The following is a 53,917-nucleotide window of genomic DNA, read 5'->3' as shown; positions in this document are numbered from 1 at the left end:
GGCCGTGCGGAAATGGTGAAAGCCGACTGGGTGAAGCCGGGCGCCACTGTCATCGATGTCGGCATCAACCGCATCGATGCGCCGGAGGGCGGCGCGGGCAGGAGCCGTCTGGTGGGCGATGTCGCCTATGACGCGGTTTCCGAGATTGCTGGCGCGATCACCCCGGTTCCGGGTGGTGTCGGGCCGATGACCATCGCCATGCTGATGGCCAATTCGGTGATCGCGGCCTATCGTAAGGCTGGCGTGACACCGCCGAAATTCTGACCTGTTCCAATTAAGTGCTTGTAGCGCCCCAAGCCTATCGGAGAAGATCAAGTGTCGATGGTTCGATTCCCATCAAGGCGAAGACGCGAGCAAGGCATTTTTGCTCGAGTTCATGCCGCCCACTCACGGTGACGGCATTGCGCCCCAACGCGGCCGTTAGGGCATGTCCTGCATCTGCGAAACGCAGTCCGAACCGTCCGTGGTAACACCGGCCGCATCGTCGTTTTGGCTATTGGCCGCTCAAGATCATCTTCGATGTTTCGGGTGCGCCGGCGTTCAGAATGGCAACGAAGTCCCTCAGCATCGGAACGCGGCGGGGGCGGAAACTCACTTCCGTCACCTGGATATCCGTGATGCGGTCGACGCGGAACTTTCGGAAATCCTGGCGCAAGCAACACCAGGCAAGCAGCACCAACACACGCTCAAGATAGACGATCGCCAGCGGCAGCACTTGCCGATCGGACCGTCGCTGCTCCGCGTCCACATAGCCTATCACCACAGCGTGCTCTTGCCAGCAGGCCTCGCGCAGAAGGCCGACATCGACGGTTGGCGGATCGCGGCGGTCGAACCGATAGACCTGTGAGACGGCATGCAGAGCCTGGCGTTGTAGTCGGTCGGGCAGCGTTGCCGTGACCTTCGAAAGCACGGCACCTGCGGCCGCCACGAGAGCCGGCTCACCCATATGCTGCACCTCCGCAAGGCCGAGCACCAAAGCTTCGATTTCAAGCCGTGTGAATGTCTGCGGCGGCAAGGCGATGTCCTCCGTCAGCCGGTAGCCGAAGCCGCGCTCACCATCGATGACGGCGCCTGCGGCGCGCAGGCTGTCGATGTCCCTATAGAGCGAACGCAACGATACGCCGGTCTCCTCGGCAAGGCTCGCTGCCGTCACCGGGGAGGGGAGAGTGCGAAGCGCCTGGAGGAGGCGGAAGAGACGATCACTGCGGGCCATGACGAAGAGAATAAACGAAGCCTACTGACGGAAAATGGCAGTTGGCCGACTGTACAAGATCCGCATTGCCAAACGCAACCGAGGATCCAGACTATGCTGACGCTCTTTCACGCCCCCCGCTCGCGCTCGTCGCGTATCGTCACCCTGCTTCGCGAACTCGACGCCATCGACAAGGTCGCGATCGAGATTGTCGACATCACCCGCGGCGATGGCAGCGGCCACAAGGATCCGAGGAACCCGCATCCGGAAGGCAAGGTGCCGCTGCTCGTCCATGACGGCGTCGTGATCTGGGAGAGCATCGCGATCATTCATTACCTGACGGATCTCTTCCCGGAAAAGAAGATGGCGCCGGTTGCCGGCGACCCGCAACGCGGTCGGTATCTGAGCTGGCTCGCCTGGTATGCCGGCGTGGTCGAGCCTGTGCTGATTGCACGGGCAGCCGGGATCTCGCATCCTTTCGTGGACTTCACCTTCCGCGGCCCGGCGGAACTGGCGACACGCCTCGAAACCGCGCTCACGGATAGCCCTTATCTGATGGGAGAGCGATACACAGCTGTCGATCTGCTGCTGCATTCACCCTTCGCCTGGTACCCTGCAGCGACGCCGGACAGCGACGTGGTCAAGGCCTGGATTGAGCGTTGCGGCGAGCTGCCATCGCTGCAATGGACCGCCGACTATGACGCCCGCACCGTGGGTGCGGCTTGATCGCTGGCACTGGCCGCTCCGACCGGGCGGCCACTTTCGCGTGAGATTGATCGCGGTCTTCACCCCCTTATGGCTGAAGCCGAGTGAATGGTTTACGGGTGAAATCAAGCTACCGCGCCGGTCGCAGCTTTCCACTGCGCCATTGCGCGGACACGATGGAGGTGAGTTGCAAGGGCGGAGTGCTTGTGATGCGGCGCGACGAAGTGATTTCTGATTGCTGAAAAGACCGAGATGAAATGTTGCAATCCGCCGGTGGATCGAAAGCCTTGCATCACCCGTTCTCGTTTTCGCAGAGGCAGATGTGAATTTTCCGCGCGATTGTTCAGGCCTTTGTGCGATCGATGTTCAACGGTAGGCATCACGTCCCGCTTTGCCGCTCCATATGAGCGCAGCTTGTCGGTGATGATCCGCTTCGGCGAGAGGCCTTGCTTCTACAGCAGCCTGACCAGTAATCGCTTGGCCGCCTTTGCATTGCGGCGCGCCTGAACAATTTCGTCGAGAACGTATCCGTCCTGGTCGACCGCTCGCCAAAGCCAGTGCTTCCGGCCGCCGATGGTGATCACCACCCCGTCCAGATGCCAAATATCCCTGCGCGACGGACGTTTTCTGCGTAGCTGCTTTAAGTAGGCCGCACCGAATTTTCGGCCCCAGCGCCGGATCGCTTCATAGGACACGATGATGCCGCGTTCCAACAGCATTTCCTCGACCAGCCGCAAACTCAGGGGAGACCGGAAGTAAAGCCACACCGCATGGGCGATGATCTGCGGTGGAAAACGGTGGTTCTTGTAGCTGATGGCCGATGTGTTCATCGCGCCTGATTGGCCAGCAACCACCAAGTCATCAACAACGTAACATCACCCTTCCCATCAGTCGACGTGCATCATCTCACGTCGACACATCAGTCTTTGCAGCCTCCGCCAGCCGGGCCGCCTGTTCGACGGCAACCGCGTAGCCTTCGGCGCCGAGACCGCAGATCACCGCCGTTGCGGCAAAGGAAATGTACGAGTGATGGCGGAAGGGTTCGCGGCGGTGGACGTTCGTGATGTGCAGTTCGATGATCGGGCCGGCAAAGGCTTTCAGCGCGTCGTGAATGGCGATCGACGTGTGGGTCAGCGCACCGGCATTGATGACGATGGCGGCCGCCTCGCGCCTCGCCTCGTGGATCCAATCGATCAGCACGCCCTCGTGGTTGGATTGGCGGAAGACGAGGCCGTGCGCCGAGGCTGCGCCGGTTTCATGGCAGCGCGCCTCGATGTCGGCGAGTGTCGTGTAGCCGTAGATATGCGGCTCACGCTCGCCGAGCAGGTTCAGATTGGTGCCGTTGAGAACGTAGATCGGCTTTTTGGTCATGGTCGTTTCCTTGGATGATGGGTTTCAGGCCGCGAGGTTTTCGTAGCGCGGCTGCAACTCGATGCGCGTCTTGCGCCGCGCCGCCTCGGTGACGGCGAGGGTCGCGATAAGTGTGCGGGCACCGTCGTCGACGCTTTGCAGGCTCATTACCGCACCGCAGATGACATCGCGGAAATGATCGAGTTGCGCGACATAGGGGTCGATGGTCGTGGCAAACAGGCGTTGGGCACGCACCGGCTGGTTCCAGCCACGCTCGCCGGGCTCCTGATTCCAGCGCACGAGGTTCGGAAACTCCAGCGAACCGCGGCTGCCGAGAAACCGATAGCTGCTTTCGCCGCTGAACGGGAACTCGACGGCCTCGCCGACGCCCTGCTCCACCGTCCATGGCGTCACCGCACTGTCGCTCACGATGAAGGTGCCGAGCGCGCCATTCTCGAATTCCAGCACCGCGCCGGCCGTGTCCTCGACGTCGAAATGGCGCTGTCGGTTGGAAGCGATGGCGCTGACAGCGACGATCTCGCCCGCGGTGAAGCGCAGGAAGTCGATCTCATGAATGAGGTTGATCAGCACCGGCCCGCCGCCCTCCTGCGTGCGCCAGGGGGCGACCGCGAAATAGGCATCCGGTTTGTAGGCCGCCCAGATCGCCGAGACGCCGACGAGCGCGCCGATGTCGTCGCCCGCGATTAGGCCGCGCAGCGTCTGCACCTGTTCATGGTGTCGGCGATGATGACCTACTAGCGTCTTGACGCCGGCGCGGCGCACCTCCTCGATCAGCCGGGTCGCCGCCTCCAACGTGTCGGTCACCGGCTTTTCGACCAGGATGTGAATACCGCGGCGCGCGCATTCGATGCCGATTTCCGCATGCACCTGGTTGGGCGAGGCGATGATCGCTGCCATCGGCTTCGTCTCGTCGAGCATGCGACGGTAATCGGCAAAAACCGGCGTTGCGGGATAGTGTGCCGCGACGGCATCCCGGTTGACGTCGGCAATACCGACCAGCTCGAAATCGACATGCTCAGTCACCTTCTTCAGGTGCTTGCGGCCGATGAGTCCAGCGCCGATGACGACGATTGATATGCCGGACATGAAGAAACCTCCGTTTGGCCGTCGCAGACGGCAAATGTCGCTGGGCCGATAGCCCGTCAGTGACCAAGGATCTGGCCGAGGAAGGCGCGGGTGCGCTCGCTCCTCGGGCTGGTGAAGAACTCGTTGGGTGTCGCCTCTTCGATGATTTCGCCGCCGGCCATGAAGATCACCCGGTCGGCCACCGCCCGAGCAAAACCCATCTCATGGGTCACGCAGACCATCGTGCGCCCCTCGACGGCGAGCGAGATCATCGTATCAAGCACCTCCTTGACCATTTCGGGATCAAGCGCCGAGGTCGGCTCGTCGAAGAGCAGCACCTTCGGATTCATGCAGAGCGCACGGGCAATCGCCACGCGCTGTTGCTGGCCGCCGGAAAGTTGGGCGGGGTATTTGTCCGCCTGATCGGCGATGCGCACGCGCTCCAGATAGGTGCGCGCGATCTCCTCCGCTTCCCGCGCCTTCAGCCCCCGCACCTTGATCGGGGCGAGCATGCAGTTGCGCAGAACTGTCATGTGCGGGAAGAGGTTGAAGCTCTGGAACACCATGCCGACCTCGCGCCGGATCGCATCGATCGACGCGCCGCTGGCAAGCTCGATGCCGTCGACGACAATCTTGCCCTTCGCGATGCTCTCGAGATGGTTGATGCAGCGGATGAGGGTCGACTTTCCCGACCCCGAGGGGCCGCACAGGACGACCTTCTCGCCCTGCCCGACCGCCAGATTGATGCTCTTCAGCGCGTGGAAGGCGCCGTACCATTTGTCCACATTGTCCATGGCGATCATGGGCACTACGGAATTGTCCTGGTGATTGCGGACCTGTTGCACGATGCCTTCCTCCGGCTGTCGATCAGTTCACGGTGAACGGGATGTCGGGCAGCGAGGCCGGAAACTCCGGTGAGCCCTCACCCAGCCAGCGCTCATAGATGGCCTTCAGCTCGCCATTCGCGCGGATCTCGTCGATGAAGGCGTTGAGCTCCTCGACATATTGCTTCTGGCCGGGGCGCACGCTGATGCCGTTATACTGGCGGTTGAACTGCAGCTTGGTCTCGAACTTCGAGTCCGGCGCCACCTTGGCAATGCTGAGATTGTAGGTGTTGTTGGCGCCGAGCGCGTCGACCTGGCCGGCCAGGAAGGCCTGGATCGCGGTGGAGTCGTCGTCGAAGCGCTGCATGGTGGCCTCGGGTGCGGCGGCGGTGATGGCCTTGTCCTGTGCCGAGGCGCGGGCGACGGCAATGCGCAGTCCCTTCAGGTCTTCCGGCGCCTTGATGGCCGTTTCTGGTTTGGCGATCAGGATGATGTCGATGGCCGAATAGGGTTTTGTGAACTGCACCACCTTGGCGCGGTCCGCATACATGCCCATGACGGCGATCAGCGCATCGACCTTGCCGGTCATCAGCGCCGGAATGCGGTTGGCGACGGCCACGCGCTCGAACTCGACTGGAACGCCGATCTTCTTGCCGAGCAGGTTGGCGACGTCGGCATCGAAGCCGACACTCTGGTTGCTACCGTCGACAAACCCCCATGGCGGGTTTTCGCCCTGGATGCCGATGACGATCTTGCCGTTCTTGCGCAGTTCCTCGAAACTCTGCGCCTCGGCGACGTTCGCCAGCAGGCCGAGACCCATCATGGCGATCGCAGCGCTCCGCACCCATCGCGTCCCCTTCAGGACTGCGCGTGTCTTTGACATCATGCTCATTTGGCTTTCCTCCTCTTGCCAGTTGAAACCATTTCCTCGCGCTACCGGGCGGCAGCGAAGCGTTTTTCCAGCCGGTCGCTGAACAGCGACAACGGCCAGCAGAGTGCGAAATAGAAGGCGCCGACGATGCCGAAGACGAGCAACGGCTGGTAGGTCGCGTTGGAGATGATCTGGCCGGCGCGCGTCACCTCGGTGAAGCCGATGATGGCGGCAAGCGACGTGCCCTTGATGAGCTGGACCAGGAAGCCGACCGTGCTCGGCAGCGCCATGCGCAGCGCTTGTGGCAGCACGACATAGATCATGCGGTTCCAGTATTTGAGGCCGAGCGCCTTGGCGGCCTCCTCTTGCCCCTTCGGCACGGCGAAGATGACGCCGCGCCAGATTTCGCCGAGATAGGCGCTGGCATGCAGCATCAGGCCGATGGCGAGCGCCAACCAGGCATTGACGTCGATCGCCAGCAGCGCGACCCCGTAATAGATCACGAAGAGCTGCATAAGGAGCGGCGTGCCCTGGAAGACGACGATGTAGCCGGCGGCGATCGCCCGCAGCCACCCATAGGGCGACGTGCGCAGGAGCGCGATCGCCAGCCCTCCGACCGCGCCGCAGGCGAAGGCAAGCGCCGAGAGCAGCAGCGTCCAGCCGAAGGATTGCAGGAGAAAGAGAAACTCGTCCAGGCCGAAGGAGCGGATCATGATCTCACCGTACCGGGTAGGAGAAGAACAGGCGCTCGATCATCGCGAACAGCCCTGACAGCATGGCGGACATCGCGAGATAGAGGCCGGTGAGCGTGAGGTAGATCTCGAAGCTGCGGAACGTCGTCGTCTCGAGCAGCTGGCCGACCGTCGTCAGTTCCACGGCGGAGATCGACGCGACGATGCTGGAGGTCAGCATCAGCAGGATGAACTGGCTGGCGAGTGCGGGAAAGCACACCCTGAGCGCCGGGATCAGGATGATGTGGCGGAAAATCTGGAGTGGCCGCAGGCCGAGCGCAACGCCCGCCTCGATCTGGCCCTTGTGAATGGATTCAACGCCGCTGCGGATGATCTCCGTCGCATAGGCCCCGCCATTGAGGCCGAGCGCCAGCACCGCCGCCACATCCGGACTGAGGCGGATGCCAACCGACGGCAGGCCGAGATAGAGGAAGAAGGCCTGCACCAGGAACGGCGTGTTGCGGATGATCTCGACGAAACCTTTCACGGACCAGACGAGCGGCGCAATGCCGGTGCGGCGCAGCAAGACGCAGACGAGCCCGATGGCAAGCCCCAGCGCCATGGCCTGGCAAGAGATCGTCAGCGTCAGCAGGCAGCCGCGCAACAGGTCGGGCCAGGCAGCGACGACAACGCCGAAATCGAATTGATAGCTCACGCCCTCTCCTCCAGGCCATGACCGGACTCCTTGTCCCACCGGTCACCCAATAATGTTTGAGTTGGTACATTCATAGATGACCAATCCGTTTTTTGTCAAATCGGCAGGTTGCTTTCAGAATCCCGATATTCTCCCAATAAATCAGCATTTTATAGCATAAGATTATGAATTTCTGCGAAAATTTCATAGATTCTTCGGAATCGCGGCGATTGACGATAATGGTCGTATTGGTACATAAAACGACCAGAGAATGCCTTTGGAAGCTGCCAGAGAATGAACCGGATCAATCATTCTTCGCGAGCGAACTTGAAAGGAGACCAAGCAACGCGTTAAGGAAACGGAAGGATCCTCGACCCGAGCGGTAGACAGGCATGGAAGAAAAGATGCGCAAGAGCGCAAGCACACCGCGGCGCAAATATGAGCGCGCCGAGCCGACCAACGACCCGGAGCGCACGCGGACCGACATTCTGCATGCGGCGGAAGTGCAATTCGCGCGCCACGGTTATGCCGGCACGACGGTGGACAGCATCGCGACGAAATCGCGGCGCAGCAAGCGCATGATCTATTATTACTTCGCCTCGAAGGCAAAGCTCTACGTCGCCGTGCTTGAGCACGCCTATGGCCGGATGCGGCGGGCCGAGCTGGATATCAACCTGGACGAGGATGATCCGCGGCAATCGCTCAAGAACCTCGTCGATTTCTCCTTTGATTTCCATTTTGCCCATCCGTACCACGTCAAGCTGATCATGGGCGAGAACCTGAACGACGCAAAATACCTCGCGGCATCCTCGCTGGTCCCGGAGCTTCACCGGCCGATCATCCAGCGCATCGAACGGCTGTTGCGGCGCGGATACGAACAGGAACTGTTTCGCCAGAGCATCTCGCCGATCGAGGTGCACATGACGATCTCGGGGCTGTGTTTCTTCAACGCCTCGAACCGGGCGACCTTCTCGGCGGTGTTCGACGTCGACATGCAATCGCCCGCCGCACGCCGGGAACGCAAGCAGCAGATCCTGCTGTCCGTGCTCGGACGCCTGGATGCCGTCATGGACGGGTTCCAGGCGCAATACGGCTAGCTGCCCAGCGCCGCAAGCTGACATCGCCATCATTACCAACGGAGCGCCGCACGCGGCGCCGCCGGGAGAAAACGCGCGCCTGCGAGACAGGCCGGAGGAGCCACGATGAAAACCTCGATTGCGACGGTGACGCTCAGCGGCAGCCTGCAGGAAAAGCTCGACGCCATCGCCAAGGCCGGTTTCCAGGGCGTCGAAATTTTCGAGAACGACCTACTGATTTCCGACGAGAGCCCCCGGCAGATCGGCGCAATGGCGCGCGACCGCGGACTGGAGATCACGCTCTTCCAGCCGTTTCGCGACTTCGAAGGCATGCCGGAGCCCCTGCGGTCGCGCACCTTCGACCGCGCCGAGCGGAAATTCGACCTGATGCAGGAGGTGGGCGTCAACCTCGTGCTTGTCTGTTCCAACGTCTCTCCCGCCTCGCTCGGCGGCCTTGACCGCGCCGTCGCCGATTTCCACGAACTCGGCGAGCGTGCTGCCGCGCGGGGCCTGCGTGTCGGCTACGAGGCGCTGGCCTGGGGCCGCCATATCCATGATCATCGCGACGCTTGGGAGATCGTGCGGCGGGCGAACCATCCCGCCATCGGCCTGGTGCTCGACAGTTTCCATACGCTGGCGCGGCGGATCGAGGTCAATTCGATCCGCGCGATCCCGAAGGAAAAGATCTTCGCCGTGCAGCTCGCCGATGCGCCGCTGATCGACATGGACCTCATGCAATGGAGCCGGCACTACCGCAACATGCCCGGCGAAGGCGACCTGCCCGTGCTCGATTTCGCGCGCGCCGTCGCCGCCACCGGCTACAAGGGCTACCTTTCGCTGGAAATCTTCAACGACCAGTTCCGCGGCGGCTCGGCGACGACAGTCGCGGCCGATGGTCATCGCTCGCTTCTCTATCTCGGCGATCAGGTGCGCCGCGCGCAGCCCGAGGCTGCCCTCCCCATGCAGGCGCTTCCCGCCCGCGGCATCGTCGAGGGCATCGCCTTCATCGAATTCGCCGTCGAGGAGACCGAAGCGATGCCGCTCGAGGCCCTGGTCGCAGTGCTCGGCTTTGAGAAAACGGCAACGCACCGAAGCAAGAACGTCACGCTCTACCGGCAGGGTTATATCAACCTCGTCATCAACAAGGAGGCGCGCGGTCTCGCCAGCGACGCCTATACCCTGCACGGCACGTCGGCCTATGCGATCGGCCTTACCGTCGAGGATGCAGCAGCGGCACATGCCCGCGCCGTGGCGCTCGGTGCCGAGCCGTTTACGCAGCCGCTCGACCCCGGCGAACTCGGCGTGCCGGCGGTGCGCGGCGTTGGCGGCGGCCTGCTCTATTTCCTCGACAGGACGAGCGACCTCTCGCGCATCTGGGAGATCGAATTCGCGCCGACCAAAGATGCCTACACGGCGTCGCCGACGGGACTGCGTGTCGTCGATCATATCGCCCAGACCGTCGGCCATGACGAAATGCTGACCTGGGTGCTGTTCTATACCTCGATCCTCGAGGCCGAGAAGACACCGACGGTCGATATCATCGATCCGGGCGGCGTGGTTCGCAGCCGCGCGGTACAGAATGCGACCGGCACCTTGCGCATTACGCTCAACGGCGCGGAAAGCCGGCGCACGCTCGCCGGCCACTTCATCGCCGGTACGTTTGGCGCCGGCGTGCAGCACATCGCCTTCCACACCGACGACATTTTCGCGACCGCAGCAGCGCTACGCAAAAACGGCTTCCGCCCGCTCGCCATCTCGCCCAACTACTACGGTGACGTCGAAGCCCGCTTCGGCCTCGCGCCGGAATTGACCGAGCGGCTGAAGGCCGAAAACATCCTCTATGACCGCGACGAGCACGGCGACTTCTTCCAGCTCTACAGCCCGACCTTCGGCGAAGGTTTCTTCTTCGAGATCGTCGAACGCCGTACCTATGCCGGCTACGGCGCCAGCAACGCCATCTTCCGCATCGCAGCGCTCAAGAAGCACCTGCGACCCGAGGGCTTGCCCAGGCTGTGAGGTCACGACCCGCCGCTATCGCGTCTCATCGATAGCCAAGGGTTTCGCGGTACGAGGTTCCTCCTCAGGTAAATCCTGCGCGCCGATTTTTGGTGCCCTCCACCTGCCACTGACTATGGGTCATGTATGGATGCCCCCGTTCATGCAAGCAGTTCTTCGAGCGGTTTTGAACGTGTGATCGGGTGCGGTCATGTATCAGGCCTGTTGTGCGGCTGGAGTACGACCGCTGGCCGGTATGGAGCTACGCGGGCCTGGTGCAAAATCAGCTCTACGAGCTCGTGGCTGTGTTTCGGCGTGGTGCTTGACCCCACCATCGGCGCCGACGGTTGACCCCAGTGACATCGGACAAACCGCAAATTAATCAGCATGTTAATCTACCAAGACCGGGGTTTTGGGTTTCCTGCCGGCGCCTTTCATGGGGATCTACGCGGCGAGCAAGCACGCCCTGGAGGGGATGTCCGAGAGACTCGACCATGAAATTCGGGAGTTCGGTGTGAGTGTGGTGTTGCTGGAGCCAACGTTCACCAATACGAGTCTCGACGAGAACGCAGCACAGACGGCCGCCCCGATTGGGGTCTACGCCTCGCAGTTCCAGGCAGCAATCAACGCAGTACAAAACCAGATAAAATCGGCCCCTTCGGCTCATTTTGTGGCTCAAAAGATCGCCGACGTTATCGCTGGTCACTACAAGTTGCGTCAGCCGGTCGGGGGCGAAGCAACCCTTCTGGCTCGTCTGCGTCGGTTTATGCGCGCTAGGGCCGTCGACGGAAGTCTGCGAAAAGCATTCGGCTTCGCCAAAGGAAAGTGACACCTCGCGTCCGCCACCTCTGACGGGCAACTTTATATCCATGATAAAGGACATTATCATGGATAGTCAGTGGGATGCCCTCCTTAAGTAGTTGCAGGTCGCGAGATCGTATCCGTTCGAGAGCAAATCCATTCAGATGGGCCTGACACCCCTTCATTAGGAAAGACCGTACCAGGCGCCGCGGCCGGCACCGTGCAGGACGAGGTGCCCTTGATTCACGAGCGCCCTGAGATGATCCTTAATGGTGTGACGGCTTGCATCGGTGATCCGTGCAGCCTCCGCGACCGTAATCCGCCCGTGCTCGCGTGCCAACTCGAGCAATGTCCCGGATAATTCCGGCATGTCGGCGAGGATAATCCGCTCGCGCTCCATTTTCTTCTCAAGGCGCGTCTTCTGCCGATGCAGCGCTCTCAGAAAGTACTCGATCCAGGGATTCCAGTCGGGCTCGGCGTTGCGGATCGTTCCCTGCGTGCGCCGAAGCGAGATGTAATAGCTCTCCTTGCTTTGCTCGATGATGCGCAGAAGGCGAATGTGGAACCTGTAACTGCGAGGCGGCAAACCTCTCGGCGCTCCCCCAAGTCCAACAGTAGGTTACCCCAAGCGGATGCCGACCCGACATATCAGTCGGGTCGGCGCTGCAGACGCGAACGTTTGTGCCGCGATGATCAGTTCATCGCGTTTACTTTACGTCACTGGACCAGTTCGATCTCGCCCGGCTTCCACGTCTTGTCGAACCATGACTCCAGCGGGCCATAGAGGCGAAGAAGAACGTTCCAGCCCTTGCCGGGAACTGTCTGGACCCAGTTGGCTTCATGACCCGCCGGCGCTGTCGGTCCAAACCAGACATCGACCGAGGAGTCGGCGTTGATCACAATGTCCTTCTTGTCGCTGCCGATGCTGGGAAATTGCTGGTCCGTCTGCAGCATCGAACGCGTCTGATTGTCATAGACAACGAACGACCAGAATTCCTTTGCCGGAATGTTTGGCGGCAGGTGTATCTTGTAGGTTTTGCCGCCATCGAACGGCTTGCCGTCCTTGTCGGTCGTGGCACCCGCGTATTGCGAACCGATGCCGACGCGCTTTATTGCCATGGCCGGCGTGATGCCCGTCGCATAGTAGTGGAACAGGACGCGGGCATCCAGATGGCGAACGCCGGGCTGCCGAAGAAACTCGTAGCTGCCACCGACGAAGCCGGTGAACCATGCGCTGTCCGGATAATAGTAGGCGTCCTTCATGCGGGTCTTGAAGGTGATAGTGCGTGCTGTCGCGTTGCCGACGGCTACGGCTTCAGTGAGGATTTTCTTCATCCGCTCGTCGGGTGCGAAGGGTTTGCCCTTTTCGATGCCGATGGCGGCGAGTTGCCCCAGCACCTCCGGGTGATAGGCCTCGTTCGGCTCGTATTGGACTATGTCGTTCACTTCCTCGTAGAAATGAAAATCATTGGCATGGATGGTGTTGAATTCCTTGCCTGAGACGTTGACCATCTTCATCTGCGGTGGATTGTTGGCTTCCGAAAGAAGATAGACCTTGGCGAACTTCCTGGTGTTTTCAACCGCTGTTGCGGTGCTGCCCTTTTCGAGGAAACCGCGCCAGAAGAAGAGGTTTCCGTAAGTCGAGGTTCGAAGCACGAAGTAGCCCTCGGGTATCTCACCCTCGTAGCCCGGCGGTAAAAGCAGGTATTTTCCACCCTTGCCCCTGTCCGGGCCGGCATTGCCGACATCACCGACATATTGGAACCAGTGGTTGTCGATCATGCCGAGGATATTGGGCGGTGTCTCGATGACCAATGGACCCGCCTTGGTGTCCAACCACATGAGATTATAAATGCTTTCGGTGTTCCCGGTGAGGAACAGCGAATGTGAGTCCATGAGGCTTTCGAAGATAAGGATGGTTTGATTGTTATCTGCGCCCTGACTCGCCAATCCCACGCGCATAGCTTCTACCGATGCACCGGGCATCGCATTGAGAAAAACATCGACGCCACGCATGAAATCTAGATTGTCGTAGATCTTTTCCGACGTGGCGTCATCCGGGAAGCCATCGAAGAAGTTTAGTTTGCCAAGCCTGGTGTCCAAACTCTCGGGCGTGATGATCGAACCCGGTATCGGCGTTGTCATCCTCAGCTTCGACGTTGTCTGCCCGTGCGCGATCCCGGCGAGAAAAACGACCGCTGAAGCCGCTCCAAGCAACGCTTTCATCGATAAAGACATCATGTGGCTCCTTTTATGGGGGTAAATCTTCCAGCGCAGATGACTGCACAACTGGAGTAGCGGGAACATCCAAGGCGATGCATAGAAGTAGGAGAGGGGTGCGAAGGCCCAAATTTATCTGCGTTGCAATGGGCTTTGACGTCAGTCGATGTAAACCACAACGTAACGCCCACTATGGGCCTGATAGTAAGCCCCGCCGCAACGCCACACCACGGCGCCGTTTACACTGGTCCGCACACAGCCAGCGGGCAGCGTGGCAACATACACCGAAGAGCGACGGATCACTCGTCGCGTGGTGCGACGAGCGGTGCCGGCGACACTGCCGGGAGTCAAAGGCCGCCCTAACACCGCATGTGCCTCGGACACGAACGCGCCGTACGGCATTGGGACAAGGCTATCGGCCGCGAGAACGATAATGCCGGCGATCACGGCGCAAAGGGTCTTTCGGTGCAACTTGCGCATCGTCATTCTCCTGCCTCCAACGACATCTCACCGGTAAGGTCGGTATATACGCGTTCGAGTTTCCTGGCGTTTGCTGGCGGTATGAATGTAAACTGGCCAGCGTCGATGGCATCGGATTTCCAGTTGCTCAGCCGTAGCGAGTACTCCGGCGCTCCGGTCACCCACTTGGTCGTGATGACGTATTTGAGCGGCAACGGATTGTTGCCCTTGCTGATCCAGATTTGCCAGTCGACAATATCTGTTCTGAAGGCGAGGTGATCGCATTCGACCCCACCCACGAATGCCGATCCGACAAGCGTTCCCTTGGTCACTCCGTCGGTAAGGACGGCATAGGAATCGCTTGCGAGCAAGTCGGCTCCTGGGGCATCGAGTCCGGTAGCGACGCGAAGTTCGTCTGCCGCCACTTCAACGCTTTGCCCCGGACTCTGCAACTGCGCGTAGACGTTTGTGCGTTTGCTGTGGAGCGATATCGTGCTGCCGTCGAAGATTACCTCTGCATCGGCGAACGGCCCCTTGCGCGTCAACCGAAAACCTTTGGCGCGATCGAGCGCGATAGTGCCCGACGCGCTGTACTGGATCTTCTGCCCTCCGAGATCGACGATTTCCTGATCTGCGTCGTAGTCGACGCTAAGCGCCGGAATAGACTTGAGGTTCTCGCTCATGGCGATAAGAATCTTGGCAGCCTCGGGCTCAACTGCGTCCTGGGCTGATGCGGACCATGCCGCCACACAGGTGACGGCGGCTAGAATAAGTGCGTGGGAGCGCCAAGTCGCTCCAAACCTGTTCAGCGTAAATCTACTCACGTCGTACCCCCCTCAGATCATATACCTTCGTTCCGGCTAGAACCTCACCGCCAGTCGCGTGAAGATGCCATGTTGGGTGGCGTCGTAGCGGAAGCCACCTTCCTCATAGTCGGTGTAGAGGGCCTTGTAGCCGAAAGACGAAGCGATCGTGTCCGTCCAATTGTAGCCGACCGTCGCGGTTCCCTGCAGCGTGATGTCGGAGGCGACGCCGAAGCCGCCGATATCTGCCATGACGTCCACGAACCATTTGTCGTTGACGTCATAGTGCATGGTAAGACCGACGATCGGATCGACCCAGCTTTGCGAACCGCTGCGGTTGACCGACGGGAAGAACGCGGGGTCGATGTCGAGTTCCACCTCATTGTGCTGGTAGCGAAGGCCGCCGGTCGCGTAGAGTTGCATATTCTCGACGTTAATAGGCAGCTCGTAGCCGACAAGGGCTGTCGCGACGATCTGCTTCTGCTCGAAGCGAGCGGTTCCACCGAATGGGCCGACATCGGCTTCGGTTGAAATCTTGGCCCACATGACATCCGTGTAGAGAAGCCAGCTGTCACCGACCGCTTGAAACGATCCCGCGAACACACCGTCCAGGCTCTCAAGCACGTCCAGAGGCGAGACGTCGACCGCCGCGGTGGGAAGGCCACGCACACCGATGTCGCCATTCAACCCCGCCAGCCAGCCATCGAGCGTGACCTGGTATTTCGATCCGGTGTTGACGACGGCCGATCCCGGCGCCGATATGTCGGCTGCGCCCGCAGGTGCCACAGCGAGAGCCAGTGCCAATCCGCAATAGGCGCTTTTCATTTCAATCATGCCAGCAGTCCCCCGGTCTCACGGGCTCCAGAAATTACCAGAGTTATTCCCGCCAGCACCCTATCCGATCTAGGCGGAAACGCCCGTATGTTACCGTATCATGTATGCCTGCGGACTATTGGCGTGACCATTTCTGCGACTCGCAGACCACCTTCATCACGCAGCCCTTGAGGGTGACCGTGTCGCCGGAGACACTGATGGTTCCGTTGTAGGTCTTCTTCGCATCGGGATCCGTAATCTTGCCAGAATAGCTGCCTCCGCCTCCTTCGAACGCGCCAATCTTCTCGCCTGCATGCTTGCCGCTCTTGAGCGTTATACAAAAGCCGCTGCCGCACGGCTCGATCGCTGCGGTGTCACCAAGCGTCGTCTTCCAGTTTCCGACAATCGGCTCGGCCGCGCTCGCAAGTCCGGTCGACATCAATAGCGCTGTGATAGAGATCAGAATGGATTTCATGGCAACGTCCTCGCATGGCTGGCCCGCCAATGGACCGATAGCCGAATGGACCACACGTGCGCTGCCGACCACAAGAAACTCGCCGTATGTTACTGCAACCTACGAGGTGTTGGTCGGGTTCTGTGTCATCTTCGATGCGAGGGCACCCCTCAGGAGGGGGATCGAATGGGAGACGACACGGAGTACGCCAAGCGCAGGCTTCCCGCTCAGGCGCTGGAGATTGACGCGCTTGCCGACCGCAACGAAAGCTTCCGCGACCTGTGCAAAGATTTTTGCATCGCCGATCATCTCGTGCGGAAGTGGGAGTCGTCTACGGACCCGTTGCGAGACGAACGTTACGTCGAGGCGCTTGAACTGTTGGATGACCTCGGCAGGGAAATCCACATCATGCTGGACCTCGCCAAGATTGTGCCATTCCCTGTCAACCGTTGAACGCGCTATCTCGACGCAATCACCGCACGTTGCGGCTACCAAGAAGGAATAACATGCCTCGACTGATGGTGAAGATACTCATCTTCGCGGTCGCCCTTATGGTGGCGGCTTTGACCGCCTGGTGTTCCCTGGCCCTCTGGTATCGTCTACCTCTGCCTGAGGCAGGACGGGCAATCGCCGCCGGCGTCTTTCTCATGTTTGGTCTCTTCACAGTTGCGGCGCTTGCCAGCCGGCTGCGCTTGAAAGCCATCCTTTCGTTCGCTGTCGTCTTCGCCCTGATGCTCTTCTGGTGGAACTCGATCAAGCCGGAAGCGAACGCTGCATGGGCACCAGATGTCGCCCGGCAGGTTACGGGTATTATCGCCGGAAATTCACTGACCTTGACTGATGTTCGGGACTTCGAGTGGCGGAGCAATTCCGACTTCACGGAGCGCTGGACGACACGAACCTTCGATGTGAGCAAGGTGAAGACCGTTGACCTGTTCATGTCCTACTGGGCGGGTCCGAAGATCGCGCACGTCATCTTCAGCTTCGGTTTCGAAGGCGGTGAGCAGCTGGCCTGGTCGATCGAGGTACGTCACAAGGCAAGTGGCGGGTTTTCTCCTCTTGCCGATCTCTTCAAGAACGACCCCTTGGTGATTGTTGCCGCGGACGAACGCGACGTTGTCGGCGTGCGCTCCAACGTGCGCGGCGAGGACGTCCAAATCTATCGGCTGAGAGCCAGTCCCGAACAGGCACGAAAACTTCTGCTCGAATACGTCGCCGAGGCCAACGCTCTCGCACAGGCTCCGCAATTCTACAACTCGATCACGACGAACTGCACGACGACCGTCGCCAAGCTGATGCGTGTCGCCGGAGACAACGTGCCATTTGACTGGCGGCTAATCGTCAACGGTTATCTTCCTGACTACGCCTATGACCGTGGAGCCGTTGACACGTCGATTCCGCTCTCCCAGCTACGAGAAATCTCTAAAATCGGCGAGCGGGCGCAGGCAGATGGGTTGTCGCCCGCCTACTCAAAGGCAATCCGAGTCGGCGTACCCATCCCGGCCGCCAACGCTACGCCGTAACCCACAGTAACATACCGATGAAATCGAGATGACTGAGGCACGATGTAAGCTATCAAAAATTTCGCTAGGTGAAGTTTTTACTCACGCCTCAACCCTCACGGAACTCATGACGATCATTAAACCCTTTCAGAACGTCACCACTGCCATCGCGCTCGTGATCCTGGCGGCTGCGCCAGTGCTCGCTCCGGCATCGGCCGAAGCCCGCCGTGCGGTGGCTGGTTGCGGAGCCAGAGGGTGCGCAGCCGTCGGCAATCACGGGGCCGTTGCCGTGCGTCGCCCACCAGTCAGGGGCGTAGTGGTCGTGAACCCTCGTCGTTATTGGCCCGCAGGAGGTGCTATTGCCGCGGGTGCCGCCATCGGTTTCATCGCGGGCGCGGCGGCCGCTTCGGTCGCCGGCACACCGCCGCAGTCTGGCATGTGCTGGTTTTATACCGATGGTACGAAGAAGACAGGTTTCTGGGATGTCTGTCCGCGATAAATTGCTATGAAACGAGCATCACGATTGAAAACAGCGGCAGGGGTTGATTTGAGCTTGGTTAACTCGTTCACTGCAGGCCGGGCACGGCGATTTATTCCATTTTTCGCATTAGTCGTCGTCGCGAGTTGCGGCGGACACCCGAAACATGTGCTGACTCCCGTTGCAGACACCGTGCCGGATACCAACCGCGTCGACATATTGGTCGCGACCACGCGGGCGCGATCGACTGTCCCAGGTGAGATGTTCACGGGCGAGCGCGCCCGGACACCATCCTTCGCTGAGATGACAGTTTCACTGCCCAAGATCCGCGAGGAAGGTGATGTCGCCTGGCCGAAGAAGCTGCCCTCAAACCCGGAAACCGACTTTGCCACTCTGAAGGCTGCCGATTTCGATCTCGATGGCGCTAAAGGCTGGTTGAACGCCTCGGTTAGAAAAAATCCCGACAACAGCGTCCTGGTCTTCATCCATGGCTTCAACAACCGATTTGAAGACAGCGTCTACCGCTTCGCTCAGATCGTCCATGATTCCAGCGTCCGCAGCACACCGATCCTTGTGACCTGGCCATCGCGCGGCAGCCTTCTGGCCTACGGCTACGACCGCGAGAGCACGAACTACACGCGTAACGCCCTTGAGACGCTGTTCCAGTACCTGGCCAAAGATGGCGACGTGAAGGAAGTCAACGTGCTGGCCCACTCGATGGGCAATTGGCTGGCGCTGGAAGCACTCCGGCAGATGGCGATCCGCAATGATGGTCTGCCAGTCAAGTTCAAGAATGTCATGCTCGCTGCTCCGGATGTGGATGTCGATGTCTTCCGTTCCCAGATCGAGGATATGGGCCACCCGCACCCGCAGTTTACCCTGTTCGTCTCGCGTGACGACAAGGCGCTCGCCTTCTCACGGCGGGTTTGGGGCAACATCCCTCGGCTCGGTTCGATCGATCCGGAAACCGCACCGTACAAGGCTGAACTCGCCGACAACAAGATTTCGGTGATCGATCTGACGAAGATCAAGGTCAGCGATGATCTCAACCACAGCAAGTTCGCAGAATCTCCGCAAGTCGTCCAACTCATCGGCGCGCGGCTATCCGAAGGGCAGACACTGACGGACAGCCGGGTCGGTCTTGGTGACACGATCCTGGCGGGGACGACGAATGTGGCGGCGGCGGCCGGCAGCGCAGCAGGACTGGTTCTTACGGCTCCAGTTGCCGTGCTCGACGCGGATACGCGCGGCAACTACGCCAATCATGTCGGCGGCCTGACAGGACAAATCAGTGGAGGGGAGAGGATTGCGGTCAAGAACTGTGCGGCGATGCCAACTGACCCGGCATGCCGGGAGCAGAGGTAGAGGCAGCTTGAGTTTGATATTCGCGCTTTTGACCCTCAATTGCGGCATCGAGAGGGGCAAATCGTACTCGTCGGGCCTGTGCTGGTGGTTATGACAGCGACTCGCGTTGTCCTGTCAATCGACGTTTCACGACTTTGGCCCCCGCCAGCCTACTTTATTGGTACTGCTCGGCATTGACAGTACCAATAAAGCAGGCTGGCTGGTAGCGGCGTTTGGCAAGCTTCTTGGCATTCCGCAGTATCGCCAGGTTAGCTACCACCGCAACCGACTGGAATGGAAATCGGCGTTGAAAAGTTCGATCTCGATAAATAATGGGCTAGTATATGCTGCGCTGCTTGCTGGCCAAACCGCCGCAGCTGCGCTGTTGTTCTGGATGGTGTTTCCCGTTTTTTACAATGTCGTCACGCACCTCGGTGAGTCCCAAAGCCTCGACGTGTCGCGACATGCCGCAATTGCTTTCAGCACCGCACTGCTACATTTCTGCTACTGGATGCGGCTCAACTGGGTGCCCGTTATAGCTCCGTTCCATAGCATCATCGTATCGCATCTGTTCTCTTTCACCAGCCGGATCAGTTTCTTTTTTGGCGGAGCGCTGTTCTCGGCAATTTTTTTTCGGCATCTCCCTGAGCTGGATGTTTTCCCGCCGATTGGCCAGGCTTTTGCGCACGTGCTCTATGTCATGACAATTTTGTTTGCGCTATTTTGCTATTCGCTAGATCTGGAACGGCTAGCAAAAGCGTTTGAGCCGCCCGGGACCACCGATGTCGGTTAGTGACTAGCGTCGGCGATATGCCCGCTTCTTTCCTGATCGACGGAACTCCTATCCTACGCTTGCCGCGGAAACGGCCCAAGAAGCCGTACGTCCTCGGATGGCCGCTTCCTTGTTATTGCGGGACGAATCCACCGCTTCCACTCCCGTGGAAAGTGTTTCGCGTCTGGACGAGTTGATCTGTGGAGGCTAGGTTGCAATATGGGGTATCTGGTACTTAAGCGCGTCGCGGTCCTTTCAATTCGCTCCGCGCGCTTTGGGTCTTTAATTTATCGCACGTCTCTATTGCAAAGCCGCTACATACTTCTGCGCGGCATGCTTTAGCGGCAACTGCGCACAAGGATGACGCACGATGCAGACTTCGTTGCCGGATAATCGGGCAGAGCGCCCCTGTCCGACCCACGACGAGGTCAGGGCGCAGCTTGAGCGGATTGTCTCCAGCCGCGAGTTCCCCAACACAGGGCGCGGCGCAGCCTTCCTAAAATATGTCACCGAGGAAGCGCTTGCGGGCCGGGCGCACCGTCTCAAGGCGTATTCGGTCGCCATCGAAGTCTTCAACCGAAGCCCGAACTTCTCTCAGGACGATCCCGTCGTCCGAATCGAGGCCGGACGTCTGCGCAGGGTCATCGAACGCTACTATCTCATTGCAGGGCAAAATGATCCTATCCGCATCGACATCCCCAAGGGCGGCTACGCGCCGACCTTCACATGGAAGGACGCGCCGGCAGGGTCGGCCGACGAAAAGGTAAACCAAGACGTCGCCAGTCAAGGGGAGTCCGCGTGGCGGCGTCTGGGGTGGCCCATTCTGGCTCTGCTGGCGGCTTTCGTCTGCGTGGGTCTTGGCTACTACATGGCGGGGCCAGTCGCCAGTCGGTCGGCCGGACAAATCCCGGACGAGCCGATGCTTGTGATAGCACCCTTTGCGGACCTGGGCGAAGGCCCTCTGGCTGCACGCTATGCCGCCGGTCTAACCGAAGAGCTTCTCACTGCCGTTCCCCGCTTCAAAGAGATCACTGTTTTTGGCCGCGAGACATCAAAGGCACTGCAGCCCGGCATAGAGGCATCGCAGGTGCGCGAGGGTCTTGGCGCGCACTTCCTTCTCGCTGGCGGGGTCCGCGTCGAGGGCGACAAGGTCCGTGTGACCGTGCGTCTCGTCGACACGTCCAACGGATCGATCCTGTGGTCGCAGCACTACGAAGACGATCTGGACACGCACGAACTCTTTACCATCCAGACCGATGTCGCCAGCAAGGTGGCAACGGTCATCGCCCAGCCATACGGCATCATCGCGAAATCATTAGCGGCCAACCCGCCGCCGGCAGACCTTGGCGTGCATGATTGCACGCTACGCTTCTATGCCTACCGCGAGGAGCTGAATCCGGAAGCGCATCTGATCGCGCGCGACTGTCTGCAGCGCGCGGTGGCGCGTTTCCCCGCTTACGCGACGGCTTGGTCGATGCTCTCTTTCCTCCATCTCGACGAGGACCGGTTCGAGTTCAATCCGCAGAAGCACAAGGGTTCCGCGATGGATCGCGCTCTCGGTTCGGCGCGGCGGGCGGTCTCGCTCGAGCCCAGCAACACGCGTGCCCTGCAAGCGCTCATGATGGCTCTGTTCTTCCGTAACGAGACCAAAGAGGCGTTCGAGGTCGGAGAGGAGGCGCTGGCCGCCAATCCGAACGACACGGAGTTCCTCGGAGAACTCGGCACCCGCATCGCGTTTTCGGGGCAATGGGAGCGCGGCGCGGAACTGCTGGATCGCGCAATTAAGCTAAACCCCGGCGGGGCCGGATATTACTTCGGAACGCGCGCCCTGATCGCCAGCATGCTCCAGGATCATGACAAGGCGGTGAGACTGATTCGCAAAGCCGACCTGAAGAAATTCCCGCTCTTCCACGGCGTTGCAGCGGTCATCTATTCTGAGGCCGGGCTGTTAGAGGAGGCTAGGCACGAGGGCGAGGTGTTCATTAAAATGCGCCCCGACTATCTTCCCAACATCGTAGCCGAGAACCGGAAGAGAAACCTATCCCCACAAGACAGCATGCGCATTATCGTGGCGCTCCGACGGGCTGGACTGCCAGTGCCAAGCGCAACGGATGTGGAAGCTGAGTTCAGGGTCTCCGAGGCTTTAGACCGCCCGTGAACGTCGTATGCTACAGTTAGATACGTTTCTTTTTCAACGATTTACCTCAACTCTGGCGGCGCATGAGGTGATGCCGAGACTGGTTCACCGTCAACCTCGGTATCAGACGGAGCACAGTGAAATTGGCCACAACCGCATCTTCCCGCATCCGGCACCGAAAGGCAGCTCAGACGCTCGCCGTCGCAGCGGCGCTTGGCATGGGATCGACCGCCTACAGTCAGGATTCCAGCGCTGATCTCGCCAAGAAGCTTTCGAACCCGATCGCGTCGCTGATTAGCGTTCCGTTCCAATTGAACCATGATCACGGCTATGGCCCGTTCGATGGCGACAAGACGACGCTGAATATCCAACCCGTGATTCCGATCTCACTGAACGCCGACTGGAACCTGATCTCCCGCACGATCCTGCCCGTAACCTACCAGGACGACATCGCCGGGCCATCTGGGTCGCAGTTCGGCCTTGGCGACGTCGTACAGAGTTTTTTCCTGTCCCCTTCCAAGCCGACCGAGGGCGGCCTCATCTGGGGCGCAGGTCCCGTCTTCCTGATACCGACCGCGACCGACGATCTGCTTGGCGGCGAGAAATGGGGCGCTGGGCCGACCGTTGTCGCGCTAAAACAGGACGGGCCCTGGACCTATGGCGCACTGGCAAACCATATCTGGTCGTTCGCGGGCAACGAGGATCGCAACGACATAAGTAACACGTTCGTGCAGCCCTTTCTCTCTTACACAACGCCAACTGCATGGACATTCGCGCTGAACACCGAATCCACATACGACTGGAAAGCGAAGGAATGGTCGGTACCTATCAATCTGACCGTTTCAAAGCTGGTGAGGGTAAACGAGCAGCCGATCAGTGTAACCGCCGGGCTTCGATACTGGGCAGCCGCTCCAGACAACGGTCCCGAAGGGCTTGGCTTCCGTCTCGGGCTGACGTTCCTGTTTCCGAAATAGGCGCTAACAACCGCGAAGAGACATCGAGGGCGTGTGTTCATAGCTGGCGCTCGACAGGCGCAGTTCAACCGTTGTCCGCCGATCGATAACTTATCCTGCTACCTGCGCATGCTGGCGCACGCTGCGAACCGAAAGGACGTTCAAATGCTCACAAAACGCGCTCTGCTTCGCTCTGCCGCGATGGCCACACTCGTCGCCGCGACGGCGAAGTCTGTCCCGGTGATTGCGCAGGACAAAGCCGAATGGCCCGGCCTGTTGGAGGCCAAGGGCATCGCCGAGGAAGGCTTCATCTATGGCCTGCCGCTCGTGATGAACTATGCGGTCATGCAGGAGTTTGCCGTAGACAGGAATTCCGGACAGTTCAAGGCGCCTTTCAACGAAATCAACAACATGCATCAGGTCGCAAGCCCTGAAGATACAGCGATCATTACGCCGAACAGCGACACGCCTTACTCAATCCTCTGGCTGGACCTGCGCGCTGAACCGATGGTCATCTCGGTGCCGACGGTCGAAAAAGGCCGCTATTACTCGGTTCAGTTGGTCGACGGCAACACCTACAATTTCGGCTACATTGGGACGCGGGCCACGGGGAGCGAACCGGGCGACTATCTTGTGGTCGGCCCCGACTGGAAAGGCGAGAAGCCCGACGGCATCAAGCAAGTCTTCTCCTCGACGACCCCATTCGTATTCGCCAACTTTCGGACCCAGCTCATCAATGTCGAAGATATGCCGAACGTGGAAAAGGTCCAGGCCGGATACAAGGCGCAACCGCTTTCTGCTTTTCTTAAACAACCCGCTCTGCGCGCCGCGCCGGAGATCGAGTTTCTTCCTGCCACTACCGCCGGGATCAAGGAGAACTTCTTCCAGTATCTCGACGCAGCGCTGCAGTTCGTTCCTGAAACGCCAAGGGATAGCGAGATTCGTGCAAAACTAGCGAAGATTGGCATCGGCCCTGGCAAGATCTTCGAGTTTAAGGATCTATCGCTCGAACATAAGGCCGAAATGCTGATAGGCATGAAGCAAGGTAACGATAAAATAGACAGTTGGCTAACCAGCGGAAACAAAAGCATCAACGGCTGGAACGTCGGCGCGTTCTTTGGTGACGAAGCCTTCTACAACGGCGACTGGTTAATGCGGGCCGGGGCTGCCAAGGCAGGTCTCTATGCCAACGATGCGGTCGAGGCCATGTACCCCTACACCCGGACGGATTCGACTGGTGAACCGCTCGACGGCAGCAAGCACAACTACACCATCACCTTCGCACCCGATCAGTTGCCGCCGGTGAATTCGTTCTGGTCCGTCACAATGTACGATGGCAAAAGCCAGTTCCTGGTCAAGAACCCGATCAATCGCTACCTCATCAACTCTCCGATGTTGTCGGAGATGAAGAAGGACGCCGATGGCTCGCTGACACTGTACATTCAAAAAGACAGCCCCGGTGCGGATAAGGAAGCAAATTGGCTTCCGGCCCCGGACGGTACAATCTATCTCGTGATGCGCCTGTACTGGCCAAAGACGGAAGCGCCATCGATCCTGCCGGCGGGGAAGGGGACATGGCAGCCGCCCGGTGTGGAGCGGGTCTCATAGAAGACGCTGAAAGCTAGACGTTAATTCCGCGTAAGAAGCTGTGACACTGACGCCTGTCGGAGCGGGAGACCTGCGGGGTCCTACTCGGACGAGCGCCGCCATGCAGGTATCAGCGCAATGAACGGGTAGGTGCACGCATCTTGGATGTCTAGCACGTGGTGTAACGATCGTGGTCATGGCATTCGTCTCGACCGCTCTGGCGAAATCCGCCCGCCTATCTGCAAATCGACCTGAATAGCGACAGCCGATTCATAGTCACCTGACGCATGGTTCCGCCATGCGTCTTCCCATCGCCTTACGGTTTCCGGGTTCTCGTCCATAACGTGATCGCCGTACTGAGCACGACCTTCCGAACTCCGTGGTCGAAACCCGCATCATCGACAACGGAGGAACCCTCGCTGGCCGGTGCGTGGAGTTCGTCGGACTACAGGCGGCGATAATCCACGTGCTGGCGCGCGTGCATGCTGGACGGCTCCGCGCACCACCTGTTTTTTGTTCTCGCACTCATTCATTTAGGTCCCTAAACCGCTCAATAGTCGCGCACAGACAGCGGACAAGCTGACTTGCCCGGTGCGAAGGCGTCCGTGGCCGCGGGTGATGGAGCGACCTACGGTTACGACTGACGTCGTCAAATTTGATTCAAGACTGGCGCCATGCTTACAGAAATCCCACGACCACGGCGGGCACACCGACAACAACGGCAAGGCTCAAAAGCACTGCCGATGCGAGTTTCAAGCGGCTTTTTCTCCGGGTTGCTTCTCCGGTCCAATCATAGGCCATTCGTGTCCTCTCATAGGCATGCAGATCGCAGACAGATTCGCGAGCGCGTGAATTTGTCGCCGGGGCATGCACGACGCAACCCGTAAAATCTTGAGGTTCGGGCAATGGCGAGCGAAGGCCCGGGAGCGCCTCGTATCGCTCGACCGGGCCCCTATACGACCGACGCGGCCTGAATTCCGCATCGGGTCGTACAATATCGGAAGTGAACAATGCTGACCGCTGGTCGGCATCAGGTCTCTCGCAGCGCGCGAGGGCGTTCAACAGGATGCCGCGCGCGCGGTGCACGTTCATTGGGATGGGCTGATCGGCCCGCCGGGTTTGCTCGAGGCGCTTGTCGATGGTGCGGATTGCGCGTTTCAGCCGTTCGGCAGGCTCAAGTTCTCGGGCGGGACGGCGAGAGCATTGCATGTGCATTTGTATCCTCGAATCGGCTCCTTCATGGAGCGATGCCAAGATACGCACGCGCGGGACTGATCCAACTTACCAATGATTGAGAGGGGCGTCGTGGTAAGCAATATCTGAAGCGCGACAGATCAATTTTATCTTAAATGCAGCCGGTCACTTGTTTTTGCCCGTCATTCGGGCGACCATAAATGTGTAATGCGAGCCGCTTTTGACGCCGCTCAAGAAGTCTCAGGCTGGAAGCAGACGCTTTCGGCCTTTTTGCACAATCCCATAGAAGGATGGGATCGACTCGCTTCCTCACTCCAACGTTGATGAGCCAAAGCATCACGTCGTGGCAGAAACCCCGAGTCCCATGTCATTCCTGTTCATCTCACCGGTCTCAGTGCGGCGGCAAGACTAAGGAACTGTCTTTCGACCTGGTGACGCGCTGGACTGGATTTTCGCCAAAACCGACACCACCCGGCAGGCCGATTTCGTTAGGTTGGTCGCTAGTATTGGGGCCTCTCCGATTTGGTGCGATATGAGCTGCCGAATTCCCTCAGTTCAATGTCAACTTTGGAAGCGAGACGAACCTCCAGGACTGGATGGACGTGTTCCGTGACGTTCAAACTTTGGCGTGGTCTCAGTAATCATTGCGGCCAGACGCATGCGCGCGATCGAAAGCCTGCTCATCACCGTGCCGATCGGTATCTTCAGGACACCAGCAGCTTCCCGATAGCTGTGCCCTTCGATGTTTACCAGCAGGAATACGCTCGCTAGACCTTCCGGCATGGAGAGGATCATGGTCTGCAACTGATTGGCGTAAACAGCACTTTCGCCGGATGCCTCGATCAATAGTTCATCCTGCTCGGAAGCATCGACCGTGCCACTGCCGGTGCGCACCCTGCGCTTTCTGATTTCGTCGATCCACAGGTTGCGTGTGATTGTGTATATCCAGCTCTCAAACCGCCCTTCGCCGTTCCATAGGTGGGTGCGCGTGATCGCCCGCTCACAGGCTTCCTGATCCCGTTCGACGAGTTCGGCCAAAGTTTCGAGCATCGCCTCGAGCATCGCCTCGAGCACGCCGGTCTCGATCCATCGTCGGTAACGTATGCCAACGATGCGGTCGAGGCCATGTACCCCTATGTGTTTCGGCGTGGTGTTTGACCCCACCATCGGCGCCGACGGTTGACCTAGTCACATCGCCCAAACCACAAATTAATCAGCATGTTAATCTATGAAGATCGGGGTAATTCGTCCGCGCCGAAAGGGGGCAGACTTCAACGCTTAATCACAGTGCTTCAACCGAATGAAGCACTTCCGCCGGTTCGCGACACGCTACGACCGCAGGACTATTCACTTCGAGGGCGTCGTCTATCTCGTCGCAGCAATGATCTGGGCGCGGTGAATGTCGATTCTTCCTAGCGGACGTTCTGCATCAACCCTGCGCGAGCCGCTGTCAGGTAGTCTGCTGGCGTCGCGTCAAGGGGCCCGAGAATTTAACGATGCTTCGCTTCCGTCTTTCCACAGCGGGATGCAAATTGCGCGGATTTTGTCCCATATTGGGAGCACAAGGCTGGCCGGGCAGTCCCATGCTGGGAGCAGAAGGCGTATCAAACTCCAATCATCGACACTAACGTCTCGGGCAGCCGTTAAACGGCTGACCGGTATTGTTTGCCGGACGGTAGGAACCGTAAATCCATCAAGGACGATATCAGGGGCATCTCCAGTCTGTTCGACCTCAGGGTATTTCAGGCAACTCATCTATCAGCTTGTCGAGCGTGATCGGATAGTGTCTGACGCGGATGCCGGTCGCGTTGTAGATTGCGTTCGCGATCGCCGCCGACACGCCGCAGAGGCCAAGCTCGCCAACGCCCTTGGCCTTCATGGGTGACGACATCGGATCTGTCTCTTCCATGAAAATCACATCCTGATGCGGGATGTCTGCATGCACCGGCACCTCATAGCTTGCCAGGTCGTGATTGACAAAGAAGCCACGTCTGGTATCGACCGCAAGCTCCTCCGACAGCGCGGCGCCGGCTCCCATGGTCATCGCACCGATGACTTGACTGCGCGAGGTGATCGGGTTGAGGATGCGACCTGCAGCGCAGACGGCAAGCATCCGGCGGATGCGGGTCTCCCCGGTGGCCATGTCGACGCCAACCTCGACGAAATGCGCGCCAAATGTCGATTGCTGGTGCGTCTTGGTCAGATCACCCCATTTCATCGTGTCCTCGCCGACAAGCCCCTCGTCGCCGGCCGCGTCAGCAAGCGGGACGGAACGGTTGCCGGAGCGGACCTGCCCGTTCTCGAACACCGCCCCGTCCGAGTTGAAGCCGAGCTTGCTGGCCACGGCTTCGCGCAGTTTCACACATGCGGCATAGACGCCTGACGTCGATGAGTTCGCGCCGAACTGACCGCCGGAACCCGCAGATACGGGAAAGCGCGAGTCGCCGAGCCGCACCGCCACCTTGTCGATGCCGACGCCCATCATCTCGGCGGCCGTCTGGGCGATAATAGTGTAGCTGCCAGTGCCGATGTCGGTCATGTCCGTCTCGACGGTGACGACGCCCTCTCGGTCGAGCTTAACAAGTGCTCCCGAGGGCATGACGAGGTTGTCGCGGAAGGCGGCCGCGACGCCCATGCCAACAAGCCAGTTGCCTTCCCTGCGCGACGCCGTCTTCGGCCGCTGGCTCCAGCCAAATTTCTCTGCTCCGAGGTTGAGACAGCCGATCAGATTGCGCAGCGAAAACGGCCGCTCCGGATTTTCCGGATCGACCTGTGTGTCGTTGACGATGCGAAACTCGATCGGATCCATGCCGACCTTCTCGGCGATTTCGTCGATCGCAATTTCCAGCGCCATGAGACCCGGCGCCTCGCCGGGCGCGCGCATCGAGTTGCCTTCCGGCAGGTCGAGCGTCGCCAGACGCAGGGCCGTCATCCGGTTCGCACCGGCGTAGAGGAGGCGCGTTTGGTTGACCGCGACCTCCGGCCCGCCACCTTCGAGGTCGCCGGACCAGCTTTTGTGCGCGATTGCGGTGATCTTGCCATCCTGGTCAGCGCCGATGCGTATACGCTGGACCGTCGCCGGTCGGTGGGTAGTGTTGTTCGGCATCATCGGACGCGGCAGGGCGACCTTGACCGGGCGGCCGGCTGCTTTCGAGCCGAAGGCCGCCAAGACCGCATCGGCGCGCAGGAAGAGCTTGCCGCCGAAGCCGCCGCCGATGAAGGGTGACATCAGGTGGACCTTGTCCTTCCTGATACCAAGCGTCGTCGCCAGGTCGGTGCGCCACCAGTCGACCATCTGGCTGGACGTCCAGACGGTTACTTCATCGCCATCCCAGAGCGCAATCGATGCATGCGGTTCCATCATCGAATGCGACTGATCAGGGGTGGTATAAGTCTCTTCCAAGGTCAAGGCCGCAGACCTGAAGGCGCTCTCGAAGTCTCCGACCGCGGTGTCCGGCTTCGTCGATTCATCGGGCTTTTTCGCATAAGGCATGGCCGCTCGGAGACTGTAGATCCCGTCCTGCTCTTCGTAGTCCACATTCACCAATGCAGCGGCGGCACGAGCATGTTCGAAGGTTTCGGCCACGACAACGGCGATCGCCTGATGATAGTGCTGGATCTCGGATCCGCCGAACAGCTTGGCAGTGTTGAACTTGCCTTTCTCACGGTCGCCGACGTCGAGCGTAGTGACGACTGCGAGCACGCCGGGCGCGCTCTTCGCGGCGGCCGTATCGATGGACTTCACCTTGCCCTTGGCGATGGCGGAGCCGACGGGGTAGCCGTAGGCATAAGGCGTGTTCGCGTCGTGCCACTCGTAGGCGTACATCGCCCGTCCGGTCGTCTTGATCTCGCCGTCGGTGCGGTGGATCGGCTTGCCGACGACCTTGAGCTGGTCGATCGGGTTGGTCGTTGCCGGTTTGTCGAACTGCATGATTATCCCCTTGCCTCTGCGATCACGGCGCCGAGCGTGCGCTCGACGAGGTTGACCTTGAAGCGGTTCTGCTCGGTCGGACGCGCGTTCGCCATCAGGACGGCGGCGGCAGCCCTCGCGCCATTCTTCAGTTCTGCATCCGCCTCTTCGATGCGCCACGGCTTGTGGGCGACGCCGCCGACGGCGACGCGACCGGTTCCATCTGGATGGATGACCGCCCCGATGGACACGAGAGCAAAGGCGTAGGACGCGCGATCCCTCACCTTCCTGTAGACGTGCTTGCCACCGATCGATGGCGGCAGGACGACCGCGGTGATGAACTCGCCTTGTTTGAGAACGGTCTCGATATGCGGCGTCTCTCCCGGGAGCCGGTGGAAGTCCGCGATCGGAATGGAGCGCCTCGTTCCGTCGGTCGTGACGGTCTCCACCTTGGCGTCGAGAACCCGCATGGCTATCGCCATGTCGCTCGGATGCGTGGCAATGCAGGCGTCGCTCGTTCCGACGACGGCATGCTGGCGGGTGAAGCCGCCGATCGCCGAACAGCCGCTGCCGGGCTGGCGCTTGTTGCATGGCTGATTTGGGTCGTAGAAGTACGGACAGCGGGTGCGCTGCATAAGGTTTCCGGCCGTGGTCGCCTTGTTGCGGAGCTGGCCGGACGCGCCTGAGAGCAAGGCGCGCGACAGCAGTCCGTAATCGCGACGCACTGTCTCATCCGCGGCGAGGGCCGTGTTTCTCACAAGGGCGCCGATGCGCAGGCCGCCTTCCGACGTCCGTTCGATCTTGTCAAGGTCGAGCCCGTTCACGTCGATGAGATGCGTCGGCCGTTCGATCTCCAGCTTCATCAGGTCGAGGAGATTGGTGCCACCGGCGATGAACTTCGCGTCCGGGTTTGATGCCGCCGACCTCGCGGCGTCTTCGACGGAAGCGGCGCGTTCAAAGGTGAAGGCTTTCATGCGTCGATGCCTCCGATTTCCGAGATGGCGTCCAGGATATTGGAATAGGCCCCGCATCGACAGATGTTGCCGCTCATGCGCTCGCGGACCTCGGCGGCAGTGAGCTTGACAGCTTCCGTCAGATCGCCGGTGACATGGCTCGGGATGTTCTGCCTGATCTCTTCCAGAACTGCGATGGAGGAGCAGATCTGGCCGGGCGTGCAGTAGCCGCACTGGAAACCGTCGTGCTTTACGAAGGCCGCCTGCATCGGATGGAGGTTGCCGGGCTGGCCGAGACCTTCGATCGTGGTGATCTCCTCACCTGCGTGCATGACGACGAGCGTCAGGCAAGAGTTGATCCGATGACCCTCGACCATGACTGTGCATGCGCCGCACTGACCGTGGTCGCATCCCTTCTTCGTCGCGATTAGATGCAGGTGCTCCCGCAAGGCGTCAAGAAGCGTCGTCCTGTTGTCGACCTCCAGTTCCCGCCGCTCGCCGTTGACCGTAAGCACTATAGGCGTCGTCAGTTTCATATCGTCTCCGGCTGGCTGGTTAGCCGCGCTACGGGTCGCCGTCCCCGAGACGACGACCGTTGCGGCTGACGATATAAGAAGTTCCCGACGTGAAAGTTCCAACTAGGACCAATCCATAAGCGCAACAACCGTCTTCTCATTTGGCCTCGTTTTCAATCGAGGTTCTGCAATGCGTCTCTATCTCAAGAAGAATCAGGGGCTCCGGCGCTTTCTGCTCTCGCCATGAGAATGGTCTCGATCTTGCCGGTTGGAATCTCATTGACGATCTTGAATGTGCCGGACTGGTGGAGTTCGGCGAGCCCCTCCGGGATCGGGACGTTGCTGGCAGCGAAAACGGCCTTGATGTCCTCAATCGTCTGCTCGAGCGAGGCGATCGTTGGTTCGTTGTTCTCCAACCGTGTCAGGAGATATCGATAGCCAGACCTGCTCATTTGTGCGAACTCCAGGAGTGTTGCGGATAGACGTTCTAGCGCGATGCCAAACATCACGGATTTCCGTTAACGTCCGAAGCCAAATACACCTTCGTTGCGGGCGGCGGGATCTCTACGCCCAGAACAACGAGATAGGCGGAAATTCCAAGCATGCAAAAGACGATAATTCCCACGGGAAGGCCCACGCTGAATCTTTGATCGGTCGCTCTATCGAACGCGCGTTTCGTCATAATCCATTTCCTTTCCGGACGTTCGAAGGGGCGGTGATGCTCGCCCCTCTCCAGGGCCTCAACTCGTCGATCACGCGGCGATGACGTAAACCACCTTCAAAGTCCCAGGCTCGACGATGATGATGCGGCCATCGGCCAGCACGAAATACTCGTAGCTGCGGTAGGCCGGTACGATTTCGATGATGCGGGCCGGCAACGGACGAAGCTCCACCGTCTGGGGAACGACGACGCCGACATTAACCTCGATATCGAGATCAACGGGCTCGGCCTTGGTTTCGACGATCACGTTGCGAATCTCTGTACGCTGCTCGGTCGTAATATCGATGCTCGCCGTGGTTTCGTTCGACGGCTCGCTTGTCGCGGCCTCGTTGGATTGCTCGGTGGCTGGCGCGTCAGCCGAAGCTTCTGCATCCTTCTCGACAGTTGCGGCCGTCGAGGGTTGCCCGTTGGCGTCAAGCTGTGGGGACTTGGCATTATCTTCGTCCATGGCGGTACCCGCCGATCCGGCGGTCTCGGCATTGCTGCCGCTGCTCTCCGCCTGCGCAGAACTTTCGGCTGCAGAACCGTTTTCGAGCTTCTTTGTCGCGGAAGCATCGGCGCCGACATCAACTCCCCCCGCCGAAGTGTTCGCGCCGGCCCTTTTGTCCACCTCGCCGGACGCTCCGCCCTGCGGGAGGATCACCTTTGCGCCGTTCTGCGGGGTGCCGGCGCCACCGACGGGCTGGTCGTCCTGTGCGATGGCCGTTCCACCCATGAAGGCAGTGCCGCTCAATAGCACAGCGGCGATCGTTTTTCTCGGGACAATATTCATGAGGTTCATTCCTTCCGTTGTTGCTCTACGCGCTCCAAATGCACACGGAGTCGTCAACGGAGGCGCCCGGACAGGGTTCCGGAGATGGGGCTTCTGCCGGTAAGGATTGGACTAAAGGCCTGTCCAGACTGGACCAATGGATCGGGTGATCTCGACATATGCACCGACTTCCACTGCATGTATGAACGTATAGTGTCCTTGCGCGTTTCGACGACAAGAGTGCAGGATATGCATGATGAAGGCCAATAGACCCGCGACAACTGTAATTTCGCTCACCGTAGCCTTGGCGGTCGCTGCAGTGCCGGTTGATGTCAGTTGGAGAGCAAGCGCGCCATCCGTTAGCCTTGCCAGCGCCGATGCGAAGAACGGCAATGGCGGTGGCCGGGGCGATAAGGGCGGATCCGACAGCAAAGGCAGCAAGGGACAGAATGGCTCGAATGGCAAGGCAAAGGGGCGCGCCGCCTCAGTCGCCAAGAAGGAAGTCACACCCAACTCCATTGCCGTTCGCTATCGCAATGGCTACCTGGAGCAAGTCGTCAAGGGCCGCTTCATTATGAAGGATTCGAGAGGTCGAACAATTGTGAACCGCAAGGCAACGGCGCAGGACCGTATGCGTCTTTGGTTGAAGACGATCGTGCCCTAGCCAACGTAAGGGCGGGCCCTCTGACCTGCGTCCCGAAAGACCATCGCCGCCTCGGTCCTGTTGCTGACGTTCAGTTTTGTGAATATGCGCGTCAAATGATGTTTGATCGTCTTTTCATGAAGGTCGAGATCGCGCGCAATGCGTTTATTGCTCAAGCCCGCGGCGACAAGGCGCAGAACGGCATGCTCGCGCTCTGTCAGCTCGCCAACACCTGCGGAACCGGTCGAGGATGGAGCGTGAGACAGACCGGCGATCATCCGTGCGGATAGGGTTGGCGACAGATACATTTCCCCGCCGTGCACAGCGCGTAAGATTTCGGAGAGCATCCGCGACCCGACACCTTTAAGCACGTAGCCCTTAGCTCCCAGCTTCAAGGCCGTTGCGATATCGGAGTGAGATTCCGATACGGTTAGTATGATGATTTTTTGCGCCGGCCGCCGATCCAGGATCGAGGCTACCGCGTTGAGGCCTCCTCCCGGCAGTGAGATATCCAATAGCATGACGTCTGGGTTTGCCTGTTGGGCGATCGCTAGGGCATCCTCACAACTTCCGCCTTTACCGACGATGTCGTAACCACCGATGTCCATTAGGCAACTTGCAACCCCCTCCCGGAAGATTGGATGGTCGTCCACGACCGCAACGCGGATGGTACTCATGTCGGTATCTCCATGTCGTGCAGCGGCAGGCTCATTGTCACTATGGTGCCGGCGGGGGCCGCCGCTACGCTGAATGTCCCACCCAGGCTCTCAACCCGGTTTCTCATCCCCGCCAAACCAATGCTGCTACCGCTTGGACGTTGGTGGGAGAGCCCTGGTCCAGCGTCGCCAACTTGGACCTCAATACCTTCACCATGCTCCGCGATGTTGACCCACTGGCCTGCCCCGGCAGCGTGTTTGTAACCGTTGTTAAGAGCCTCCTGAATGAAGCGATAAATGCAGATTTTTGCTGCGACTGGCAAAACTGAAATTGTAGAACTGTTGCGCAACTCGACAGCCTTGCCGGTGCGTGAGCGATAACTGTTGAGCAATTCTGCCAACATTTCTTCAAGACGAATCGACTCAATATGCGGCAGCACCAGACCGCTGCATATGGTGCGTATCTCGGTCATTGCCTCGTCCAGACTGGTCTTGATGACGCTGACCTCCGTCTGTCGACGTTCCGTAGAAGTGGCGGGATCAGTCAACAGACCACTATCGATCCGCAAGCCGGCAAAAGCCACCAGTTGTGCCGGACCGTCGTGAAGGTCAGCTCCGATATTGCGGAGGTAGTTTTCGTTGAGGGCAGTCGTGGCAGCGGCTGCGCGCTGAATTCGAGACTTAAGTGCATCATTTTGGCCGAGAAGCAGTGTAAGTTCTGCAACGCGAGACTCGAGTTCCTTGCTCTGGAGGTCGATTGTTCTGCTTCCTCGGAACACAATGGCCGATAGCGTGAAAAAGAAGGCAAGCGTTACCGCCGCCACCGCGCTCCAACTCTGCCAACGGGCGACGGCTAGATCTACCTTCAAATCCTCAGCAACCTCGTAAAACTCAGTTACTGCAACGATCTCACCGGACCACGGCTGAAGAAGCGGGCTGTAGATCTCCAGGAGCGGAAGGCCAGACTCCCGCTCGGCCGCACTTTCGATATCATCGAGTTCGTCGAACTCGGCAACAAGCTCTCCGCCGAATGCCTTTTGCAAATCCTCACTTGGGGTAAATTGTCTTCCGATTTGAGATGGGTCACTCGAATAGAGGATCCGGCCGTCACGAGCCCATAGACGAAATGCTTTTAGCCGCTCGCCCAACGGACCTTGCGCAAGGGTTTCATCAAGGGCGCGGCTACTCGTCTCGTCCAGAATATCGTTGCTCGCCATATCAGGGAGGAGGGGAGCAATTATGCTATCGACGTAAAGAGCTGTGGAGGCGGCGGCATTACGGGTAACGGTCTGCTCTATGAGATGTGTAACGAATACCCCGACAAGCGCCATCGCCGCCAGAGAGAAAGCGCTGCCGGCGATGAGAAACTGTCGGGCGAGGGTTTGACGCCCCCAAAACGAAAGAGTTGGAGCCTGGTGTCTCGATCCTATACACGCTGGATCTGCCGCGTTCACGCGCGTTAGCACCCTCCGTCTCCTCGCCACCTCACGACCAGCATGCCCAAGCTGATCCGGCAAACGAGCGAAGGGAGCTTTAGTTCCATGCGGGGGCCGCCTGCCCTCGTTGAGGAGGGCAGGCGAGTGCATCAGTTCAATACCTGTACGACTGTGTACGTGCTCGGATCGACGATGACCCTCTGCTTGTTGACCACGGCGTAGGCGTAGGTCGGATCTTCGGGGATGGGCGTCAGAACAACGGTCTTCGGCAAGGGCTTGCCGACCTCCACCACTTCCTCGACGACAATTGTGTCGGTCGGAATAGGCTGTTGTTCGACGTAGGTAACTACCTTTCGTGGCGGCGGATCGAGCGCGGTCCCCGCGATGGCACCAACGACACCGCCGACGGCGGCACCCACGGGGCCACCAACCACTGCGCCGGTCACGGCACCACCCGCAGCGCCCGTTACGGCACCATCATTGTCGTCATCGGCCATCACCGGCGATGTGAAGAGAGCGGCCGCCATGGCAGCCGATGCAAGAAGGTTAAGTTTCATTGTTCCACTCCTTTGGGTTGGACGGCAAAGGAAGCGCTTTGAGTATGGAAGGTTCCGGCGATTGGACCAATGCCCGCCCTGATAGGGACAAAGGTCTGATCCAGGCGCCTGACCGGAACCATTTTGCCAAAGTATCGTTTGTGTCTCACTACATAACTCACTGAAATGAGGACCTATTATGAAAAAACTCTTCCTAGCTGCAGCGCTTATCGGCGCATCGACGTTTAGCGCCTTCGCTCAGACGTCCACCACGACGACCACCGAAGGCGACACGCCTGCGGTCGCCACACCGGATACCAAGAACGCGACCGCGCCGGTCGAGGGGGCCAACAGCTTCACCGAGGACCAGGCGAAGGAACGCATCACCGAAGCCGGATACGCGGATGTCACTGGTCTTACCCTCGACGACAAGGGTGTCTGGCAGGCCAAGGCGATGAAGGACGGCAAAGCCGTGGCCGTCACGCTCGACTACCAGGGCAATATCGTCGCCAAGTAACCTTCACAATTCAGGAGATTTCCAATGAAAACCGTTACTGGACTGTTCGATGACTATTCGGATGCGAGCACGGCCGTCAGCGCCCTTGAGGCGCGCGGCGTGCCCTCCAGCGATATCAGCATCGTTTCCAACAATGCCGACAAGCGACATGGCAATGACAACAATGCCGCGGAAGGCGCCGGCACGGGTGCTGGCATCGGCGCTGCCGTCGGCGGTGTCGGCGGGCTGCTCACAGGCCTCGGAATTATGGCCATCCCGGGCGTCGGTCCCGTTGTCGCCGCGGGGTGGCTCGCAGCAACGGCCGCGGGTGCCGTTGCAGGCGCTGTGGCTGGCGGCGCCGCCGGTGGTCTTATCGGTGCCCTGACGGAATCTGGCGTTCCTGAGGATCATGCGCATATCTATGCGGAAGGCGTTCGTCGAGGCGGCACGCTCGTGACGGCGCGCGTGGACGAGAGCGTATACGCGGAAGCGGAGGCCATCCTTCGCCAGAATAACTGGGTCGATCCGACTGCCCGTCGCGCGGCCTATACGGAGCAAGGCTGGTCGCGCTTTGACGACACTCTCGATCCCTATGGCCCGGCGGAGATTGAACAGGAGCGGCTGAGATACCGCCGCTAGTTTTTTAAGGCAGGCGGCTCTGGAGCCGCCTGCCGTCGTCTGCGGGATAATATTGGGAATCGGAGAACAGTCATGAACCGCATCATCTATATTGTTGGCCTCATCGTCGTCGTCCTTTTAGTCCTTTCGTTCCTCGGCCTGCGCTAAGCCGCCTATCTACGCTCGGCGCATCTTAGCGCAAAAAGTGGGTTTTTGGATGATTGAAGCGTTGATCAATCTCTCGACATACCGCGGAAAGCGCGATTTCAAAAAGACCGCCTTGAAGGGCACCCGCGCCATCAGCTGCCCCCGTTCATCGACGATTCGAAGAGACGCGTTTCATAGACGTGCCCCTTTCGCAGATCCTCGGCCAGGATCTCGCGCGCTGCAAGACGGGCCTCAGCAAGGTCGGCGTCCAGCGTATCGAAATCCGCACCCTCCCGGTCTTCGATCAGTTCCGTTCGGCTGCAAATGTGGAAGAAGTATTGGGTCATAGTCGCCGTGCAGCGTCATTGCTTCCATAGGGACTGGCGAAGTCGCCAAGTGTTCCATTTTCTTTCCAGCCGCATCTGTACGCTATCGTACGGCAACTTCCGCGCGCCCGTCTCGTTTCCTTCGAAATGGAGGAATGAATGGACGCCTTGGTCTCCTAACCCGTTTCTCAGACGGTGCAGGCCGGCATAGAAGCCCAGTTGCCCGCGCTGAGGCGCTTCGCCCAGCAGTTGACCCGTTCGGCCAGCGACCGGGAGGACCTGACTCACGAAACGGTGGTGCGGGCGCTTCGGTCCTCGCATCAGTTTCACCCCAACACAAAAACTTCGCTCGTGGCTCTTCACGATAATGCGCAATAGCTTCAACACGGAATATCGCCGCCGCTGCCGGGAGCCTGTTGGACTGGATGACGGCCTGCTAGAACGGGCGAGCATCATGGCGCCGCAGGAATGGGCGGTTCGCCGCAGCGAATTGCGCTGCGCCCTGCGCCGCCTTCCGCCGCGCTCGCGCCGTACGTTGCTGCTCGTGGCGATGGGCGTCAGCTACATCGATACCGCGCGGCTGTGCGACTGTGGATCGGCACGGTGAAAAGCAGGGTCAACCGTGCGCGTAAGATGCTCGAAGACGACATCGGCCGCCCGGGCGCGCAATGACGAACAGCGGCGCGGTTGTAGGTGTTCTCCGGAACAAACGCCGGTCTGAGCGATTGGCTATCATCATTTGTCGATCAAACCGCGGAGCAAGACGATGACCGATCGCAAACAAGTCTCTCGTGAGGAGGATTTTCGGGACTACGAGGAGCGGGACACCCGCGACGGCTGGCCCTATCCGGACGATGACGATGCGCGTCGAGCCGCGCAGAACTTGCCTTACGGAAGCCCCGGCGCTGATCTGGACCAGCTGGACAACGAGGGTATCGCGATCACGCGTGATCCCGCCGCGCGGGACGTCGACGGCGCGCCACTGCCGTTTGTGGATGAAACGGGCGATATCATCGCCGATGGCGATCTCGAGGCGCGCATCATCGAGGCGCTCGAAGGCGACGACAGGGTCGATCTTGCAACGCTTGAGCTCACTATCCGCGACGGCGTTGCGGTGCTCGACGGCGCCGTCGATAGCGAAGAGGATCGCCGCCACCTCATCGGCTTCCTGCGCCGTGTGAAAGGGGTGCGTGACGTAGAGGCTGACGGGCTTCTCGCGCGTGGTGTGGACAGCCATTTACCTCACGACGTGACGGATTAAAAATTCCTCCGTACGATTTCGTACTATGATACCGCTTTGAATCGCACCTATACGGACCTAGACTCATGCCTGTCGCACAGAGGAGGCGGGCGTAGGCAGCTACACTTCCAAAGGGACTTTCGAGCCGGACGAGTTGGGCGACGGGCGTCAGCAAGCTGACCGACATGAACTCGGAGGCGATGAGCACGGCGACGCACAGAGCCATCGAGAACACCGCGCCCCAGGCTGCCTGCGGCTTCACCAGTTTGTCGTCGTAGTTGGTGTCCATGAATCCTTCGCAGAATTTGCCGGCCCGTAGGAGAGCCGGGCACTTTGATTGCCATGAGAGATAGCATCAGACGATTGCGATGATTAGGCGTTCGAATTCGTTTGAACTTATCGACTGAAGCCATAAATTAGGAATGAGAGTGTCGGCGGGGAGCGAGCGGTGCGCGAGAATTTCAATGACCTGTTGTGGTTTCTGGTCGTGGCGGAGGAGCGCAGCTTTACGAAAGCGGCGGCCAAGATCGGCATCACGCAATCGACGCTGAGCCACACGATCAAACGGCTTGAAACGGGCATGGGGCTGCGGCTTCTGGCGCGCACGACCCGAAGCGTTTCCACGACGGAGGCGGGCGAGCGGCTACGCCAGTCGCTGGCGCCGCGCATCGCCGGAATCGAAACGGATATCGCCGCGCTGACGGCCTATCGCGACAAACCGTCCGGCACGGTGCGCATCACGCTTGCGGACTATGCGCTCGAAGACCTCGTATGGCCGAAGCTGCGGCCGGTTCTCGCCGACTATCCCGACATCAAACTTGAGCTCAGCCGGGACAACGGCCTGCGCAATATCGTCGAGGATGGGTTCGACGCCGGCGTCCGGCTCGGCGAGAGCCTGGAGAAGGACATGATCGCCGTGCGCATCGGGCCGGACTGGCGGCTGGTCGCGGTCGGCGCGCCGCGCTACTTCGCCGAGCGGGGCGTGCCGCAGACCCCGCAGGATCTCATCGGCCATGATTGTATCAACATGCGCACCTCGACGACTGGTCGCCGATGTTCTCCGGCTACTATCTCTATTACCCGAGCCGTCACCAGAATTCGCCGGCGTTCAAGGTCGCGTGGATGCCTTGCGCCACAACAGCACGATGAAGCTGGGTTAAAGGCGTATGCCGATCCGACTCATCATGGTCGAACTCATCGAGCGCGCGCAACGTGAAGGCAGACTTTGGCCCGGGATTTCCGGCGACGATCTCGTGTTTTCGTCTCGCGCTTTCATTTACGGTGTTGCCCGAATGTGGATCGACGGGCATTTCGAGGAGTGGAAGGTCGAAAAACCTGCGCCGCAAACCATGTCAGCCGCCCTTGATCTGTTTATCGCCATGATCCGTGCGGATTAGGGTCGCTGGTTCAGCACTGTATACGCCACTGAGACGTTACATTGGCGGTATGCTGACATGAGCGCGCTGCATGCGCCGTGTCCCAATCAGGAACCGGCCATGCTGGAAATCCGGTATCTGGACAAGCTTATCGACGAATTCGCAACAGGCAGGGCGATGGAGAAAAGTCCCGCGAGAATAGGGACCGATGACAGATGGCCCATATTGACCAGCTCATTATGTTCGTTGCCGGCGTTTGGATGACGGCCGCGGGTTTTGGCTATTTCGACACTGGTACGCGGCAAGACTGGTTAAACCGCATCGTCAGGCAATTTCGGTGGGCAGGTCCGCTGTTGATCGGTATTGCGATTCTGCTGTTAGTTCCATAGGTGCGCGTTCGTGCGCGCCTGTGTTAGGGAGGGTTCCCCAAACGCCGCCTCTTTTAGCTGGACGGCGTTCAGTCGCCTACGAAACGGAAATTTCGATGTTCAGGACAAAATTCGTAAATCGTCCGATGCTCAGCGCATATCTTGCCATCGCCGCGCTCCAGGCCGGTAGCGTTGCAGCTGAAGCAACCGACGCCGCGTTCTATGATGCAGCTCTTTGCAATCCGCCTTACTCTCTGGACGCTGCGACCGTGCTGTATGAGGCGGCCGAGAAGCTTGCAAAGCCCGATACGTCCGGGTTGGGCGCGGCAATCTACAAGCTTCCTTATCAAATAGGTCGTGATGGGTTTGAGAGCGATGAAGTGCTTTTCGCCGGCAGTGCCGTCGGCGTCTTGATCGAAGGGCAGCGTGCCCACGAGTTGGCTGCCAAATACGGTTTGTCTCCTGAAACCAACGACCTGATGGGCACGTCCAGCAAGGGTTATGCGCGACAACTCGCAAGCGCGCTGCAGCCGGCGGAAGGGCTTGCCGGGCCGGGCAAGGTGTTCATCGTGGCCCGCGAAGGCAACGCCTTGAACGGTAAGACCTTACTGGCCTGTGAGTTCATCGCCGATTGACGGTGTGCAAAGTATGATGAATGCCGATCATACCTTGCACGAATGCTGGGACGAGGGCTTTGTTCACGCCCGGCTCCTCCCGCAATGTTGATCGTCGCTCGGACAAGCGTCTCCATCGGCTTCTGAAGCCGGCTCTTTCGAAGTTGGGCGGCCGGGTGAGGGGGGCGTAATCGTGAATTGCCGATGGCGGCAGCCGCGTTTCGCGCCGTCCCTTAGGGCATCGGGCGATCGAGCTGCGACACGTCGTTGCGGAACTGCAGCTTGGCGAGCAACAGTTCAGCGACAAGCATCATGCCTTCCGACGCGTAAGTGACATTCGCCTCGCCATAGGCGGCAAGACTGGAAACGATAAGGCGGGATCCGAACCCCTCACGTCCGGGTGTGGGTTTCAGGATGCGCGGGCCATCGATCTCCCGCCAGGAAACCACGAGGACCTCGGCCTTATCGCGGCATTCGATGTTCCAAGTGATGTCGACCCGTCCATCGGTATTGGACAGTGCCCCGTATTTCGCAGCATTCGTCAGGAGTTCGTGAAGGACCAGCGAGAATGAGAGGGCCGCCTGCGGTCCCAGCTCGACGTCGGGTCCGACGGATGTGATGCGCTCGCTTCCCTCCAATCCGATGGTCGTGCGCGCGGCGTCGACCAAGGTCGCGAGCGTCGCACTCGTCCAATCCTTCTGCAGCAGGGCCTCATGCGCCCGTGCGTAGGCCGCAATCCGCGACAGGAGCTTTTCCGATGCATCCTCCAGCGAGCCTGCGTTCCGCAGCGATTGCGTCACGATCGCCTGAACGACCGACAGCGTATTCTTCATGCGATGGCCGAGTTCGTGCATGAGGAGGCGCTCACGCTCGACGCGTTCGCGCTCCTGAGTCCGGTCCCGAAGGATCTTGATAAAACCGATGACGTCGTCGTCGGGGGCACGCAATGCCATCATCTCGCCGGACGCCCAGAATGTGGTGCCGTCCGCTCGCAGGTGCCACCGCTCGTCATTGCCCCGGCCTCTTTCGAGTGCGGCCGTCATTTCCTTCTGTGGGACACCGTTTTCCCGGTCTTCCTGTGTGAAGAAAGCTGTTGCGGGTTTTCCGACCATCTCCGCGGGCGTCCAACCCAGAATCTTGCGCGCACCTTCGTTCCAACTGGTGACAAGGCCATCAAGGTCCATGGAAATGATGGCATAGTCGATGGCGCTTTGAACGATTGCCTCAAGGAAATGCTCTCTTGAGGAGATCTTGTCAGTGGCAAGGGCGATCTTCATGGGGGCGTCCCGTGGCGTCTCGTTCAGACGTTTATGCCACGGATGACGGCGTTTTATAACTGCGTTCGCAAGTCATTCGGTCAAGACCCTATCGCTGAGCCATGACATTCAGGCGGGCAACGATCGTGTCGGAGCTATAGGGTTTCGCGAAAAACTCAGCCCCCCGATGGCAACGCGATGTCTTCGGGGCTCAGCCGGCCGGATACCACGATAATTCCGGCATCCGGGAAACGCTTCGTAACCGCGTGCGCGACATCAATCCCTGTCAGCTTGCCCGGCAACTGGATGTCGGTGAAGAGGAGATGGATCGTGTCCTCGTTCATCATATTGATCGCGTCTTCCGCGGTGCCTGCCTCAAGAACCTCGAAGCCAGCCTCATGCAGAGCATCGACTATCGTCAGCCGGATCAGCACGTCGTCTTCGACGACCAGTACCTTGAACATGGGATATTCTTATACCCACCAACCCTCGAAGGCCGACGACGTTCCGTCGTCCAAGGAAAAGATATCGACGCGTGTTTGCGCGGGAAACGACATCGAAACGGGTGAACTACATAAGGTGGATCGGGCGAAAGGAATTCTGCCGTAAGGAGGTGTTTGACATGCGCTGGTAAGCGGTTGGCAGGCAGGTTGAGAAGCGTATTGACATCTCGACCGCCCGCGGCGAGACCGCTTCCATTGACACGATCTTTCGTTTGGAAAGCCGCCCGCCGTATCGAGGTGGGCGGCCCTGCAATCAGGCACTCATCCGCGGCGGGGCGGAGCATTCGGATCGCTGCCACCTTGGCGGTAATCCTTGAATGGGCAAGCCCGCCTCGAGGCATGCGGCAACGAACGCTTCACGCGCAATGGCGACCGGCGTGTGGCGAAGGAGCGCGGCGCGGCACTTCTTGCAAGCGCGCTTATAGCGCTCGCCATGACGAAGCGGCCATTCATTCTCGAGAAAGTCGAGGGTGTCGTTGACGCTGTCGAAGGTGCGGCTCAGCCCATTGGACAGGTGTACATGCAGGGGCGTCGAGAAGAATATGTCAGCTAGCATCGAAATCCTCCTTTCAAAAGCCATCTGGCATATTCGATATGGTTTGATCGCGCTCCGGTTCAAGTACGTTAAGACAGGAATTGCTGTTCAGCCTGCGATCCGAAGCCGCTCAGTAACATCGCATAGGCGGGGCCGAACCGACTTGCGCCGGGTGAGGGCGGTCAGGTTACTGCTGCGATTGACGTGGTTAGCGTTGCCTACAAAAATGGCACTACCATCGCTGGAACACCGACAACGACGGCAAGGCTCAAAAGTACTGCCGAAGCGAGCTTCAAGCGGCTTTTTCTCCGGGTTGCTTCGCCGGTCCAATCATAGGCCATGTGTGTCCTCTCATAGGCATGCTGATCGCAGTCAGATTCGCGAGCACGTGAATTTGTCGCCGGGGCGTGCGCGACGCAACCCGTAAAATCTTGAGGTTGGGGCAATGGCAAGCGGAGGCCCGCGAGCGCCTCGTATCGCTCGACCGGGCCCCTGTACGACCGACGCGGTCTAAATTTCGCATCGGCTCGTACAGTATCTGATGTGAACAGTGCTGGCCGCGCGTCGGCCCCAGGTCTCTCGCAGCGCGCGAGGGCGTTCAGCAGGATGCGCGCGTTCATTAGAACGGGCTGATTGCTGCGGCTGATTTTCTCAAGGCGCTTGTCGATGGTGCGGATTGCGCGTTCCCGCCGTTCGGCAGGCGCGAGATCTCGGACGGCATGGCGACAGCTTTGCATGGCATTTGTATCCTCGAATCGGCTCCCTCATGCAGCGGTGCCTAGATACGAGAGGAGTGCACTGGTGTGCGATCCACAACGCTTGTGCCAACGGCTCGGCTGGCGCGGACCTCGATATTAGAAGCGTGGGTGCCGTTCTCGGTAAGGCGGTCTGCAGCGGGACGAGCGAAGCGGACGATATCGCCGCAACCCGGCCTCTGGCTCGGATCCATGATGACAGAGGAATATCGACAACAAACCAAGGAACATGGCGGACCGTATGGGCCTTATCCAGGACTACCGTGATTTTTCGCCCGCGATGTCGGCATGGCGAGGCATGTCGAAAGCCGCCGTCCGTCTGAGCATCCATTGGAGAGCAATGCCATGACCCTTCACGCTTTGGCCTTCAACAGCACCCTGAAATCCTCGAGTTCCTCGGAGAAGTCCTCGACAAGCAAGCTACTTGAAATGATTGCCGAGGAATTCCAGAAGCACGGCGTCGAGACCGAGGTCGTCCGGCTGGCCGATCACGACATCAAACCTGGTGTCAGCTCGGATGAAGGAGAGGGAGACGCCTGGCCAGAGATCAGGAAGAAAGTTCTTAATGCCGATATTCTGTTGATCGGCACGCCTATCTGGCTGGGACAGCCCTCGAGTGTCTGCAAACGGGCGCTGGAACGGATGGACGCGTTCTTGGAGGAGACCGACGAGCAGGGCCGGATGGTCTCCTACGGCAAAGTGGCGGCAGTCGCGGTTGTCGGAAATGAAGACGGCGCCCATCATGTCTCTGCCGAGGTATTTCAGGCCCTCAACGATGTCGGTTTTACCATCCCTGCCAACGCCGTGGCCTACTGGGTCGGCGAAGCGATGGGCTCGACGAATTTCGTCGACCTCGAAAAGACTCCTGAGGCAGTCGAAACGATGATGTCAATGTTGGCGCGTAACACCGTTCATCTGGCGGGTCTGCTGAAGCAGACTCAGTATCCAGGGGAGGGGAAGTGAGCTCGAGCATGGCTCCAACTCGATCGACAACACGCCTTGCACCGGCCTTCGCACAACCGCATTCCGAGCCGATCGCCTGGTGTCACTTCGAAGGGGCGCGGCGTGATCATGATGACCGCCAGGCCGAACGCACTCGATTCGTGGGAGACCTGAAGCTGATCGCCGACTTCCACAACCGTGATGGCGAGGGCGAGAGCCAAGATGCCTGTCGTGCGGCCTATCAGGGCGCCTTGACCACTTTGTTCCCACCGTCCTCTCCCTAACGCGGACCTGCGGCTGCGCCGCTCGAGATAAGACGGCTTCCTGGCGTCCGTGCCGGCCCCGCAGCGCGTGGAGAAAACGCCGTCGACACTGCGGCCAAAGAACCAAAATATACTGGGGTGAGGTGGATCAGGGCGTCGGCGGGATAGGATTTCTACAACTCCCGATGCGTGCCGCTTGACGTTCCATTATGACCGGTCCGGCTGTTCGTCGTCGAACCCGACATCCCAGTCCTTTTGCCGTTTTCTGCCGGGCGGGTCCCGGTTCACGGTGGCATCCTCGGAGCCGGTGATGACGGTCGGCTTTGCGCTGGCAACACCGTTGGCTTTGCGGTCAGCCTGAGATGGGGCGAACGCGCCTTTCTTTTCGCGCCTATTCTCCATCGCGGCGTTCCTTCGCTTTCAAGGCGTCGGATGCGCGGTTGCGTTCCGGATCCTTGTTTGTCTCGCCCGCTGCGTCACGTGCGGTGTCGGGATCGTCCTTGGCCGGAAGATAGCCGCGGGGTCTGGACTCTTCGGGTCCTTCCCAGCGCGGGGATTGCTCGGTCGTGCCGGGTGCGCCGTCCCGAGGTTTGTTGATTCCCATATCGTGTCTCCTTTTCGGTACTAACCGCGCGGCCCTTGCGATGTTCCATTATCGCGCTGGAACGGGGAGCGCCCGTTTGTGGGCACTTGCCTTGTAGGCCGACACGATCGGCTCGGCCGCTGCGGGCTCGATGGCCCGCCACTTCAGGAAATCGTCGATCTGATCATAGGTCACGCCGTAGACCTCTTCGTCGGGACGAAGCGGCGCATCGGATTCGAGACCGGCCGTGGGAACCTTCCATACGAGCGGATCCGGTGCGCCGAGCGTGGCGGCCACGGCGCGGACCCGTCTTTTGTTGAGCCCGGCGAGGGGGGGGACATCGGCGGCGCCATCGCCGAACTTGGTATAAAAGCCCATCAGCGCTTCGGCGGCGTGGTCGGTGCCGATGACGAGGCCGGAGGCAACTCCAGCAATCGCATATTGCGCTATCATCCTCTGACGTGCTTTCACGTTCCCGAGGATGAAATGATGGCGCATGTCGGGATCGGTGCCGCCGGCAAGCACGGCCGCCATCAGGCTGTCGGCGCCCGGCTTGATGTCCACCGTGATGACGCGGTCCGGGCGGATGGCGGCGACAGCCGCCGCCGCGTCGTGTTCGTCTGCCTGGACACCATAGGGGAGGCGGACCGCGATGAAGGTGGCGACGCGCCCATCCTCGCGCAGCTCCCGCACGGCACGCTGGGCTAGCAAGCCGGCGGCCAAGGAATCCACGCCCCCGCTGATGCCGAGCACGTAGGCTGTCTGCCGGCTGTCGATGAGGTAGCTCTTTAGAAACTGGACGCGCCCGGCGATTTCGTGCGCGGCGTCGAAATTGCGTTGAACCCCAAGAGCTTCGATAATTGCTGACTGCTCCATTACGTCCCATCTCTCCGTGAAGTCTGTTTGGGCGTCGCCTATCCTCCCGTTTTGGAATGCGGCGCGGCAACTGGTTTTGACTCCGGCGAACCGCGAAAGCGCAGAAAAATCGAGAGGACCACGAGAACAGCCGTGGACAGGAATTCGGACTGCCAGTTCTGGAAGGATTCGAACCAGAATTTCGGACTGCCCGCGTGCTGCCAGATCGTCGGCGCGGGTTCACCGTGGCTTAGGGCCTCGACGGCTTCGGCGGCTGCGCTGTGCTCCAGATGGAATGCAAAGCTCAGGACGAAAAGGACGAAAAGCACGATTCCAAGCGAGTAGGCGTATAGACTGGCCGATAACCCGCCAAGCCGGACGGGCAGAGGAGCATTGAGGTCATCGGCAGGGCTCGCAGGATCCTGGTCCTGCTTCGCGCTGCCCTCCGGATCCTTCGATTCAGCCGAGCCGCGCTGGAAGAGGAAAGCCGTGAGGACGACATAGGCCGACATCTGCAGGAACTCGCTTTCCCAGTTCTCGAACAGGGAGGACAGGAAATGCCCGCTGGTCAGGTATGCGGTCGTGGATACCGTAGGCTGATGATGCTGGATCAGTTCGTCATTGTAGACAGAGACTCCTGTCAGCAGCATCCCCAGCAGAGTTGCCGTCGTTGCGATCATCAAGACGATCGTTAAGCCGTTGTCCCGAAGAAATTTCACTGGCTGTCCTCCACGCAATACGGTGCGCCGTGAAAACCGCCCGGAAAGGACAAAGTTCCTCACGGGCTTGCATCGCCTCTGCACGAATCTGCCAGGTCGGCCAGCGGCGGCGTAGGTGTACTTTGCATTTATCGTGTTCAGCCTCGGCATGATCGGGACGGGCACGTTGTCGATCCCCGTGCTCGCAGGTTCCGCAGCGTATGCCGCTTCGGAATGTTTCAGCTGGAACTGCAGCCTCGAAAGCACGCCGTGGGAGGCCAAAGGATTTTACGCCGTGATCAGCGCCGCGACCTTCCTCGGTTTCGGTCTCGAATTCACGCCGATCAATCCGGTCACCGACCTGTTCTGGAGTGCTGTGAGCAATTGGTTCTTTGCTGTCCCGATCACGGTTGGCATCATGATGGTGGTGAGCCGCAGTTCCCGGATGAAGCAATTCACGGCCCGGCCAATTCTCATCACTGGGGGCAGGGCGGCGACCGGTGTGATTGCATCGGCAGCAACTGCGAAGCTGGTATTCCGTTGAGAAGAGGAGCGGACCTAAATTCGACGTTGCGCGTTTCATTGACGAAATCTGCATGGAGCAAGCCACCATGATGGACAGATTCGAACGCATCCGCAAAAAAGCTTATGAAATTTGGCAGTCGGAAGGATGCCCGCCTGGCGAAGATTTGCGCCACTGGCTGATCGCCAAGTCAGAGCTTGATGAAAATGTCACAGTGGCACCCCCACTCGCGGGACTTTCTGTTTTCGGGGAACGTGATCGCGGGAGCGCTGGCGACGGAAAGGTCGCGCCAAGCGAGCGTGCTGGACCAGGCGAACAAGTCGCGATTACCACCGGCGCTGCCCCGCCGCGCAAGAAGGTCAAGCGGACCGAAGGGCAATGAGACAATGAACCATGTCAATCACGCGATCGAGATCGCGCTTGTCGCCCACGAGGGACAGATGGACAAGACCGGTCATCCCTATTTCGAGCACTGCCGGCGGGTGGCCGAGGCAGTCCAGGGCAACGAGACCAAAGTCGTTGCTTACCTGCATGATGTCGTCGAAAAGGGCAGGGAATGGACCCTCGACCGGCTACGAGAGGAGGGATTTCCCCCGAGATCATCGTCGCGGTCGATGCGATGACGCACCGCGACGGAGAGGCGTGGGAGGATTTCGTTCGCCGAGCGGGGAAGAATAGTTTGGCGCGACCGGTCAAGCAGGCGGATCTTGAGGACAACCTTGCACAGGTCCAGACGCTGGGGCAGGATGGCACGAAGTACGCGGAAGGCCTTGTGCTGTTGAATACGCTACGAACATCATGAAGAGCGAGGCGCTTTACGGAACCGACGGCCGGCCCCAAAAGTTCGTCCTTCTATCGGAACCACTGGTAGACGGGAGGACCCAAATGAGTAGTTCGACGACCACCAACCATGATGTGATCCGGAAATGGATTGAGCAGCGCAACGGCCGGCCCGCCGCCGTTCGTACGAAGGGCAAGGGTGGCCTTCTTCGGATCGACTTTGGCGAGAAGGACGAGGACCTTGAAGAGATCGACTGGGACGAGTTCTTCGAGATTTTCGAGAGTAGCCGGCTTGCCTTTCTTCATCAGGAGAAGACGGAAGACGGCAAGACCAGCCGCTTCAACAAGTTCGTAGCGCATGAATAGGCGGATTATATGTTTCGCCCGGGGTCTGACGAGAGGAATTCCTCGGTGAGGAGCAATTCCACCTGCGCCGAGAAGCGATTGCCAAGCAGGGTAAGCGATGCATCATGCGTTTTGTCTGCTCCGCTGCACACCGCATCCTTGAGAACAATGACGCGATACCCGAGGTCGATGCCGCCAAGCGCTGTGGCCAGCACGCAGACATCCGTCTCGCCACCGGTGATGACCAGCGTGTCGACGGCCTTTCTGGCAAGCCAGGAATGCAGGCGGCCATCGATCCAGGGCGAATAGACCGTTTTGTTGAAGATCGTCGCCGGCGGGCAGTAACGTGCAAGTTCGGGAACGAGGGCGAGCAAGTCGGGCGATAGATGCTCGCCCGTCATCATCCACCATTTTTCGTAATAGGTCCGCCACATCCCGTGGGCATCGGAGGGGCGGACCGGCGGACAGAAGCGCGTGAACGTCGTGCGGGCACTGTAGCGCTCCGCAACCTCGACAACCTGCGGCGACACCGCCTCCATCCAGGAAACCCGCCACGGCGTATCCTCGGCGAACATTCGCTGCATGTCGACGCAGATATGGCGCCAGTTTCCGAGCATGGCGGTACTCGCGGAACCCGATTTTGTACGATGCGAGGGCGGGCAGCGGGAACTGCCCGTCCCCTGCATCTTTAGGCAGCCCTAGCCTTGCCTTCGCGGTTGACCTTCGTTTCGGCGAGCTGGGTCAGCGCCTGGTCGGTCTTCGTCTCCTCTGAAAGCGTCTGGTCGAGCAACTGGGTGACATCCTTGTGCCCCAGCTGCAGGGCCCAGGACTTCAGGGTGCCGTAGCGGGCGATCTCGTAGTGCTCGACGGCCTGTGCGGCTGCCAGCAGGCCGGCGTCGAGCGCAGGCGAATCCTTGAATTCCTCGAGTATCTCCTGGCCTTCTTCAAGGATACCGTCGATGGCCGGACAGGTTTTGCCACGAGCGGGCTTGCCGAGAATTTCGAACACCTGCACGAGCCGCTCGACCTGGCCTTCCGTTTCCTGGAGATGCTTGTCGAATGCAGCCTTGAGGTCTTCGGCCTTGGCGCCGCGGACCATCTTCTTGAGGGCAGCGATGATCTTGCGTTCGGCATAATAGATGTCCTTGACCCCGTCGATAAAGAGGTCATCGAGTGTTTTCGTTGGCATTGCTGTCTCCTTGTCTGAAATGAGCCGCTAATTGGCCCAAATTGAACAATAGATTCGGACGTGTTGATCGTGGGACGCGCCACGCTGATACTACCCGCCGCGTGCGGGTCCGACTTTATCGAAATCGCACTGGCCGTTTTGTCAGGTTCATCTGGATTTCGAGTCTGCTGGCAAATCGGCCCACGAGGCGCAGCAGCTTTTGGGTTTCCCATTCGCTGATGCCCTGCGATCGGCAATAGGTGACGACGTCAAACACCTTGCTCGCCGGCGTTGAAAGCTTCCTGTCGAGATGCTGCATGACGTCTCTCCACGTTTAGCGCCAATTAAATGCTCCTAAGGCGAGGTTGTTCCTGGGCAGCTGGGCAAAATGCGCAAAGCGACCCGGAATCAGGACGGTTTTCGATGGATGACCACGAGCTTGAAAAAACCCATCGGGCGCAGGCCTTCGACGGCGTCAATCGATACGCCGCCATGGGCCTCGCTCCACTGTTCGATCGTTGAAAGATGGAATGAACTGCTTAAACCGAGCCGGCGGGCAACCGGCGCGATCGCGCGCTCCAGCGCAGACTGGAGAACTCCGCCGCGGCTGATCCGGCTTGCGACAATGATTGCCCCTCGGGGCTTCGTCACCCGGGCACATTCGGAAAGGACGACCTCCGGTTCCGCAACCAGGGTCAGGACGAAAGGCAGGGTGACAACTTCAAACGCTGCGTCGGGAAACTCTAGCCTGTGGGCGTCCATGACGCGTAGGTTGACGTTGTGCAGATTGAGACGGGCGCGTTTCTCCTGTGCACGTGCCAGCATCTCTTCCGAGATGTCGACGCCGATGAGTTTGTGAGCGGGATCATAATACGAAAGGCCAAGCCCGGTTCCGACGCCGACTTCAAGAACATCACCGCCGTGGTTGCTCGCCCTTTGGGCGAGCAACCGGTGGGCCTGTCTCAATATGCCCGCATACAGGAAGTCATAGACCGGAGCCCACCGTCGATAGATGCGACGTTGAATGTCTGCGGTTTCACAACTGGTGGTCATGGCAACAAGACGGTATTCGTGGCTCTAGTTGTAACGAGCGCATGTTGTTGACTGATGGGCCCCTACTTCTTGTCGAGGTCTTCCGCCATCTTTAGGTGATGTTCCAGATCAGGCAGCGTTTTCGCGGCCCACGCCTTGAGGTCCGGATTATCGCCCTCCTCCGCGTAGCGCTTGAAGACGTCCACGGCATCCTCATGCGCGTCTTCCTGATCATCCTGATAGGCATCATCGAACTCTGCACCAGATAGCTTCTTGAGCTCGTCGAGAGATTCTTGCTGGTCTTCGGAAAGGGCTGCCGCCGGCTGGGCGTCCACCTTACCGCCTTCCAGAAGGGCCTTCAGGTCCGCCGTGGTTTTTTGATGAGCGTCGACCATCTGCTGCGCGAAGGCTTCTGTGGTGGGGCCACCGCGTTCGAGGGCAAGCTTGCTCGACTCGATCTCGAACATATCGCTCATCGAGACTTCCTTCACGAAGTCTTCGGTCTTGGGAGGAATGTTCAGGGCGGAGTTGACGCCGGTTGTCTCGGCGGTCGATTGGGCGAGAGCGGAGGACGCGATGAGAAAAAGGGCAGGGGCGAGGCGAAGTGTGTTCATGGCTGGTCTCCTTTTCCCGCAACTAACGCTGCGATTTTTACGTTGTTCCATCGATCGCCCTTTGCTCCTGAATAATTGGCAAAACGAGTTGTGTGACGCGGGTTAAAGGGCAGGGAGTACCTCTGTGCCCATAAATTTGATGAAGCTCTCCTGATCGCGTGACACGTTGTGAATATAGATTTCGTCGAACCCGCAACCGGCGCATCGTTGGATTTCTGCGATGAGATCCTCACCGCGATCTATGACCACCATGCAATCATCCATCGCATCCAGCGAGACTTTTTGTGTCAGTCGATCAAATTCCGATGGCTGCCGGGTATCTGCGAGTTCCTTTGCCGAAAGCGCCGCGCAACGCCACTGATCCCATGCCGAGCGCCTTGCGTCGTCTTTTGTCACCCCCCAAGCGATCTGTAGCTGCAGCGCCAGGGGCTTGCCCCTTCCGCCAGCAGCGCGAAAGCTCTCGACAACGATACGGAGTTCTTCGACCGGTTTCCGAACGGTCAGCAGGCCGTCAGCCAAACGGCCCAACGCTGTCGCGGTCTGTGGTGTGAGAGCAGCGCCGAACATCGCAGGCATTCCGTCGGGAAGCGACCAGAGCCGAGCCTTCTCCGCAGAAAACCACGGGTTGCGTGCATCAACGATCTCACCGCGGAAGAGGCGACGCATAATGTCCGCCCCTGCGCGCAAGCGATCAGAGCGTTCTGACTTATCCGGCCAATCAGCGCCGACGACGGTCTCATTCATAGCCTCGCCGCTGCCAAGGGCAACCCACCGGAGCCGGTTCGGGAACATGTCCGCTAGCGTCGCAACCAAATGCGCGAGAACGACAGGATGATAGCGCCAACCGCCCGGGATGGCGAGACTGCCGAAGGGGATCGAGGTGGATGAAAGGGCCGCGCCGAGCCAAGCCCAGTTGTTTCCGCTATTGCCCTGTCTCTCGCTCCACGGTGCAATGTGGTCGGAGGTCATCACGGCGCCGAAGCCAGCATCTTCAGCCTTACGCACGAACCGCAACAGGTCGCTCGGCGAAAATTGTTCGTGCGAGGCGTGGTATCCGATGATCACGCGTCCTTCTCCATCGCTTCGCAACGCACCCAGACGCTGACACTGCCTCCTTCCGCGGGAAACGTCGCCCGTCCGTCACGATCGACTTGGATCTTGTCCTGCCGATGTCCCAAGAAGTCCGCAAACGTCGCACCGGCATGATCATTGCCGAGATCGGCGTTTATTTCCGATGCATCGCCATTGGAGACGACCGTTACGCAACCCGGCGCTTCACCCGTGCCGTGGCGGATGAAGCCGATGCAGAACGGGTGCTCAAAGAGGTCTGTCTGCGGTCCGTTTGCGAAGCGGCGCCGAGCCTCCATCAGCTTCGGCAGGCAGGCAATCGCAGGCATCTCCACGTTGTATTCGTTTTCGTCACTGCCCTTGTCACGGTATGTCGCCCCCTCGAGATCCGGCGCGAAGATGCAAGGTAGGCCGTGCTCCCTCAATAGGATCAGGGCATAGGCGATTGGCTTAAACCAAGGCTCGACACAGGCCTCCATTGACTGCAGGGGCTGGGTGTCATGATTATCGACCAATGTCACCGCATGTTCGGGAAGTGAGGCGACCAGCGATCCGTCAAATATGGTGCGAAGGTCGAAGTCGCGCCCAAGTTTCGAGGCGTCGTGGAACCGGTGATTGAGAGCGACGTCGAAAAGCATGACTTGCCGGTCGACGCTATCGAGATAGGCGTTGAGGGTGTCCATGTCGGGGTGCCAATATTCGGCGACCAC

General features: G+C 59.7%; 63 protein-coding genes and 6 pseudogenes (2 of these 69 cut by a window edge). 29 read left to right on the top strand and 40 right to left on the bottom strand.

The window, feature by feature from the left end:
• Positions 1-264, top strand: the 3' portion of a protein-coding gene (gene folD, locus BSY16_RS22260; RefSeq protein ID WP_069063636.1) for a bifunctional methylenetetrahydrofolate dehydrogenase/methenyltetrahydrofolate cyclohydrolase FolD. The gene continues 636 nt to the left of window position 1, outside the view; 264 of the gene's 900 nt are visible here — the last part of the coding sequence; the start codon falls outside the window, past its left edge; it ends in the stop codon at positions 262-264.
• A gap of 229 nt (positions 265-493) precedes the next feature.
• On the opposite strand, the gene BSY16_RS22255 is transcribed toward folD, so the two are convergent.
• Positions 494-1,213, bottom strand: a complete 720-nt coding sequence (locus BSY16_RS22255; RefSeq protein WP_069062051.1) for a helix-turn-helix transcriptional regulator — start codon at positions 1,211-1,213, stop codon at positions 494-496.
• A gap of 93 nt (positions 1,214-1,306) precedes the next feature.
• Between BSY16_RS22255 and BSY16_RS22250 the strand changes: the two genes are divergently transcribed.
• A complete protein-coding gene (locus tag BSY16_RS22250) occupies positions 1,307-1,918 on the top strand; it encodes a glutathione S-transferase family protein (RefSeq protein WP_069062050.1) in 612 nt (203 codons plus the stop codon).
• A gap of 104 nt (positions 1,919-2,022) precedes the next feature.
• Here BSY16_RS22250 and BSY16_RS22245 read toward each other — a convergent pair.
• The 7 genes and pseudogenes from BSY16_RS22245 to BSY16_RS22215 form a co-directional block, all read right to left on the bottom strand.
• A pseudogene (locus BSY16_RS22245) lies at positions 2,023-2,727 on the bottom strand (IS6 family transposase).
• A gap of 76 nt (positions 2,728-2,803) precedes the next feature.
• Positions 2,804-3,268 carry a type II 3-dehydroquinate dehydratase gene (gene aroQ, locus BSY16_RS22240; RefSeq protein ID WP_069062049.1) on the bottom strand — a complete coding sequence of 155 codons (465 nt, stop codon included), beginning with the start codon at positions 3,266-3,268 and terminating at the stop codon, positions 2,804-2,806.
• Between the two features lie 24 nt (positions 3,269-3,292).
• Positions 3,293-4,354 (bottom strand): Gfo/Idh/MocA family protein, encoded by a 1,062-nt coding sequence (locus BSY16_RS22235; RefSeq protein WP_069062048.1) that lies wholly within the window; start codon positions 4,352-4,354, stop codon positions 3,293-3,295.
• A gap of 56 nt (positions 4,355-4,410) precedes the next feature.
• Positions 4,411-5,127, bottom strand: a complete 717-nt coding sequence (locus tag BSY16_RS22230; RefSeq protein ID WP_069063635.1) for an amino acid ABC transporter ATP-binding protein — start codon at positions 5,125-5,127, stop codon at positions 4,411-4,413.
• 73 nt (positions 5,128-5,200) lie between these two features.
• Positions 5,201-6,049, bottom strand: coding sequence for a transporter substrate-binding domain-containing protein (locus tag BSY16_RS22225; protein WP_083243064.1), 849 nt, complete (start codon positions 6,047-6,049; stop codon positions 5,201-5,203).
• A gap of 41 nt (positions 6,050-6,090) precedes the next feature.
• Positions 6,091-6,741 (bottom strand): amino acid ABC transporter permease, encoded by a 651-nt coding sequence (locus tag BSY16_RS22220; protein WP_069062047.1) that lies wholly within the window; start codon positions 6,739-6,741, stop codon positions 6,091-6,093.
• 4 nt (positions 6,742-6,745) lie between these two features.
• Entirely contained in the window at positions 6,746-7,414 is a 669-nt protein-coding gene (locus tag BSY16_RS22215) for an amino acid ABC transporter permease (protein ID WP_069062046.1), read from the bottom strand.
• Positions 7,415-7,797: 383 nt separating this feature from the next.
• On the opposite strand from BSY16_RS22215, the gene BSY16_RS22210 reads away from it, so the two are divergent.
• The 3 genes and pseudogenes from BSY16_RS22210 to BSY16_RS22200 form a co-directional block, all read left to right on the top strand.
• Positions 7,798-8,490: a TetR/AcrR family transcriptional regulator gene (locus tag BSY16_RS22210; RefSeq protein WP_069063633.1), complete on the top strand. Its 693-nt coding sequence runs from the start codon at positions 7,798-7,800 to the stop codon at positions 8,488-8,490.
• Positions 8,491-8,595: 105 nt separating this feature from the next.
• A complete protein-coding gene (locus tag BSY16_RS22205) occupies positions 8,596-10,485 on the top strand; it encodes a bifunctional sugar phosphate isomerase/epimerase/4-hydroxyphenylpyruvate dioxygenase family protein (protein ID WP_069062045.1) in 1,890 nt (629 codons plus the stop codon).
• A gap of 382 nt (positions 10,486-10,867) precedes the next feature.
• A pseudogene (locus tag BSY16_RS22200) lies at positions 10,868-11,293 on the top strand (SDR family NAD(P)-dependent oxidoreductase); the annotation flags it as partial.
• A 156-nt stretch (positions 11,294-11,449) separates the two neighbouring features.
• Here the strand turns inward: BSY16_RS22200 and BSY16_RS22195 are convergent.
• The 6 genes from BSY16_RS22195 to BSY16_RS22170 form a co-directional block, all read right to left on the bottom strand.
• Positions 11,450-11,851, bottom strand: a complete 402-nt coding sequence (locus tag BSY16_RS22195) for a DUF977 family protein (protein WP_069062044.1) — start codon at positions 11,849-11,851, stop codon at positions 11,450-11,452.
• 131 nt (positions 11,852-11,982) lie between these two features.
• Positions 11,983-13,503 (bottom strand): DUF1254 domain-containing protein, encoded by a 1,521-nt coding sequence (locus BSY16_RS22190; protein ID WP_069063632.1) that lies wholly within the window; start codon positions 13,501-13,503, stop codon positions 11,983-11,985.
• Between the two features lie 141 nt (positions 13,504-13,644).
• Positions 13,645-13,887 carry a hypothetical protein gene (locus BSY16_RS22185; protein ID WP_286157382.1) on the bottom strand — a complete coding sequence of 81 codons (243 nt, stop codon included), beginning with the start codon at positions 13,885-13,887 and terminating at the stop codon, positions 13,645-13,647.
• 80 nt (positions 13,888-13,967) lie between these two features.
• Positions 13,968-14,627, bottom strand: a complete 660-nt coding sequence (locus BSY16_RS22180; protein WP_286157317.1) for a DUF2092 domain-containing protein — start codon at positions 14,625-14,627, stop codon at positions 13,968-13,970.
• A gap of 177 nt (positions 14,628-14,804) precedes the next feature.
• Positions 14,805-15,581 (bottom strand): hypothetical protein, encoded by a 777-nt coding sequence (locus tag BSY16_RS22175; RefSeq protein WP_069062042.1) that lies wholly within the window; start codon positions 15,579-15,581, stop codon positions 14,805-14,807.
• 115 nt (positions 15,582-15,696) lie between these two features.
• Positions 15,697-16,035 carry a DUF2147 domain-containing protein gene (locus tag BSY16_RS22170; RefSeq protein WP_069062041.1) on the bottom strand — a complete coding sequence of 113 codons (339 nt, stop codon included), beginning with the start codon at positions 16,033-16,035 and terminating at the stop codon, positions 15,697-15,699.
• A 165-nt stretch (positions 16,036-16,200) separates the two neighbouring features.
• Here BSY16_RS22170 and BSY16_RS22165 point away from each other — a divergent pair, with 165 nt between their 5' ends.
• The 8 genes from BSY16_RS22165 to BSY16_RS22135 all read left to right on the top strand — a co-directional run bounded on the left by BSY16_RS22165 (position 16,201) and on the right by BSY16_RS22135 (position 24,808).
• Entirely contained in the window at positions 16,201-16,467 is a 267-nt protein-coding gene (locus BSY16_RS22165) for a hypothetical protein (RefSeq protein WP_069062040.1), read from the top strand.
• 53 nt (positions 16,468-16,520) lie between these two features.
• On the top strand, positions 16,521-17,537 hold the full coding sequence (locus BSY16_RS22160) for an Lnb N-terminal periplasmic domain-containing protein (RefSeq protein WP_069062039.1): 1,017 nt from the start codon (positions 16,521-16,523) through the stop codon (positions 17,535-17,537).
• 106 nt (positions 17,538-17,643) lie between these two features.
• Positions 17,644-18,015 carry a hypothetical protein gene (locus BSY16_RS31590; protein ID WP_083243216.1) on the top strand — a complete coding sequence of 124 codons (372 nt, stop codon included), beginning with the start codon at positions 17,644-17,646 and terminating at the stop codon, positions 18,013-18,015.
• Positions 18,016-18,108: 93 nt separating this feature from the next.
• Positions 18,109-19,359 carry an alpha/beta hydrolase gene (locus BSY16_RS22155; protein WP_502696040.1) on the top strand — a complete coding sequence of 417 codons (1,251 nt, stop codon included), beginning with the start codon at positions 18,109-18,111 and terminating at the stop codon, positions 19,357-19,359.
• A 157-nt stretch (positions 19,360-19,516) separates the two neighbouring features.
• Entirely contained in the window at positions 19,517-20,131 is a 615-nt protein-coding gene (locus BSY16_RS33145; RefSeq protein ID WP_353652394.1) for a hypothetical protein, read from the top strand.
• Positions 20,132-20,480: 349 nt separating this feature from the next.
• Positions 20,481-22,268, top strand: a complete 1,788-nt coding sequence (locus BSY16_RS22145) for an adenylate cyclase (RefSeq protein WP_069062037.1) — start codon at positions 20,481-20,483, stop codon at positions 22,266-22,268.
• Between the two features lie 197 nt (positions 22,269-22,465).
• Positions 22,466-23,221: a hypothetical protein gene (locus BSY16_RS22140; protein WP_069063629.1), complete on the top strand. Its 756-nt coding sequence runs from the start codon at positions 22,466-22,468 to the stop codon at positions 23,219-23,221.
• A gap of 144 nt (positions 23,222-23,365) precedes the next feature.
• Positions 23,366-24,808, top strand: coding sequence for a DUF1254 domain-containing protein (locus BSY16_RS22135; protein WP_069062036.1), 1,443 nt, complete (start codon positions 23,366-23,368; stop codon positions 24,806-24,808).
• Between the two features lie 1,734 nt (positions 24,809-26,542).
• Here the strand turns inward: BSY16_RS22135 and BSY16_RS22130 are convergent.
• From BSY16_RS22130 to BSY16_RS22105, 7 genes are all read right to left on the bottom strand, one after another.
• Complete coding sequence (locus BSY16_RS22130; RefSeq protein WP_083243215.1) at positions 26,543-27,043, bottom strand: RNA polymerase sigma factor; 501 nt, start codon at positions 27,041-27,043, stop codon at positions 26,543-26,545.
• Positions 27,044-27,713: 670 nt separating this feature from the next.
• Positions 27,714-29,912, bottom strand: a complete 2,199-nt coding sequence (gene paoC / locus BSY16_RS22125) for an aldehyde oxidoreductase molybdenum-binding subunit PaoC (RefSeq protein ID WP_069062035.1) — start codon at positions 29,910-29,912, stop codon at positions 27,714-27,716.
• 2 nt (positions 29,913-29,914) lie between these two features.
• Positions 29,915-30,865: an FAD binding domain-containing protein gene (locus BSY16_RS22120; RefSeq protein WP_069062034.1), complete on the bottom strand. Its 951-nt coding sequence runs from the start codon at positions 30,863-30,865 to the stop codon at positions 29,915-29,917.
• Entirely contained in the window at positions 30,862-31,482 is a 621-nt protein-coding gene (paoA, locus tag BSY16_RS22115) for an aldehyde dehydrogenase iron-sulfur subunit PaoA (RefSeq protein WP_069062033.1), read from the bottom strand. Before paoA ends, BSY16_RS22120 begins: the two co-directional genes overlap by 4 nt.
• Before the next feature lie 80 nt (positions 31,483-31,562).
• Complete coding sequence (locus BSY16_RS22110; RefSeq protein ID WP_069062032.1) at positions 31,563-31,865, bottom strand: hypothetical protein; 303 nt, start codon at positions 31,863-31,865, stop codon at positions 31,563-31,565.
• On the bottom strand, positions 31,865-32,041 hold the full coding sequence (locus tag BSY16_RS32530; protein ID WP_171902474.1) for a hypothetical protein: 177 nt from the start codon (positions 32,039-32,041) through the stop codon (positions 31,865-31,867). The genes BSY16_RS22110 and BSY16_RS32530 overlap by 1 nt, the downstream gene beginning before the upstream one ends.
• Before the next feature lie 70 nt (positions 32,042-32,111).
• Positions 32,112-32,852, bottom strand: coding sequence for a DUF1236 domain-containing protein (locus tag BSY16_RS22105; RefSeq protein ID WP_171902473.1), 741 nt, complete (start codon positions 32,850-32,852; stop codon positions 32,112-32,114).
• Between the two features lie 232 nt (positions 32,853-33,084).
• Here BSY16_RS22105 and BSY16_RS22100 point away from each other — a divergent pair, with 232 nt between their 5' ends.
• Entirely contained in the window at positions 33,085-33,495 is a 411-nt protein-coding gene (locus BSY16_RS22100; protein WP_069062030.1) for a hypothetical protein, read from the top strand.
• Here the strand turns inward: BSY16_RS22100 and BSY16_RS22095 are convergent.
• From BSY16_RS22095 to BSY16_RS22085, 3 genes are all read right to left on the bottom strand, one after another.
• Positions 33,492-34,151 carry a LuxR C-terminal-related transcriptional regulator gene (locus tag BSY16_RS22095; protein WP_069062029.1) on the bottom strand — a complete coding sequence of 220 codons (660 nt, stop codon included), beginning with the start codon at positions 34,149-34,151 and terminating at the stop codon, positions 33,492-33,494. The genes BSY16_RS22100 and BSY16_RS22095 overlap by 4 nt on opposite strands.
• Positions 34,148-35,584, bottom strand: a complete 1,437-nt coding sequence (locus BSY16_RS22090; RefSeq protein ID WP_286157316.1) for a sensor histidine kinase — start codon at positions 35,582-35,584, stop codon at positions 34,148-34,150. The genes BSY16_RS22095 and BSY16_RS22090 overlap by 4 nt, the downstream gene beginning before the upstream one ends.
• A gap of 131 nt (positions 35,585-35,715) precedes the next feature.
• Entirely contained in the window at positions 35,716-36,123 is a 408-nt protein-coding gene (locus BSY16_RS22085) for a DUF1236 domain-containing protein (protein WP_069062028.1), read from the bottom strand.
• A gap of 178 nt (positions 36,124-36,301) precedes the next feature.
• On the opposite strand from BSY16_RS22085, the gene BSY16_RS22080 reads away from it, so the two are divergent.
• Both BSY16_RS22080 and BSY16_RS22075 read left to right on the top strand, forming a co-directional pair.
• On the top strand, positions 36,302-36,619 hold the full coding sequence (locus BSY16_RS22080) for a PepSY domain-containing protein (protein WP_069062027.1): 318 nt from the start codon (positions 36,302-36,304) through the stop codon (positions 36,617-36,619).
• A 24-nt stretch (positions 36,620-36,643) separates the two neighbouring features.
• Entirely contained in the window at positions 36,644-37,237 is a 594-nt protein-coding gene (locus tag BSY16_RS22075; RefSeq protein ID WP_069062026.1) for a general stress protein, read from the top strand.
• Positions 37,238-37,515: 278 nt separating this feature from the next.
• Here the strand turns inward: BSY16_RS22075 and BSY16_RS22070 are convergent, their stop codons facing one another.
• On the bottom strand, positions 37,516-37,710 hold the full coding sequence (locus BSY16_RS22070) for a DUF6894 family protein (RefSeq protein WP_069062025.1): 195 nt from the start codon (positions 37,708-37,710) through the stop codon (positions 37,516-37,518).
• 174 nt (positions 37,711-37,884) lie between these two features.
• On the opposite strand from BSY16_RS22070, the gene BSY16_RS32875 reads away from it, so the two are divergent.
• The 3 genes from BSY16_RS32875 to BSY16_RS22060 all read left to right on the top strand — a co-directional run bounded on the left by BSY16_RS32875 (position 37,885) and on the right by BSY16_RS22060 (position 38,950).
• Positions 37,885-38,067 (top strand): sigma factor, encoded by a 183-nt coding sequence (locus BSY16_RS32875; RefSeq protein WP_286157315.1) that lies wholly within the window; start codon positions 37,885-37,887, stop codon positions 38,065-38,067.
• Entirely contained in the window at positions 38,057-38,296 is a 240-nt protein-coding gene (locus tag BSY16_RS32870) for a hypothetical protein (protein ID WP_286157314.1), read from the top strand. Before BSY16_RS32875 ends, BSY16_RS32870 begins: the two co-directional genes overlap by 11 nt.
• 159 nt (positions 38,297-38,455) lie before the next feature.
• Positions 38,456-38,950, top strand: coding sequence for a BON domain-containing protein (locus tag BSY16_RS22060; protein WP_069062024.1), 495 nt, complete (start codon positions 38,456-38,458; stop codon positions 38,948-38,950).
• Positions 38,951-39,083: 133 nt separating this feature from the next.
• Here BSY16_RS22060 and BSY16_RS32865 read toward each other — a convergent pair.
• Positions 39,084-39,218, bottom strand: a pseudogene (locus BSY16_RS32865) (MFS transporter); the annotation flags it as partial.
• Between the two features lie 159 nt (positions 39,219-39,377).
• On the opposite strand from BSY16_RS32865, the pseudogene BSY16_RS22055 reads away from it, so the two are divergent.
• From BSY16_RS22055 to BSY16_RS22045, 5 genes and pseudogenes are all read left to right on the top strand, one after another.
• Positions 39,378-40,089, top strand: a pseudogene (locus BSY16_RS22055) (LysR family transcriptional regulator).
• A gap of 24 nt (positions 40,090-40,113) precedes the next feature.
• On the top strand, positions 40,114-40,326 hold the full coding sequence (locus tag BSY16_RS22050; RefSeq protein ID WP_150130100.1) for a hypothetical protein: 213 nt from the start codon (positions 40,114-40,116) through the stop codon (positions 40,324-40,326).
• Between the two features lie 87 nt (positions 40,327-40,413).
• Positions 40,414-40,569: pseudogene (locus BSY16_RS31580) on the top strand (DUF2200 family protein); the annotation flags it as partial.
• Positions 40,521-40,694: a hypothetical protein gene (locus tag BSY16_RS32525; protein ID WP_171902472.1), complete on the top strand. Its 174-nt coding sequence runs from the start codon at positions 40,521-40,523 to the stop codon at positions 40,692-40,694. The pseudogene BSY16_RS31580 and the gene BSY16_RS32525, both read left to right, overlap by 49 nt.
• Before the next feature lie 95 nt (positions 40,695-40,789).
• On the top strand, positions 40,790-41,308 hold the full coding sequence (locus tag BSY16_RS22045) for a hypothetical protein (RefSeq protein ID WP_069062022.1): 519 nt from the start codon (positions 40,790-40,792) through the stop codon (positions 41,306-41,308).
• A gap of 212 nt (positions 41,309-41,520) precedes the next feature.
• Here BSY16_RS22045 and BSY16_RS22040 read toward each other — a convergent pair whose 3' ends face one another.
• From BSY16_RS22040 to BSY16_RS22030, 3 genes are all read right to left on the bottom strand, one after another.
• Positions 41,521-42,564: a sensor histidine kinase gene (locus BSY16_RS22040; protein WP_069062021.1), complete on the bottom strand. Its 1,044-nt coding sequence runs from the start codon at positions 42,562-42,564 to the stop codon at positions 41,521-41,523.
• A gap of 155 nt (positions 42,565-42,719) precedes the next feature.
• On the bottom strand, positions 42,720-43,007 hold the full coding sequence (locus BSY16_RS22035) for a response regulator (protein WP_286157313.1): 288 nt from the start codon (positions 43,005-43,007) through the stop codon (positions 42,720-42,722).
• A 292-nt stretch (positions 43,008-43,299) separates the two neighbouring features.
• On the bottom strand, positions 43,300-43,602 hold the full coding sequence (locus tag BSY16_RS22030) for a DUF982 domain-containing protein (RefSeq protein WP_069062020.1): 303 nt from the start codon (positions 43,600-43,602) through the stop codon (positions 43,300-43,302).
• 1,079 nt (positions 43,603-44,681) lie between these two features.
• Between BSY16_RS22030 and BSY16_RS22025 the strand changes: the two genes are divergently transcribed.
• On the top strand, positions 44,682-45,299 hold the full coding sequence (locus tag BSY16_RS22025; RefSeq protein ID WP_069062019.1) for a flavodoxin family protein: 618 nt from the start codon (positions 44,682-44,684) through the stop codon (positions 45,297-45,299).
• Between the two features lie 449 nt (positions 45,300-45,748).
• On the opposite strand, the gene BSY16_RS32860 is transcribed toward BSY16_RS22025, so the two are convergent.
• From BSY16_RS32860 to BSY16_RS22005, 4 genes are read right to left on the bottom strand one after another with little or no spacing between them, the layout of a single operon-like run.
• Positions 45,749-45,943, bottom strand: coding sequence for a hypothetical protein (locus tag BSY16_RS32860; protein ID WP_069062018.1), 195 nt, complete (start codon positions 45,941-45,943; stop codon positions 45,749-45,751).
• Positions 45,933-46,145: a hypothetical protein gene (locus BSY16_RS22015; RefSeq protein ID WP_069062017.1), complete on the bottom strand. Its 213-nt coding sequence runs from the start codon at positions 46,143-46,145 to the stop codon at positions 45,933-45,935. Before BSY16_RS22015 ends, BSY16_RS32860 begins: the two co-directional genes overlap by 11 nt.
• A gap of 48 nt (positions 46,146-46,193) precedes the next feature.
• Positions 46,194-47,000, bottom strand: coding sequence for an NAD(+) synthase (nadE, locus tag BSY16_RS22010; protein WP_069062016.1), 807 nt, complete (start codon positions 46,998-47,000; stop codon positions 46,194-46,196).
• Positions 47,001-47,038: 38 nt separating this feature from the next.
• Complete coding sequence (locus BSY16_RS22005; protein WP_069062015.1) at positions 47,039-47,698, bottom strand: DUF6766 family protein; 660 nt, start codon at positions 47,696-47,698, stop codon at positions 47,039-47,041.
• 115 nt (positions 47,699-47,813) lie between these two features.
• Here BSY16_RS22005 and BSY16_RS22000 point away from each other — a divergent pair, with 115 nt between their 5' ends.
• From BSY16_RS22000 to BSY16_RS21985, 4 genes and pseudogenes are all read left to right on the top strand, one after another.
• Complete coding sequence (locus tag BSY16_RS22000) at positions 47,814-48,221, top strand: divalent metal cation transporter (RefSeq protein ID WP_069062014.1); 408 nt, start codon at positions 47,814-47,816, stop codon at positions 48,219-48,221.
• Between the two features lie 52 nt (positions 48,222-48,273).
• Positions 48,274-48,582, top strand: a complete 309-nt coding sequence (locus BSY16_RS21995) for a DUF2934 domain-containing protein (RefSeq protein ID WP_286157312.1) — start codon at positions 48,274-48,276, stop codon at positions 48,580-48,582.
• A 4-nt stretch (positions 48,583-48,586) separates the two neighbouring features.
• Positions 48,587-49,002 (top strand): annotated as a pseudogene (locus BSY16_RS21990) (HD domain-containing protein).
• An 83-nt stretch (positions 49,003-49,085) separates the two neighbouring features.
• Entirely contained in the window at positions 49,086-49,346 is a 261-nt protein-coding gene (locus tag BSY16_RS21985) for a hypothetical protein (RefSeq protein WP_069062013.1), read from the top strand.
• Positions 49,347-49,351: 5 nt separating this feature from the next.
• On the opposite strand, the gene BSY16_RS21980 is transcribed toward BSY16_RS21985, so the two are convergent.
• The 7 genes from BSY16_RS21980 to amyA form a co-directional block, all read right to left on the bottom strand.
• Positions 49,352-49,942 (bottom strand): cysteine hydrolase family protein, encoded by a 591-nt coding sequence (locus tag BSY16_RS21980; protein WP_069062012.1) that lies wholly within the window; start codon positions 49,940-49,942, stop codon positions 49,352-49,354.
• A gap of 71 nt (positions 49,943-50,013) precedes the next feature.
• The gene (locus tag BSY16_RS21975; protein ID WP_069062011.1) at positions 50,014-50,514 is read right to left on the bottom strand and encodes a YciE/YciF ferroxidase family protein; all 501 of its coding nucleotides are present in this window, start codon (positions 50,512-50,514) and stop codon (positions 50,014-50,016) included.
• A 115-nt stretch (positions 50,515-50,629) separates the two neighbouring features.
• Positions 50,630-50,812 carry a hypothetical protein gene (locus BSY16_RS21970; protein WP_069062010.1) on the bottom strand — a complete coding sequence of 61 codons (183 nt, stop codon included), beginning with the start codon at positions 50,810-50,812 and terminating at the stop codon, positions 50,630-50,632.
• A gap of 89 nt (positions 50,813-50,901) precedes the next feature.
• Positions 50,902-51,546: a class I SAM-dependent methyltransferase gene (locus BSY16_RS21965; RefSeq protein WP_069062009.1), complete on the bottom strand. Its 645-nt coding sequence runs from the start codon at positions 51,544-51,546 to the stop codon at positions 50,902-50,904.
• 62 nt (positions 51,547-51,608) lie between these two features.
• On the bottom strand, positions 51,609-52,139 hold the full coding sequence (locus BSY16_RS21960) for a DUF4142 domain-containing protein (RefSeq protein WP_069062008.1): 531 nt from the start codon (positions 52,137-52,139) through the stop codon (positions 51,609-51,611).
• 102 nt (positions 52,140-52,241) lie between these two features.
• Positions 52,242-53,204: a TIGR03885 family FMN-dependent LLM class oxidoreductase gene (locus BSY16_RS21955; protein WP_171902471.1), complete on the bottom strand. Its 963-nt coding sequence runs from the start codon at positions 53,202-53,204 to the stop codon at positions 52,242-52,244.
• A protein-coding gene (gene amyA, locus BSY16_RS21950; protein ID WP_069062006.1) for an alpha-amylase crosses the window boundary here: on the bottom strand, positions 53,201-53,917 show its end. It continues 783 nt past the right edge of the window; only the last 717 of its 1,500 coding nucleotides appear in the window; the start codon falls outside the window, past its right edge; the stop codon is at positions 53,201-53,203. The genes BSY16_RS21955 and amyA overlap by 4 nt, the downstream gene beginning before the upstream one ends.

This window comes from Sinorhizobium sp. RAC02 (assembly GCF_001713395.1).
Lineage (GTDB): Bacteria > Pseudomonadota > Alphaproteobacteria > Rhizobiales > Rhizobiaceae > Shinella.
The sequence above is the reverse complement of the archived record's forward strand: the minus strand, read 5'-3'. Positions and strand labels throughout refer to the sequence as shown.

Excerpts from the sequence above, each read along its gene's own strand:
- BSY16_RS22185 (WP_286157382.1), bottom strand. The coding sequence starts at position 13,887 with ATGCCGTACGGCGCGTTCGTGTCCGAGGCACATGCGGTGTTAGGGCGG.
- BSY16_RS22230 (WP_069063635.1), bottom strand. The coding sequence starts at position 5,127 with ATGGACAATGTGGACAAATGGTACGGCGCCTTCCACGCGCTGAAGAGC.
- BSY16_RS32530 (WP_171902474.1), bottom strand. The coding sequence starts at position 32,041 with ATGACGAAACGCGCGTTCGATAGAGCGACCGATCAAAGATTCAGCGTG.
- BSY16_RS22120 (WP_069062034.1), bottom strand. The coding sequence starts at position 30,865 with ATGAAAGCCTTCACCTTTGAACGCGCCGCTTCCGTCGAAGACGCCGCG.
- BSY16_RS22255 (WP_069062051.1), bottom strand. The coding sequence starts at position 1,213 with ATGGCCCGCAGTGATCGTCTCTTCCGCCTCCTCCAGGCGCTTCGCACT.
- BSY16_RS32870 (WP_286157314.1), top strand. The coding sequence starts at position 38,057 with ATGCGCAATAGCTTCAACACGGAATATCGCCGCCGCTGCCGGGAGCCT.
- BSY16_RS22035 (WP_286157313.1), bottom strand. The coding sequence starts at position 43,007 with ATGTTCAAGGTACTGGTCGTCGAAGACGACGTGCTGATCCGGCTGACG.
- BSY16_RS22145 (WP_069062037.1), top strand. The coding sequence starts at position 20,481 with ATGCAGACTTCGTTGCCGGATAATCGGGCAGAGCGCCCCTGTCCGACC.
- BSY16_RS22085 (WP_069062028.1), bottom strand. The coding sequence starts at position 36,123 with ATGAAACTTAACCTTCTTGCATCGGCTGCCATGGCGGCCGCTCTCTTC.
- BSY16_RS22140 (WP_069063629.1), top strand. The coding sequence starts at position 22,466 with ATGGGATCGACCGCCTACAGTCAGGATTCCAGCGCTGATCTCGCCAAG.
- BSY16_RS21975 (WP_069062011.1), bottom strand. The coding sequence starts at position 50,514 with ATGCCAACGAAAACACTCGATGACCTCTTTATCGACGGGGTCAAGGAC.
- BSY16_RS22075 (WP_069062026.1), top strand. The coding sequence starts at position 36,644 with ATGAAAACCGTTACTGGACTGTTCGATGACTATTCGGATGCGAGCACG.
- BSY16_RS22070 (WP_069062025.1), bottom strand. The coding sequence starts at position 37,710 with ATGACCCAATACTTCTTCCACATTTGCAGCCGAACGGAACTGATCGAA.
- BSY16_RS22025 (WP_069062019.1), top strand. The coding sequence starts at position 44,682 with ATGACCCTTCACGCTTTGGCCTTCAACAGCACCCTGAAATCCTCGAGT.
- BSY16_RS32860 (WP_069062018.1), bottom strand. The coding sequence starts at position 45,943 with ATGGAGAATAGGCGCGAAAAGAAAGGCGCGTTCGCCCCATCTCAGGCT.
- BSY16_RS22205 (WP_069062045.1), top strand. The coding sequence starts at position 8,596 with ATGAAAACCTCGATTGCGACGGTGACGCTCAGCGGCAGCCTGCAGGAA.
- BSY16_RS21965 (WP_069062009.1), bottom strand. The coding sequence starts at position 51,546 with ATGACCACCAGTTGTGAAACCGCAGACATTCAACGTCGCATCTATCGA.
- BSY16_RS21970 (WP_069062010.1), bottom strand. The coding sequence starts at position 50,812 with ATGCAGCATCTCGACAGGAAGCTTTCAACGCCGGCGAGCAAGGTGTTT.
- BSY16_RS22080 (WP_069062027.1), top strand. The coding sequence starts at position 36,302 with ATGAAAAAACTCTTCCTAGCTGCAGCGCTTATCGGCGCATCGACGTTT.
- BSY16_RS22095 (WP_069062029.1), bottom strand. The coding sequence starts at position 34,151 with ATGAGTACCATCCGCGTTGCGGTCGTGGACGACCATCCAATCTTCCGG.
- BSY16_RS22220 (WP_069062047.1), bottom strand. The coding sequence starts at position 6,741 with ATGATCCGCTCCTTCGGCCTGGACGAGTTTCTCTTTCTCCTGCAATCC.
- BSY16_RS22060 (WP_069062024.1), top strand. The coding sequence starts at position 38,456 with ATGACCGATCGCAAACAAGTCTCTCGTGAGGAGGATTTTCGGGACTAC.
- paoC (WP_069062035.1), bottom strand. The coding sequence starts at position 29,912 with ATGCAGTTCGACAAACCGGCAACGACCAACCCGATCGACCAGCTCAAG.
- BSY16_RS31590 (WP_083243216.1), top strand. The coding sequence starts at position 17,644 with ATGACGATCATTAAACCCTTTCAGAACGTCACCACTGCCATCGCGCTC.
- BSY16_RS22130 (WP_083243215.1), bottom strand. The coding sequence starts at position 27,043 with ATGCTCGAGGCGATGCTCGAAACTTTGGCCGAACTCGTCGAACGGGAT.
- BSY16_RS22030 (WP_069062020.1), bottom strand. The coding sequence starts at position 43,602 with ATGCTAGCTGACATATTCTTCTCGACGCCCCTGCATGTACACCTGTCC.
- BSY16_RS22050 (WP_150130100.1), top strand. The coding sequence starts at position 40,114 with ATGGTCGAACTCATCGAGCGCGCGCAACGTGAAGGCAGACTTTGGCCC.
- BSY16_RS21980 (WP_069062012.1), bottom strand. The coding sequence starts at position 49,942 with ATGCTCGGAAACTGGCGCCATATCTGCGTCGACATGCAGCGAATGTTC.
- BSY16_RS22165 (WP_069062040.1), top strand. The coding sequence starts at position 16,201 with ATGGGAGACGACACGGAGTACGCCAAGCGCAGGCTTCCCGCTCAGGCG.
- BSY16_RS22040 (WP_069062021.1), bottom strand. The coding sequence starts at position 42,564 with ATGAAGATCGCCCTTGCCACTGACAAGATCTCCTCAAGAGAGCATTTC.
- BSY16_RS22235 (WP_069062048.1), bottom strand. The coding sequence starts at position 4,354 with ATGTCCGGCATATCAATCGTCGTCATCGGCGCTGGACTCATCGGCCGC.
- BSY16_RS21985 (WP_069062013.1), top strand. The coding sequence starts at position 49,086 with ATGAGTAGTTCGACGACCACCAACCATGATGTGATCCGGAAATGGATT.
- BSY16_RS21995 (WP_286157312.1), top strand. The coding sequence starts at position 48,274 with ATGGAGCAAGCCACCATGATGGACAGATTCGAACGCATCCGCAAAAAA.
- BSY16_RS22210 (WP_069063633.1), top strand. The coding sequence starts at position 7,798 with ATGCGCAAGAGCGCAAGCACACCGCGGCGCAAATATGAGCGCGCCGAG.
- BSY16_RS21960 (WP_069062008.1), bottom strand. The coding sequence starts at position 52,139 with ATGAACACACTTCGCCTCGCCCCTGCCCTTTTTCTCATCGCGTCCTCC.
- BSY16_RS22175 (WP_069062042.1), bottom strand. The coding sequence starts at position 15,581 with ATGATTGAAATGAAAAGCGCCTATTGCGGATTGGCACTGGCTCTCGCT.
- aroQ (WP_069062049.1), bottom strand. The coding sequence starts at position 3,268 with ATGACCAAAAAGCCGATCTACGTTCTCAACGGCACCAATCTGAACCTG.
- BSY16_RS22250 (WP_069062050.1), top strand. The coding sequence starts at position 1,307 with ATGCTGACGCTCTTTCACGCCCCCCGCTCGCGCTCGTCGCGTATCGTC.
- BSY16_RS22110 (WP_069062032.1), bottom strand. The coding sequence starts at position 31,865 with ATGTTTGGCATCGCGCTAGAACGTCTATCCGCAACACTCCTGGAGTTC.
- BSY16_RS22135 (WP_069062036.1), top strand. The coding sequence starts at position 23,366 with ATGCTCACAAAACGCGCTCTGCTTCGCTCTGCCGCGATGGCCACACTC.
- BSY16_RS22160 (WP_069062039.1), top strand. The coding sequence starts at position 16,521 with ATGCCTCGACTGATGGTGAAGATACTCATCTTCGCGGTCGCCCTTATG.
- BSY16_RS22190 (WP_069063632.1), bottom strand. The coding sequence starts at position 13,503 with ATGTCTTTATCGATGAAAGCGTTGCTTGGAGCGGCTTCAGCGGTCGTT.
- BSY16_RS22225 (WP_083243064.1), bottom strand. The coding sequence starts at position 6,049 with ATGAGCATGATGTCAAAGACACGCGCAGTCCTGAAGGGGACGCGATGG.
- BSY16_RS32525 (WP_171902472.1), top strand. The coding sequence starts at position 40,521 with ATGGCCCATATTGACCAGCTCATTATGTTCGTTGCCGGCGTTTGGATG.
- BSY16_RS22170 (WP_069062041.1), bottom strand. The coding sequence starts at position 16,035 with ATGAAATCCATTCTGATCTCTATCACAGCGCTATTGATGTCGACCGGA.
- BSY16_RS22045 (WP_069062022.1), top strand. The coding sequence starts at position 40,790 with ATGTTCAGGACAAAATTCGTAAATCGTCCGATGCTCAGCGCATATCTT.
- BSY16_RS22015 (WP_069062017.1), bottom strand. The coding sequence starts at position 46,145 with ATGGGAATCAACAAACCTCGGGACGGCGCACCCGGCACGACCGAGCAA.
- BSY16_RS22100 (WP_069062030.1), top strand. The coding sequence starts at position 33,085 with ATGATGAAGGCCAATAGACCCGCGACAACTGTAATTTCGCTCACCGTA.
- BSY16_RS22180 (WP_286157317.1), bottom strand. The coding sequence starts at position 14,627 with ATGAGCGAGAACCTCAAGTCTATTCCGGCGCTTAGCGTCGACTACGAC.
- BSY16_RS22105 (WP_171902473.1), bottom strand. The coding sequence starts at position 32,852 with ATGAATATTGTCCCGAGAAAAACGATCGCCGCTGTGCTATTGAGCGGC.
- nadE (WP_069062016.1), bottom strand. The coding sequence starts at position 47,000 with ATGGAGCAGTCAGCAATTATCGAAGCTCTTGGGGTTCAACGCAATTTC.